We start from the raw sequence: 49334 nt of genomic DNA, 5'->3' as shown, positions 1-49334 counted from the left end.
TGAAATGCTCATTACTTTTTTATCGCTTTTTTCGCTTATCCCGAAGGATTTGCGAGGCAGTTATTACTCGTTGTTCAGTTTTCAAAGAGCAATCTATTCTTTCGTTTGTAATGCTTGTTTTGCTTGTCGTCCGCGTGTTTCTCTCGGCCGGAATTAGAATATATCATGACCCCGTCCAATTGGTCAAGCATTTATTTAAAAAAACTTTTAAAAGTATGATTTTGCTCATTTTCCGGTAAAATATAACCAATTACTCTCAAATAAAATACAAAAATCCCAGCTTTAATAACCATTCGCAATTATAATAAAATAATAATAGGTTTATCTATTCATTTATTCAATTTGTAGCAAGTTCACGAGAGGGAGCAATAACATGACAATATCAGAAATCGAACGTATTCAAGCTCTACTTCCACAATGGGTGGAATCAAGCCGTGAACAATGCAGCAGTGGCAAAGTCGCTTCCTATATACCCGAGCTATCGAAATCACCGCTTGGCGCATTAGGCCTTCATCTTATTGATTCTAATGGACTTGCTATTTCTGCAGGTGATACTGAGCTCTCTTTCACGATGCAAAGTATATCTAAAGTATTCACGCTCATCCTGGCGCTAATGGACAATGGAGAAGATGTCGTCTTTGACAAGGTTGGCATGGAGCCTACTGGGGACAACTTCAACTCTATGCTAAAGCTTGAGCTCGTACAGCCCGGCATTCCTTTTAACCCTTTAATCAATGCTGGAGCCATAGCGATTTCTTCCTTAATTGCGGGCAAAGATCCTGCTGAAAAATCTGCTCGAGTATTGGACTTCCTTCGACTTCTTTCTAATAATAGCTCGCTTAACTATGATCTTGACGTTTACCGTTCCGAAGCGGAAACTGCCAACCTAAATCGCTCGATGGCTTATTTTCTCAAAGATAACGGTGTGCTGCAAGGTTCGGTCGAGGACGTACTCGACGTTTATTTTAAACACTGTTCCATAAGTGTTACCTGTGCAGATTTAGCTCAAATGGCTTTGGTGCTTGCCCATAACGGCAAAAATCCAATAACCGGAGAGGTACTGATTCCTCGCCGCTTCGTTCAAATCGCCAAAACATTCATGATTACTTGCGGCATGTACAATGCCTCAGGAGAGTTTGCCATTCATGTCGGCTTGCCAGCCAAAAGCGGAGTATCCGGTGGAATTTTAACGTTGGTGCCCGGTCGTTACGGCATTGGATTGGTTGGTCCGTCGCTGAATCGAAAAGGAAACAGCATAGCTGGCGTCGCTCTCCTTGAGTCGTTATCGAGAGAATTTGAATGGAGCTTGTTCTAAGTATCCTATCTTTCATATAAAATAAAAGGATGACCCATTAGCGAAAATTCGCCGGGTCATCCTTTTATTTTTGCAGCTTGTATTAAGACTGCGGATCAATTAGCTTCACATTTTTGTTTAATATGAAAAACTGCTCCGCCTTCTCACGATGATCATCCGTTATTTGACCGCTGATAGACCTGTAAGCGATAAAAACGGCTGTCGCATCATCAACAAAGCCCGCTACGGGTACAAAATCCGGAATAAGATCAAGCGGTAAAATCCAATAGGCTAAAGCTCCGATAGCTGTGACCTTAGCAGAAAGCGGCGTCTTGGGATCAGCCGAGCAATAGTAAAGCGTGACAACTTCTTTAGCGAACGGAACCTTAGCTGCATGGCGCTTCACTTTTGCCCAAAATCCTTCCTCTACATACTTCGTTTGCTTCGCGTGGTCACCTAATTTGCCAATGTACTTTTCTATATCAACTTCCTCAGGCGGATTGATTTTATTAGGATCCAAGGTCTTTTGAAGCCCCTCTTCTGCATCGTTAGGAGCAGCATCTTCAATCAGCTTCGTGCCGCAAGAGGAGCATTCCACAACCATCTGCCTGTTCGAGTCGACATCATTTTGGTTTCCACATTTGGGGCACAGGGTAATAGTCATACATCCCACCTCCTTGATATACCTAATAATACTCCCTATCCCTAAAAATAGTTGCAATAAGGTTTGTGTATATCAACAATAGGGTGTCGCAGACGTTTAATCTCATTCGTTCAACATGCCATTATTTAGCTGTCCATTGACGAGCGAGTTATAAAAGCCTTTTTGCTTAAGCAGCTGCGAATGAGACCCTTTCTCCACAATGCCGCCATCACGGAGCACTACAATTTGATCCGCTTGCTGAATAGTGTTTAGACGATGGGCAATAACAAAGCTCGTTCTCCCTTTCATAAGCCGCTGCAGCGCTTCCTGAATTTTGATTTCAGTGACGGTATCGATACTGCTTGTCGCTTCATCCAATACTAGTATTGAAGGATCTGCTAGTATCGCTCTAGCAATGGCAAGCAGCTGCTTCTGTCCTTGGCTAATGCCGCTGCCGTCGGATTTGAGTATTGTCTCATAGCCGTCCTTCAGACGAGAGATAAAGGAATGCGCATTAGCGAGTCTCGCAGCCTGCTGGACTTCTGAATCCGTCGCGTCCAGCTTGCCGTAACGAATATTTTCATAAATTGTACCCTCGAACAAAAATGGATCCTGCAGCACAAATGCCATATGCGAGCGCAAATTTTCCCGTTTGAGCGTGCGTGTATCGTGCCCATCAATCAAGATGCTGCCAGAGCTCGGATCATAGAATCGGCACAATAGCTGTATGAGCGTTGTTTTACCCGCTCCAGTAGGACCAACGAGAGCGATGGTCTCCCCTGGCGTTACTTCAAAGCTTACATCGCATATCGTAGCTGTCCGTCCTTCATATGCAAAAGTTACTTTATCAAAAACGACTTTTCCACTTATCTCTGCCAGCTCACGAGCTGCTCCCTCGTCCTTCCGTTCCTCATCCTCACTTAGCACATCAAATACTCGTTCAGCACCAGCGACAGCAGATAGGAGTGTATTCCATTGATTGGCCAAGTCATTAAGCGGTCTTGTAAACTGTCTGGAATATTCTACAAAAATAATAATAGTACCGACAGTAAGTTGATCATTTAAAACAAATATCGCACCAATTCCTGCAATGATCGTAAAGCTTAAATTGTTGAGCGCGTTCATCAGCTTCGGAATGAAACCAGAGATCGTCTGCGCCCAAAATCCAGAGACTCGAATACGCTCGTTGCGCTCCTTGAAGGCAGCGATAACTGTTTTTTCCTGAGAAAATGCCTTTACAATGCGTTGACCAGACAATGTTTCTTCAATATATCCATTTAAGTCGCCAAGATTACGCTGCTGCGCCTTGAACAGTCGACCGGTTTGCTTTGTGATCCATTTCATCCCTAGCACCATGAGCGGCACGACTAGAAAGGTTAATAGTGTCAAAAGCGGACTGAGCGACAGCATGACACTTACGGTTCCAATAAGGAGAAGGATACTTGAAAAAACTTGAATAACGGAGCTATTTAAGGATGAGCTTACATTTTCAATATCATTCGTAACGCGGCTCATTAGTTCTCCATGCTGACGCTTGCTGAAAAATGGGATCGGCAGCCTGTGCAAATGATCAAACAATTGAACCCGCATGCGATATACCGTTTTTTGCGAGATGGTTATCATCCAAATGCTTTGGAGCCACATCGTGACAGAGTGCAGCGCATAAACAACAGCCATCCATAGTAGAAAAACAACAATTCCGCTATCTCTATTCATCAAAAAGCGATCAATTGCCGTGCCTGCCATATAGGGTCCTAGCAATGAGAATGCAGAGCTTAGTACAACCATAACGATGACAGCTGCTAGCCTGCCCTTATAGACAATCAGGTAAGTCCACATTTGCTTCAGCGTTTGGCTCATATTTTGCGCTCGTGGTTTACGTTTACCTTTACCTTCTACAGAGGCCTCTACCGCTTCTCCAGATCTGCGATACTGGAAAGGTTCCTTTAATTGTCTAAGCACGGGACACACCTTCCTTCCCGAACTGTGACTCATATATTTTCTGATACAAACTGGATTCACGGATCAGCTGCTCATGCTTGCCTTGCGCCAGCAATTGGCCTTCATCAAGCAGAAGGATCGAATCCGCTGCTACCGTTGAACTGATTTTTTGTGTGATGAGAAATGTCGTGCATTTCATATTTTTGAGTGCGTGCAGAAGCGCCGCTTCGGTCTGTACGTCGAGTGCACTTGTGCTGTCATCAAGCAGCAATACAACCGGTTTTCTAACCAATGCCCTTGCAATCGTTAGACGCTGCTTCTGTCCTCCTGATAGATTAACTCCTTTTTGACCCACAATCGTTTCGTATTGTTCTGGAAGCTTCATAATTGTGTCATGGATTTGAGCCAGTTTGGCAGCTTCTATTATTTCTTCAATGCTGGCATTTTCCTTACCCCAGCGAATATTATCCGCCACCGTACCTGTAAACAGCATGATTTCTTGCGGCACATATCCAATCTGCTTGCGAAGCTGCTCAAGCTTCATTAAGCGGTTGTCTTTGCCATCTACGCGTATCACTCCCGTCTGTACATTGTACAGTCTAGGAATAAGTTGAATTAAGGATGTTTTTCCTGAACCCGTCGCGCCCATAATAGCAATCGTCTCACCTGGTTTTACCGAGAAAGATATATCTCTCAGTACATGCAGATCGGAATCTGGATATTCAAAAGATACGTTCTCAAAGGACACATAGCCATCACGAAGCTTCACCGCCTCATCGCTGTCAGCCGTATCCGTTAAGTCGATATCCGTAAGAACGACCTCTTCAATTCTTTGAGCTGATGCGCGTGCTCTCGAGAAATTGACCACGATCATCGACATGATTGATAATGCTCCTATCGTCCTCATAGCATAGTTGACAATGGCAACCACCTCACCTACGGTTGCACCATTCCTGTCGAGCTCGATTCTACCAAACCACAGAACTGCTATTACAATGGCATTCATAAATAACAGAACGATAGGCATCGTAACTTCCGTCAAACGAAGAGCCGATACGGTACGATCCATCAACTGCTCGCTAGAATAGGCAAAGCGCTTCGATTCATGTTTCATCCGAACGAATACACGGACGATTCTCATGCCGATTAGATTTTGCTGCATAACGCTATTCACTTGATCCAATTGCTTCTGAACAGAACGAAAAAGTTTTTCTCCCTTCTTCAACACCCAAAGGAGAAAAACGCCAAGAAACGGAATGACCGCAGCAAGCCATATGGCTAGTTTAGGCTGTACGATAAAAGCCATTACGATGCTTCCTATTACGAGCAGCGGGGCGCGAAGCATAATGCGCAGTCCCATGAACACCGTATTTTGCAGCTGCGAAACGTCATTCGTTAGTCTAGTAATAAGCGATGATTCCGGAAATCGATTAAAGTTGGCAAATGAGAACGATTGCACTTTTTCATAAAGTCGTTCTCTTAAATCAAATCCGAAGCTCTGACTCACATGTGAAGCGTAGAAGGAGCTAAGTATGCCTACAATAAAAGCAATAATAGAGCAGCCAATTAGAAAGCCGCCCCATTGCAGCACAACCGATAAATTATTATTTTCGATACCATCATCAATGATTTTTGAAATAATATACGGTTGAAGCAGCTCCACTACGAGCTCTACCAGCATGAGCAGCAGAGCAACATAAGCAGCAAAACGGTATTTTTTGAGAAAGGTGAACATCGTCAGCATCTTTGTTCCTCCGAGTAATAATGGCTTATTTTAGCTATCATACTCATTATATCTCCTTGAGTAGAAAATGATATGCAAGATCATAAAATTACAAATAGGACTATGAAACTCGTATTCGGAGCTGTCTTGGGGTTACGGCGCCGGTATAAGGCAGCTAAGCTTCCTTATACACTACGCCCATCTTCATAGAACACTCGAAACATAATATCGTGATTATAGTTGCCAAAACCTTTTCCATATAAGGTAAGACCGCCTACGTGAACCGCATCATCTTTCACGCCAATACGGAAAGTCCAAAAATTACGCTCCAGACCAATTTCACCGATACTGGTCGACGACAAATGCTGTCCATCAATCAACGTACCATCCTCTTGTATGCGTATCACCTTGAGCAGTCCGTATTGATTGACCCGATCTCCCCACCAAGCTGGTGAGAAACGTCCTCTTACTTCACCATAATCGCCAGGGCTCGTCCACATGCCGATTTCCATCCCATTAAGTGAAAAATTAATGTCGGATGGCCAGTTATCGTTTATACCAGGTGCCTCTGAGCCAAGCTCAAGAGTAATTTCGAGTGCTACAGGACGCTGTCCAGCTAGCAAATAATTCGGCACCTTGTACTCCACATAACCTTTGCCGAACCACAAGATACCTGCGTTCATTCGCTCCGGCTCCAAGAAGAAACGCGGATCGTCAAATTGCCCAATCAGCTTCTCTGTTGTAGCGATGCCACAAGTCGGAAACACTTCAAATTCCGTAAAATGTCCCACAGGTACGCTAACATCATGTACCTTCTTCACATCCAGTGCTTTGTGGGGCAGCTCGATCGTGATGGTACGTTCTGCAAGCGAGCAAATTTTATGTGTACCGCCATGCTTGCGAACCATCTTCGTCTCAACGATGCCAGCCTTCTCCAGCTTCCGAATATGCATCGTTACGATCGCGCTGCTTAAACCGATGGCTTCAGCAAGTTCCTTCACGTTCATCATATTTGTTGCTAGCAAATTAATAATGGAGAGCCTGACAGGACTAGCTAATGCCTCATATAAAGGTAGCCATGCTTCATCCGTATTCGCATTTATCATCATGGTCTCCTCCTCTCTCTATTCTATAATAATAGAAGGGCATCCCAAAAGCCGCAATCGCGGCCTTCGGATCCCCTTGTTGTTTCACTTATAGTTTAATGCGAATAACGTTCCATGATGCTTTACTAAGTGTCGCTTCAATTTTACCTCCATCTGCAAGCGCAGCATTGCCTGAGGTATGCGGTGTTACGCGGTTAGGCGCCTCTGCCGTATTCGTCATCTTCAGATCATCAGACTCAAGCACGATATGCTCAATCATTTGGAAAGCTCCGAAGCTGCGTAGATCGATTTCGAATGGAAGCGATTCTTCGGTGTTGCGGTTAACCGCAAAGATCGTTACTTCCTCTTTCTCTTCGTTATGAACAGCGACGGTCTCCAAGTACGGAACATCTGTAAAATCCTTCGTATCATGCTTCGGCGATTTCACAAGCGGCACGAGCACAGTGCCACGACCAAAAATGCTTGCGTGCATGTAAGGATAATAAATCGTTTGCTTCCATGCAGGACCGCCATTTTGTGTCATGATTGGCGCAATCACATTAACTAGCTGAGCAATACAAGCCATCTTTACACGATCTGCACGCTTAAGCATACTAATCAGCATACAGCCGACAACAAGCGCATCCTCATGATTATACACATCCTCAAGCTGTGGCGGAGCAATTTGCCATGGATCAAGCTTCTTATCTTGCGAATTTGAATGGAACCATACATTCCACTCGTCAAAGGAGAGGTTTATTTGCTTCTTCCCGCGTTTTTTCGCTTGCACATAGTCACAGGTTGAAATAACCGTATTAATGTAGGAATCCATACTCATGGACTGCGCAAGGAAGTTTTTTGTGTCGTTATGAGGATTCCCATAATATTGATGAATCGACACATAATTAATTGTATCGTAAGCAAGATCGAGTACAGTTGCTTCCCACTCTGGAAAAGTCGGCATTCCGATATGCGAGCTTCCACACGCGACAAGCTCAATGGTTGGATCAACCCAACGCATCGCTTTTCCTGTTTCGTTAGCAAGGCGCCCATATTCTACTGATGTTTTGTGTCCGATTTGCCAAGGACCATCCATTTCATTGCCCAGACACCATGTCTTTACATTATGAGGGTCTTTATAACCATGCTGGATCCGAAGATCGCTCCAATAAGAACCTGACTTATGGTTTGAGTATTCAATCAAGTTTCGTGCATCATCAATGCCGCGTGTACCGAGGTTCACAGCCATCATAGCGTCTGTATTCGCTTTTTTGCACCAGTCCATAAACTCATTAAAGCCGATCCAATTGGGTTCAACCGTTCTCCATGCAAGCTCAAGCCTCTTTGGTCGCTGGTCTACAGGACCGACACCATCCTCCCAGTTGTAACCGGATACAAAATTACCGCCTGGATAACGGACGATTGGCACATCAAGTCCCTTTACAAGCTCAAGCACGTCAGACCGAAAGCCCTGCTCGTCTGCTTGCGGATGATCCGCCTCATAAATACCGCCATAAACCGCACGTCCAAGATGCTCTATGAATGATCCATATATACGCTTATCAACTTCCCCTATTTGAAAATCCTTATCCACTATCATTGTCGCTTTGTTTACCATGCTCATCCACCTCATTTGAATTAATAGTTTCATTAATTAGTTAGTTAATCATTAGTAGGAATTTATAATATTATTTAACTACACGTCCGTGATTAATTCAAGTGTTAATTTTATATGTATTGAATTTATATTTTCATTAATTCAATGAATGAGACATCGATTCTTATTTCGATATAAGGTATAGGTACGATAGCTCATAAAAAATAGTTCATTTTACCTAATAATTATCAATTGTTTCTTGAGTTAGTCCTCTTTTTAGACTACTATGGGACTATAAGGAAATTCCTTTGCTTCAACACTACGGCAGGAGTTGAGAACATGAGCAGTTCTATACGCTCAATAGAAGATGCAGCCGACCATATTATTGACACCTTGAAGCACTTTCTACAAGTTGACACAATATTGATAACTACAATAGATAATAATGGAAGCAGAATCATCCGAGCTTTCAACCGTCATGACGATGGTCGAACCATTATATCCCAATTGCCTTTGCTGCAAAGTTATTGCAATCTTGTTCTAATGCAGGATTGTTCCATACTTAACATCACCAATACGCTCGATGATCCACGTACGGCTTCTTTACCTATCACCCAGCATCTTGGTGCTCAATCTTTGGTCGGAATCGCTGTTAGAACAGCTGACCAGTCAGCCGTTGGTACCCTATGCGCTTTAAACAAAGAACCGATTCACTTAGATGAAAGGCAGCTCGGATTTCTCCAATCGATGGCCGCCTTTTTCGGATATATATTGGATTTAGAAAACGAAAGCGTTACGGACAGCTTAACTGGTCTTTACAATCGACGTTATTTATCTCAGTTGGATCATACTGGCTCGGACAAGCAGTTTAGTGTGATGTTCATCGATATCAATAATTTTAAAGAGGTTAATGATTCGTTCGGCCATGACTTTGGCGATTTACTGTTGCTCCAAATTGCCAAAAGACTTAAACAAGACGTTAGAAGAACCGACATCCTCATTAGATACGGTGGAGACGAATTCATCATTTGCTTTCAGCATTTGGTAGATAATCAAGATTTCGATTTTGTTACTAATAAAATAAAAAAATCCATTGACGAGCCATTCACTATTGATGGCCATATTATTCATATTTCCGCTAGCATAGGCATTAGCTCAACGCACGGCGCAGCTAACAGCCTTAAAGAATTAATTAGCAACGCTGACCTTGCGATGTACGACAATAAACAAAATGAAAAAAACGTTGAGAAAATTTGATCACGCGGATACTATCCTTCTCTCTTCGTCATAACCTTGACCACCCGCTCATACACATGGTATGAATCGTATTTTCGAATGCGGAGGGATGACGGATGAGACAAGATGAAATTCGTGCACTGGAGCGATCCATTGATGAAATAACAGAAATAGCTACCGGTTTCGGATTAGACTTTTATCAAATGCGCTATGAGATATGCCCGGCAGAAATTATTTATACATTTGGCGCTTATGGTATGCCTACAAGGTTTAGCCACTGGAGCTTTGGAAAAACGTTCAACAAAATGAAGCTCCAATACGACTTTGGCTTGAGTAAAATTTACGAGCTCGTCATTAACTCCAATCCCTGCTATGCCTTCCTTCTTGAGGGGAATTCTTTAATCCAAAACAAACTCATCGTCGCCCATGTGCTCGCTCACTGTGATTTTTTCAAAAATAATGCTCGCTTTGGCGTTACCAATCGCAACATGGTTGAGAGCATGTCCGCGACAGCCGACCGCATTCATCAATATGAAATGGATCATGGCACGGAGGCGGTCGAGAAGTTTATCGATTCGATCCTTGCCATTCAAGAGCATGTTGATCCTACGCTCATTAAGCCTTATCAATTAGATAAGAAACGTTACATCGAAATGGTGCAAAAGGACAGCGAGCGCTCGGAGTGGAATATTCCTGCGTCTACTTATGATGACTTGTGGAATCTGGACCCAGATCGGACGGCTGCTGCCGCATCAGCTGCTCAATCGCAGGCCGCTGACGCGAAGCGGTTTCCGCCACGTCCAGAAAAAGATGTCATTTGGTTCATTGAGGAGTACTCCCCTACTCTAGAGGATTGGCAGCGAGATATTCTGTCGATGCTTCGTGATGAGATGCTCTATTTCTGGCCGCAAATCGAGACCAAGATTATGAACGAAGGTTGGGCTTCCTACTGGCATCAGCGGATCATACGCGAGCTTGATCTAACGAGCGATGAAACGATTGAGTTCGCCAAGCTGAACTCCTCTGTCGTGCAGCCTTCACGGCATACCTTGAATCCCTATTATTTGGGCTTAAAAATATTCGAGGATATCGAGCGCCGTTTCGATAACCCAACGAAGGAAGAACAAGCACGCTTCGGACGTGTTCCCGGCAAGGGTAGGGAAAAGATGTTCGAGGTACGCGAACTCGATTCAGATATCTCGTTCATCCGCAACTACCTGACGAAGGATTTGGTTAATGATCTCGATCTGTACATTTTCGAGAAAAAAGGCCCTGAGTGGAAAATTACCGATAAGTCGTGGGAGAAGATTCGCGATCAGCTTGTTTATTCTAAAGTAAACGGCGGGTTTCCAAGCTTGATGGTGAAGGATGGGGATTTCAATCGTGTGGGCGAGCTTTATTTAATCCACGAGTATGAGGGTATGGAGCTGGATCTCAAATATGTAGAGCGTACACTGCCTCATGTCGTTCAGCTTTGGGGGAAAAACGTTCATCTGGAGACGTTTGTTGAAGATAAAAAGATCGTGTTTAGTTGTGATGGGAAGAAGACGAGTCGGAAGTTTGTTTGATTTATACTGAAATTGCTTCTTAATTCTGCATTGAAGAGCCATCACGTTTAATACTAATACAAAAAAACCCGATCTCATTGGTCAAGACCCTATATAGTGGACACTGAATAAAAGACCCTACCTAACAAGCTGGGGCCGGTACTGAATCGGAGCCAGCTTGTTTAGTTTTCTTTGCGGACGCTTATTGTTGTAAAAGTGTATAAATTCTTCAATTCGGCTTTGTGCTTCTTCTACTGATCGAATATCATAAGGATAGAGCGCTTCTGTCTTCAAATGCGAGAAGAAGCTCTCCATTGAGGCATTGTCGTAACAATTGCCTCGCCTGGACATGCTGATTTGGGCGCCAACCTTTGGCAGCATGTCGTGGTAATCGTAGGACGTGTACTGGGACCCCTGATCGCTGTGAACGATCAGCCCAGTCACGTCCTTTTCCTTTTCAAACGCCTTAGAGAACGTCTGTAGAACAAGTTGCTTGTCATTGTGATGACTGGTTTGGTAAGCGACAATTTCGTTCTGACACAAATCTTTAATGGCAGAGAGATACAACCAAACATCACCAATTCGATACTGTGTGACGTCAGTTACCCATTTTTGATTGGGCGCTTCCGCTTGAAAGTTACGTTCCAGTATGTTCTTCGTAACGCGATCACCGATGTTCCAGCTTCGAGTACTGTGATGGTACTTACGACGTACTCTAGAGCGTAGCTTCATTTCTTGCATGAGCCGGAGAACCTTCTTGTGGTTCATCCACACGCCATGATCTTGGAACATGAACAATTGAATTTGGCGGTACCCATACACGCCTCTATAGTATTCAAAAGTGTCACGAATTAACTGTTTATCCTGCTTATTCTTATCTGTGTTCAGTCGCTTCAAGTATGCGTAGAATCCACTTCGGGAGACACCGATTTCTTTACAGAGTTCTTTGACGCTAAAACTTTCACGAAGTTCGCAGACGAGCCGATACTTCTCTGGTATACCTCCTTCTTCGTAATTTCCAACCACTTTTTTAGGACAGCATTCTCCATCTCTAATCGCTTTAGGTAACGTTCCTGATCCTTGTACTGCACTCGTCTGCCTCGGTGTTCCATAAGTCCATATTCGCCTTGCTCTTTATACTTCCTCATCCACACCTTTAAACGCCCGATATCTGCGATCCCAAGCTCATCCGCCACCCTCTGCTTGGTCATACCCCCATGTCGTAGCTCAATAGCCTTCTTCTTCAATTCAAAACTATACTTCTCAAATTTCTGTCCTTTTCTCGCCATAACAAAAAGCACCCCCTATAGTTTCATCGGTTTAAACACCAGGGTGTTTTTACAATGTCTACTATAAGGGGTGCACTTCACATTCGATCGGGTTTTCTATTTTTCGGACAGAGGGGGCGAGGGGGATACCCATTATCTACAAAATATTTTCATAAGCAGTTTTATTGGTTTTTAAGCAATAGAGTCCCGTTAGTTCAAGTTCAATATCATTTCAGAGAAAATGCTATACGAGTGTTTTAGTCATAATATGGTCTATTTGTTCTTCATCACCCATGTAGAAAGAGTGGACTCCTGTTCTAACAAACCCTATCTTGTTATAAAAAGCAATAGGATTATCATTTTTCCCCCTACACCTAGCCAGATTTTCTTTTTATTACATTCCATCGCAACTTCCATTGCTTTATTTAGCAGATATTTGCCAAGCCCATTTTTTTGAAATTTGTTTTTGATATAGATCCTCTCGATTTCAAGTGATTCATCACCCATTTCTTTAGACTGAGTATCATTGATATTAACCTATAAATATCCAGCGACTTCATTATTAAAATAAACAAAAAAGAATTGCGAAAAAATATTGGATAGTTCTATTTCTTTGATATTCATTTCCTTCGTATACTGAATTCGAATGACTTTTTCGTTGTATGAAACGATTCGCATTCTTCCTCTGTCCAAATCTATCAACAGAGCCTCTGGAAGTTACTTGCAATTTACGCTTTGCATTCAATACCCTCAACTTATATAAATCCTCAATATTACCACGAAATTGATATTATAAATTAACTTATAACTCTATTTTGTTTATAATTAACTCAATATTGATAGGGGGTGAATATCTTTGCTGGAATACCGTCTTCTGGAAAAAGTTCTGCACGGCTCCTCTGACTTTCCGTTCGCCGTCTACAACGTAGATTATCTTTCGGGAAATCAGTCTATCCTTCCGTTGCATTGGCACGAGGAAATCGAGTTGATTTATATCCGAGCGGGACAAGCCGTATTCTCCGTGAACCATGTGGAGATCCACGTGCAGGCTGGCGATTGTCTGATTGTTAATTCAGCAGAACTCCACAGCGGTTATTGCAATTCAGCATTCGGTTGCTCCTACACCGCTATCGTATTCAAGCTATCGTGGCTATCCGCCCTGCATCCCGATTTCTGTCAGGAGCAATGCTTGAATCCACTTCTTCGAGGAGATCTTTTGTTCCCTTCCCTGTTGACTCGAAGGCAAGTGCAGGATCGTCAAGGGATCGACCGAATCGAAGATCTGCTCGCGGAATACCGAGACGAACGCAAAGGATTTCAGCTTGGTGTCAAGGGACGGCTTTATATGCTTCTCGCAGTTCTCTACCCGCTTTTGATTCCAAAGCAGCTATACGAACGAGCCAATCCGTTAAACACGAACAAATGGAAAAACATGATTCAAGTGGTGGAGTACATCAACGAAAACTACAAATCTCCGCTCACGCTCGACAATCTGGCATCCATCGGCTCCATGTCGCCGTCCCATCTATGCCGGCTATTCAAGGAGCTGACGGACATGAGGCCACTCGAATATATTAATATGCTCCGCGTCAACAACGCCGCGCTGATGATCCAATCCGGCTCGTGCAGAATGCTGCAAGTTGCTCTCGAGAACGGCTTTCAGCAGCTTAGCTACTTCTCAAAGCAATTCAAGAAATATAAAGGGACTTCGCCTTCGGCGTTCAAACGCCAGCAAGGGAAAGCTTCTTTACCGAACGAATCACTGTAATTAAATAACCGTAGTTAAGGCCGTAGTTGGTATCTCGAAGGAGGAAAAACCATGTATAAGGTGCTGATCGTGGATGACGAAATTTTTGTGCGCAAGGGGTTAATAAGTCTGATGGATTGGTCATCGATGCAATTTGAAATCTGTGGCGAAGCGGAAAACGGGGAGCAAGCACTGGACCTTATTGAACAACAGACCCCGGACCTAGTCATTGTCGATATACGCATGCCCGTGCTAGACGGTCTGGAGTTGATACAAAAGGTGAAAGCGGAGGGCGACCATCAACCGCTGTTTATCATCTTAAGCGGGTACCCCGACTTCTCTTATGCTCAGCAAGCCTTTCGTTTCAATGTGTCGGATTATATCCTGAAACCGGTTGATGAACATGAGCTTACATCTACCTTAAAAAAAATAGCCAATACGCTGAATCAAAAACAGCTCTTATCGATAACGAGAGAAAAGCCGCTTATCGAAACCGTCATCGAAAGCTTGCTGCAGACCGAACCAAGCGAGCAAGTGATGGCGCGGATTGCCCATGCGTTAGAGCTTCCACTCTCCTCTTCCTATACCTATTTCATTGCAGAAATACATGACAAGCTGCCTCATGGGGCAATCGACTATTTTCCCGCACTGCAAACAGCGCTCCAGCAATATTTTCATCTTGAGGGACAACCTCTGCTCATTCATGTACGCGCGTACAATCAATATGGCTTTATTGTGCCTCAGTTGTGGCTGGACGAGCAAAGAGAGGCAGAGCGGACGAACTACGGCAAGCTGCTTGATATGATGGAGACGGAGCTTGCTACGACAATAGCTTTGTTTATTGGTCATACGGCAAGCCATTTAAAACAGATCGCTCATTCCGGGATCAGTGCCGAGGAATGCTTGAATTATCGTTTTGCCGCCGGCAATAACGGCATCTTTATGGCATCGGACCTGCTAGAGCTGCCCTTATACTATTTTGATGTTGATGAAGAACTGCACAACAAGCTCATTTATGAGATTGAAGCAGATCGAAAGGAAGGTTATAACTCCGCTATTGATGCCATTTTTATTGCCTTTCAGGAGCGGCATTTCGCTTCAGGTGCAGTTACGAATACGATAAGGCGAATTATGATTGCTATCATCAATATCATCCGGCAGCTGGAAGGAAACGAAAAAGATCTGCAATGGTTGGACGAGTTACTCAATTGGCAGATGAAATACCGCAATTTGAAGCAGCTAAGGCATGTTTTCTTGCAATTTATAGAAGAAGCGGCCAAATATATCGCGGAAAAGCGAGGCGAAAAGAACGAGGGCAGTATTGAAAAAGTAAAAAAATATATCGACAGCCACTACAAAGAAAACATCTATCTGAAAGGGATTGCTGCCGATTTTCACATGAATCCAGTCTACCTCGGACAGCTGTTTCGCAAAAATTACGGCGTTTATTTCAATGAATATGTACTTTCGCTTCGCATCGAGGAGGCAAAACGGCTGCTGCGGCAAACGAAAAAACGCATGTATGAAGTGGCGGATCTCGTAGGCTTTCAAAATGCCGATTATTTTGCTGCCCAGTTTGAAAAGCTGGAGAACATGACGCCAACGGATTATCGCAATAAGATGATCCGTAAAAAATAAGGAGGCTCCCCCTCGTGCTCAACTTTCGTTTTCATCATTTGAAGCTCCGAAACAAGCTGGTCTTCATCTATATTGTATGCGTATTCGTACCGATCGTACTAACTAACGTGATGTTCTATCATGTGACAACCATTAACATAAAAAATCAGAAAACGGCAGATGCGGAACAAGCAATAAATCAATTGAAAGCCGAATTAGGGGCAGTCATTGAAGATGCAGCAGGTATTTCCTATCTGTATTCTATTAACAAGCAGCTCAACAATCATTTAAACATCGTTCATGCGTCTCATGATCGCTATGTGGAGTCGCTGAATGACATTTCGAATCTGTTCAACCGAGCCGACAAGGAGTACAAAACCATCAGCTCCGTTGTCATTATGAGTGATAATCCGACGATACTGGCCTCGAGCCATATCATCAGACTCGAGGACGAGATGCGGAACACGGATTGGTATCATCAAATCAAAAATTTCAATAATACGTATCCCTATTTGTACGTGACATCCGACAGTATCAGCGTTATTCAAAAGCTATCCGATCGCCGGACCGAGACGTATGAGCATGTGATGAAAATAGACTTGAATATGGAATATATTACTCAAATTCTTGATTTATCCAGCTTTAAGGGGGACTTTTACTTTCTGGATCCGTCTTATCAAGCTCGTTACGGCAGACTGTCCAGCGGTCAACCAAGTGTTCAGATCACAACAGGGCAGACACTAAGCCTCAATGATATACCCAGACCCAATAAAGCAATCGTCATCAGCAAGCAATATCATAATAATCGCTATTTGGGAGACTGGACGGTATACGGGGTCTTGGATGAAGAGAAAATTTTGTATGATGTCAGACAATCAGGGCAATTTATCCTTTGGTTTGCTGGGATTAATTTTCTTGTGCCTACGATCGTAATCGTGCTTGTTTCCCGCTCGATCCATACACGCATTCAAAAAATCCTGAAACACATGAAGTCCATAAAAGGCAAAAACTTTGAACGTATTCCTTATCATCGGGAACGGGACGAGGTAGGCGAGCTTGCAGTGGAGTTCAACCGAATGAGCGAGCGGATCGAGAACCTGATTAATGATGTGTATGAAACGGAGATACAGAAGAAAGAGCTGGAGCTGAGCCAAAGACAAGCCCAATTACATGCGCTACACAGTCAGATCAACCCTCACTTTTTATTTAATGCGCTGGAGACGATCCGAATGCGAAGCCAGATGAAGGGCGAGATACAAACGGCCAAGACAATTCAGAACATGGCAAAAATCTTTCGTAAATCGATTCTTTGGAAACGGAGCTTCGTTACGATTCGCGAGGAGCTTGAGTTGATGGAAAGCTTCCTGGAAATTCAGAAGTACCGTTTTGACAGTAAACTGGAGTATCATATCGAAGTGGATCAATCCCTTCTGGATATTGAAATTCCGAAGATGACCTTTTTGCCGTTTGTGGAAAATGCAAGCATTCATGGCATCGAGAATGTGCCGGGCATTGGGTATATTACAATTCAGATCGCGCAAGAACATGGTCAGATTGTCTTCCTAATTTCGGACAATGGGGTGGGCATGGATCAGGAGAAGATACAGGAGCTTCATCATTACCTCCATGAGGAGGCTATCATGGGCGATTCCATCGGAATGAAAAATGTCATTACTCGCCTGAAAATATGCTATGGTGAATCGTTCACCTTCACGATTGACAGTTATCCGGGAGGAGGATCACGGATCATGCTGCGTCTACCACTGGACAAAAAAGATTGAACCTGCATAAGAAAAACTTAATTATTCAAAGACCGATCTAAGGTTTGCTATATAACAATAGTATGCGTTTTCTTCTATACTGAAAGTGCTTACAATACTTGATAGAGAAAGGGGATACAACAATGCGCAAGAAAAAATGGCTGCAGTACAGCCTGACCGTTCTAACAGCTACGACAATCCTCCTTGCTGGCTGCTCAAATAATAATTCAGCAGGAAGCAACACAGAAGCAGGCGGAACGAACGGAGAGGTCAGTACAGACCCGGTAAGATACGATTACTTCGCCTTCGGTACGAATAAAGACGTGATTGCCAGCAGCACGACCATCGGCAAGATTCTCCAGGATCAGACAGGTGTCGATTGGAAGATGGAGTATGTTGTAGGGGATGCTAGCACAAAGTCCGGTGTCATGATTGCAGGCGGCGATTATCCCGATGTCATCTCTCCGGTAAGCGAGCTTTCTAAGCTCTTGGATGCAGGCGCGTTCATCCCGCTCAACGATCTAATTGAGAAGTACGGTCCTAACATCAAGCGTGTCTACGGCGACTATATGGACAAGATTACGCATGAGGACGGCAACATCTATATTCTTCCTTTCACTGCTAATGTAAACGGCTATTTGATGGAGCCGGACGCGTCCAGTACTTTTTGGATGCAGCGCCGCGTGCTGAAAGAATTCGGGTATCCGAAAGTGAAAACGCTTGATCAATATTTTGATCTTATCGAGCAGTATCAAGCCAAATACCCTTCTGTAGACGGAAAAGGCACGATTGGCTTCCTTACGTTCGCCGGCACCCCTGGTGAGTTTTTCACCATAACCAATCAGCCGATGCATCTTGCCGGATATCCGAACGACGGCAACGTCCTGGTTGACATGGAGACCCATGAAGCCAAGCTTTATATGGGCACCGACTATGAGAAACGCTGGCTTGCCTCATTAAACGAGATGAACCGGAAAAGCTTGCTTGATCCGGAGACCTTTACCGCTAACAAAGATCAGTACCTGGCTAAGCTTACGTCCGGCCGCGTGCTGGGATATGCCAACTATTCCTGGCAGATTGGAGATGCTACCAACAATCTGAAAGCGGCGGGCAATGACGACCTTCGTTATGTGGCGCTTCCCATTGTCTTTGATGAAAGCATCACAGATGCCTATATTGATCCACCTTCCTTCGTCAACAACCGCGGGCTCGGAATTACCGTGAGCGCTGAGGATCCAGTACGCATCATTAAATATTGGGATAACATGTTGACAGATGAAAATCAGAAGCTCCTTCAATGGGGTGAGAAAGATGTCACCTACTCGGTAAATGAAGAAGGCCGTTTCGTCATGAGCAAGGAGCAATTAGCCAACCGCAACGACAATGAATTTAAACGTACTTACGGCTGGGCGTATTTCGATTATGAGTGGCCGCGTTACGGCAACAACTCGGTGTACAAGGACGGCAACGCTCATGTGCCCACCAGTCAGACGGAAGTAGCGGCGGTCAATTACACAGAGGGTGATCTAGCCTTGCTAAAAGCCTACGGTCTGAAGACCTTCTCCGGCTTCTATTCCGAACCAGTTGAGCGCCCATGGTACCCTGCCTGGAGCATCGAGAAAGAACAAGGCTCTCCTGAACAGATCTTCAACCAGAAAGCAGGAGATCTCCAGCAGAAATACTATCCAAAAATGGTGTTTGCTTCTGAAGCAGCCTTTGAATCCACTTGGAATGAGTATATTGCAGAATTCAACAAGCTGGGTGCTGCCGGTTTTGAGAAATTCATGACCACTAAGGTGAAGGAGCGTGTCGCAGGAAAATGGTAGGCGGCAGCTTCTGAATCATAATAATGAACCGGGAAAGGTGAAGTCACTTCACTTTTCCCTTCTACACTTGTTAGAGAGATACAGTTTTAGCCGGAAGGGAGACGGATCGGTGGAGAAACATGCAGTACAGATGGCAAGATCGACTTCTGAAGATTCGCGCCTGAGAACCTTATTCAAAACATTGTCTAAACAGAAAATGCTGATGCTGATGTCGTTGCCATTTCTCATCTGGGTCATCATATTTAAGTATCTTCCGCTCTGGGGATGGACGATTGCTTTTCAAAAATTCAGATTGGCAAGGGATCTATTCGACCAGACCTGGATCGGATTGGATAACTTCAGGTCTTTGTTCAAAGAACAACAGTTTTATCTAGTTCTGCGCAATACGCTCGTTATGAGCTCTATCAATCTGGTGCTGGGGTTTGTTACGGCCATCGTGCTGGCACTGCTGCTGAATGAACTGCGTAAGGTCTACTTTAAGCGGGCGGTACAGACGATCAGCTACTTGCCGCATTTTATTTCATGGGTAGTAGCTGCAAATATCGTGCAAACAGCGCTTGCGCCCGAAGGTATAGTCAATGTGTTGCTGCTCCGAATGCAGCTCATCGATCATCCTATTCTGTGGCTGGGGATAGGCGAATATTTCTGGGGTATCCTCGGAGTAACGGAAGTGTGGAAGAATGTCGGCTGGAACACCATCATTTACTTGGCTGCCATTACGACGATTGACCCTACTCAGTATGAAGCAGCAGAGATGGATGGCGCTTCACGCCTTCAACGGATGTGGCATGTTACGCTTCCAGGCATGAAACCAGTCATAATCATTTTGCTGATTATGAATCTGGGTCATATTCTGGAGTCCGGGTTCGAAGCGCAATACCTGCTTGGCAACGGCATTAATGTTGAATTCTCGGAAAATCTGGATATATTCGTCTTGAAATACGGCATGCAAATGAATAACTTTGGCTTGGCGACCGCAGCCGGAATGTTTAAAACCGTGGTCAGCTTCATCTTCCTCATCGCCGCCAACAACCTCGCCAAACGGATGGGCGAAAGCAGATTGTACTAACTGAAAGGAGGCTAAGGCTGTGGAACAAGCCAAATCAGCTCGAAATTCTTCAATGGGCGATAAAATTTTCGATGTGTGTAACATCGTTTTTATGATTATCCTAATCATTTTGACCCTGTACCCCTTCTTGAATATGTTTGCCTTGTCGTTTAACGATGCGAATGATTCGATTCGAGGCAGCATTTATATTTGGCCACGCGAATGGACTCTGAGAAATTTTGAATATGTGTTTAACGAGTCTAATGTGTTTTATGCGACCTTTATCTCCGCGGCACGGACGATCATCGGGACGATCATCTCCGTGTTTTGTACGGCGATGCTTGCTTATACGATCAGCCGTCCTGAATATGCATTAAAAAAGTTTGTAGCTATTACCTTCATTTTTACGATGTATTTCAGCGGTGGCTTGATTCCGAGCTACCTTCTGACCAAAGAGCTTGGATTGTTGAACAGCTTCTGGGTATACATTATCCCGGGCATTATCGGCGTGTTCAATATGATTGTTATTCGTTCCTTCATTGAAGGTTTGCCGGAGGGTATCATGGAATCGGCTAAAATCGATGGCGCCGGAGACTTTACCACATTTATGCGTATTGTGCTTCCGCTTACTGTTCCTGCTCTTGCTACGGTGTCTTTGTTCGTAGCGGTATCCCAGTGGAACTCCTGGTTTGACGTATTCTTATACAACTCTTCACGGCCTAATCTAAGTACCTTGCAGTACGAACTGATGAAGGTGTTGTCCACATCAAGCGCTACGACAAGTTCAGGCGGCTCGGCGGCTGATGCCTTTGCTAATGCGCAGGGAAATGTAACGACGGTTACGCCAACATCGGTTCGCGCAACGATGACGATCGTAGCCAGCTTGCCAATTATTATGGTCTATCCGTTTCTACAGAAGTATTTTGTCAAAGGGATGGTCGTCGGCGGGGTAAAAGGCTAAAGCAATACGGCTATTCAAAGAGGCTCAATCTTTCGAGATTGGGCCTTTTTATATAGCCAGCGAGCATTAGTATCGCACGACGCCTTTTTTCAGGATCACATTGGCGAACAGCGACTTTTCGCCTGTAGCGTCAATCGCGTACGCGGTCTTGAGCCCATTCTTATTAAAGATTAAAACCACTTTCAAGTTAAGCCTGAAGTCTTTTTGGTATAAATGCTCTCGCATTCAATTCTTCCGACTTCAACGATCCAATCTTGCCGGATTAAATAATGACCTTATCCACGATATCATCGGCCTCAGTACAGAGAATATCGATTAACGTAATTTCATTACCTTCCTTGTCCGTGCCAATCAGATCATGCAAAGAAACGTCTTTCCGCGTTTTCTTTAAAGAACGCAGATGCATAAGTATTTCATTCTCGATACAACGATCGGCAAAAGTCGAGAGCTTCGTTCCTTTTCCCGGTTTGGAAGCTCTCGATTGCCTTGATCAGACCAATTGTCCCAATACTAATTAAACCTTCGAGATCTTCACCTGTATTGTCGAATTTTTTGATATTGTGAACACAACCCGATGTAACCACTGGTTAGTTTTATTGTCGTTGAAGCATTGAGGCATCTAACAATTTGCATACAAGTATGTTTACCCCTCGCCTATATACGCGAGGGGTTGCTATTTAGAATAACGTACCTTAACTAAAACGACCTAAAATGATGCTTCAAGTGCTGATACCAGATTTCTTTTACAATCCCTCGAACATCATGCGGACTTTTGTTGCCAAACATGCTAAGCGTCATTTCCAAGGCAGGTTGCCTGTCCGCGCCAATTGCAAAAGTAATTCACTGGGCCGATTGGTTTTATCTCGTAGAGCAGTTAAAACTGATATGTCATAATACAAATAAAAGAGGAATTTTATTCTATAAAAAGCAATGGTTTACACCGTTCGATATCTCTCATGACTTATGCAGTTCATGAAATCAATCCGATGATGTACATAAAGCAAAGCATCCATGACGGAGCACCGCCTCGTTTGAATATCCCGGATTGTGTCAAGAGCAATGAAAAATCGAACTTTTCCCAACTCTAACTCTTCTTTTTTACTCCGCAAACGGTCTCATCGTTCGCAGCATACCATAGATGCCGTTCAGCTTGTCTTCCGGAACAAACCTGAATTCCATTTGCGATTTAATCTATTTCGTTATTATGGCTCGATTTATCGAACATTTAACCATGCTTTGACGGGTTTGCTGCTCGGTCGGTTTGTACTAAGATAAACTAATTGAACCTAAGAAAGGGGAATAACAATGACAGACGGTCTATCATTGAACGCTGCAGAGAAGCTCGTCGATATTAACACGGAGGCTTATCACGAGATGATCACCCAATCGCTGCTTGACAAGGGAAACAATAAGCGATTGAAAGTCGCCATTGAAAAGGCCAAGAGAGGCGATAACGTTACGCTTGCTTTCATTGGCGGCTCCATTACTCATGGAGCCGGAGCAGACCCGCTCCATACGTCCAGCTACGCTCACCGAGCATATGCCGCTTTCAAAGAGATGTTTGGTAAGGACGGCGGTAATCAGATTCACTTTATTAAAGCTGGCTTAGGCGGTACATCTTCTGAACTGGGCATGATTCGCTATGAGCGAGATATCCTGAGAAACGGAACGGTTCAGCCGGACATCGTCGTCGTGGAGTTTGCCGTCAATGACGCCGACGACGAGACGAAAGGGATTTGCTACGAAAGTCTCGTATTGAAAATCCTGACCGCCGCCAATGTACCTGCCGTCATTTTGCTGTTCAGCGTGTTCGAAAACGATTGGAATCTGCAGGAACGACTTTCTCCTGTCGGCTGGCATTATGATCTTCCCATGGTAAGCGTGAAGGATGCGGTTACAAAACAATTTCAAAAGTCAAAGAACGAAGGCAACGTCATTTCCAAGTCACAATTTTTTAGCGACATCTATCATCCGACCAATATGGGGCATCTCATCATGGCCGACTGCTTGCGTTGGCTATTTTCGGAGACCGATCGTTCCGCACCGAATCAAGAGGATATCGTCCTCAACAAACCACCGATGTTCGGCAACGATTTCGCCGACGTTCGTTTGCTGGATAGGGACAATGGTTCTAGTGTAGCAAAGATTACGGAAGGCAGTTTCTACGCATCCGATACCGAACTCCAGTTCGCGGAGATGGACGATCATCCATACGGCACAGCTCAATTCCCCGGCAACTGGATGCATACATCCGAATCCGGCAGCGAAAGCTTCACGATAACAATTCATTGCAAAAGCCTGCTTCTCATTTATAAAAATTCCGGAAACAACGATTTCGGAAACGCCGATATTTGGGTTGACGGCAAGCTTGTGAAGGTGGCGGAGTCCCAAACCGTCAATTGGACGCGTTGCCACGCCCTCATTTTGTATCGGGAGCAGCAATCGAAAGAGCATAGAGTGGAAATCAGAATGGCGTCAGAACATGAGAGCAAGCGATTTACAATTCTTGGTTTCGGCTTCGTACAATAGTCACTCGCAACTAATTTCATTGAGAATTTCTTGTTACTGATATATTTCTGGAGTAATTTGCTTAAGTGAATAGAAGAGAATTCGTGTATGCATAAAAGACAAAATATCAAAATCCCATCTACTCACCTGCATATTCAAAAAAGCATATTTAGGGAATCGCCTTCATCGTATATGCGACATTTCTATACATTATAAATGATCATACAATATGAAAGCCCTTCTGCCCGGTTATACCAGGGGCTCGAAGGGCTTTCATGTTTTAGCGAATCGCATTATCACCTAAGCGAAATTTATCTACAATTTCTGTTTTCCCTCCTTAATAAGAAGAAGAAGCGAATAACGAACTGTAAGAAAGCTTTACGATATTCTTGCTTTTAGGCGTTTCTGCTATCTGCTGACCAACTTGTAGTACGATCCTTTCGGCAGTTGTTCCTTGTCGAACAGCAACGGCCAATTTTTGCGCCCTCTGACTGGGAAGTTGTCCAACCACGTATAATCGTCCGCGGCCCCCCAGAACGTTACGCTCGTCAGCACATTGCTATATTCGCAGAACAGCTGGAATAACTGGGAATACCTTTCCTCCTGAAGACTCATCATCTCGGAAGTAGGCGATATCAGATCGGTTCGCTTATCTTCGAACTCAAATACCGACACGTCCATCTCCGTGATATGCAGCTTCAGCCCAAGCGAAGCGTAACGTTCAATTGCCGTTCGGATATCGTGCAGTGACGGATGGGATAGATTCCAATGTGCTTGAAGCCCGATACCATGAATTGGCACGCCCTTCTCCTTCAGAGATTTTACCAGTCTATAAATTTTTTCCCTCTTCTCAGGTACGGACTCGTTATAATCGTTATAAAACAACAGCGCTTCGGGATCGGCCTCATGCGCATATTCGAACGCCTTGGAAATGAATTCCTCACCGACGATGTCGAGCCATTTGGACGAACGCAGTTGTTCTTCGCTGCTATCAGATACGGCTTCATTCACGACATCCCATGCATAAATTTGACCCTTATAACGCCCAACAACTGTATTGATGTGAGCTTTCATTCGCTCCAACAGCGTATCGCGTTCAACTAGATCTCCTTTTTCATTCTCGAACACCCAAGCAGGTGTTTGATTATGCCAGACGAGCGTATGCCCTCTAACTTGCATTCCGTTTACTTTCGCGAAATTCATTAGTCGATCCGCATCCTCAAAAGTATACTGGTGTTCTGCAGGATGCAAACGCTCGAACTTCATCTCATTTTCAGCCGTTAAACTATTGAAATGATAAGCCAACAACTCGCGTTGTGTAACCAGCGTCTTCACATTTACAGCTGCGCCAATTAAAAACTGCTGACTAAACGATTTATGAAGATTTAAAGATCCTTCATATCGGGAATTGTCCATTTCTCCGATCGCCTCCTCTTCATGTATAGGTTGACTTTAGACTTAATACAAGACAATGGAACCCACCAGTTACTTTGATTCATAATCGAACCAGTCAAAATGGGCAAGCGACTCCGATTTGGCGCCATTGCCGGTCGCATACAATGCGAAGAGCACGCCAGTAAATCCGCCAGCCACTTCCGTTGCTAGAAGGGAAGTCTCTCCACGGCCGAACCAGAATGGGTCTCCATTGCCATCAGAGAATCCGAAAACATACAGGTCGCGAGTCGCGCTCACATGAAGCACGATAGATTCGAACGCCCACGGTGCCTCATTCTCGATCTTCCACAAGCTTCCAAGCTTTCTACGGAAAATTACTTTGCACACGCCAGCGATACGAGTCAAAGCAATCTCATAATGGAAACGGTCGTTCATATAAACGGTAATACCCGCTTCCTCTCCGTCACGCTGAGGTGCAAATTCCATATGCGTAGACACGCTGCAATCGAAATGCTGTTGTCTTCTCGCTAGAAATGCAGGCGCTCCGATTTCATTCAACGTCGTCTCGTTGCCCCGTAGCGTTAGACAACTATCCTTCTCGCTAAGGGACCAGTTATCCGGGTTGGGTAAACGCATAAAATTCCAATACGGCGCAAGTGCCGCCGCATCGAAGTTGTCCCGAACTGGCGCAGCGGCTACAGGCAGCAGCGGAAGGTTACCTGCCGGCATCGTCTCGCTGACAGTTCCGTTATCACCAATGATCGGCCAGCCCTCATCCGTCCATGTGACGGGAGAAAGAAACGTCTCTCTGCCGAGATGATGTTTATTCGGATAGCCATGCGGCCTGATGCCAAGAAATACAGCCCACCAGTCTCCGTCCGGCGTTTGAACGAGGTCTGCGTGTCCCGTTGCATGAATAGTCTTCGACTGGCTGCGATGGGTTAAGATTGGATTGTGCGGACAGCTTACGAAAGGTCCGTTCGGACGTTCGCTTCTAGCGATCGTTTCCATATGGCCGTACTCGGTGCCGCCTTCGGCAATCATCAAATAGTACCAACTGCCGAAACGATAAATATGCGGTGCTTCCGGGTACTGTCCTCCTGTTCCCATCCAGAGGAAAGTAGGATCAGTCAGCCTTTTGCCGGTTTTCGGATCAATCTTGCTTTGATAGATACCAGGTCCCTGATCCCCGTGAGCAGAAGAAGTAAAATACAATGTTCCATCCTCATCGAAAAACAAGTCGGGATCAATACCGGGATGGTCGACGAATATCGGATTCGACCATTCCCCGCGCGGATCATTCGTATGTACGAAGAAGTTACCGCCGGCAGTAACGTTCGTCGTCACCATATAGAACGTTCCGTTATGCTCGCGGATCGTTGGCGCGAATATGCCGCCGGAGCTTGGAGCACGGCTTAGATCGAGCTGCTCGGGCCTTGTCAAAACGTGGCCTAGCTGCCTCCAATTCACAAGATCCTTGCTGTGGAACAGCGGAACACCCGGAAAATATTCGAAGGAACTCGTTACGAGATAATAATCATCGCCAAAGCGACAGACGCTTGGGTCCGGATGAAAACCGCTTATAACCGGATTGTTATAGTTCATGCAAGCGCACTCTCCTTATCGTTGCGAAAATAATTAAATAAGACTCACATAGCGGTAGTAATCGAAATCAACGAAACCGCCAGCTTGCTTGGTGGCGTAATTGAACAGCCCGAATCGATAGCCCATAAAGTGCTCGAGCCTGTATTGCATACGAAATGGATCTCCGATCACAAGCCAATTCACTCCGTCCGAGGAATAGCGGAAGCAGGCAATATCCTCGCGATCGCCATTATCGAACTGGCACTCTATTTGCAAATAGATTTGGTCTCCCTCATACTTTACGCGATCAACTGTGATTTCGCCTTGACCGTCGTCCACTCTGCCATTGACGCACATTGCTACGTAAAAGTCGCCGTTGTCGTCGACCTGAATACCGACTGAGCCGAAAGCATATTGTAGTGACACTAATCCTGCACGGTCGCCCGGTTTCATAGCCTTGATGTCCATAACCGTTGTACCGACACATGCCGGACCTATTGTACGCTGTGTTAACGTATTGCGGGCAAATTCTACGCTATTCGTGATATGTCCCGTCGTTAGGCGCAAGCAGCCCGGTCGCTCCGTTACCGACCATTTATCATTGTCGGGATTATGATTCCACTGCCAATGAAGCGCTAGAAGGTTCTCCTTGTAATCGAACTCATCACTGATGACAAGCGGCTTTGTCTCCGAGTTAGGCAGCTTCACTTCGAACGTCTTAGGCGCTTTGCCGTGTTGCCCCAGAACTGGCCAGTCATTTTCCCAAACGACCGGCAGTACGCATGGAATACGGCCGACGGCCCCGTGATCCTGGAACAGTACCGCATACCAATCCCCATCTGGTGTATCAATAATGCCGCCTTGCGCGATGCCATTGTTGCGATAATCCATTTGATCATCGAGTACTAGCTTATGCTCGTATGGACCGAGCAGATCACGTGAACGATAGCATAGCTGTCTGCGGCGCTTGTTACCTGCATTCGGCCAATCGATAAAGAACAAATAATAATAACCATTGATTTTATAGGCATGGCAGCCCTCGGCACGAAGCATAATTCCGTCTCGTTCCGTCTCGAGCAGTAACTGATTGATACCGTCCGGCTTCAGAGCAATTGCATTCTCTGACAGCTCTGTAATCCGAATATCGCCATTGCCGTGGAAGACGAACACACGGCCATCGTCGTCGAACAGCATGCTCGGATCATGGTGAAGTCCTTGAATAACGTTACGTTCCCACTTCCCGTTCTCGATATCCTCGGTCGTATATACATAGAACTGATTCATATCCAGACACGAGAAACACACATAAAAGATGCCGTCGCGATAGCGTAAGCTGGCCGCCCATGATCCCTTGCCGTAAATGCCTTTACCGTCAAGCAAACTGTGCGCGTCATTATCTTCAAACGTATCGTATACGTAGTTAATAAGCTCCCAATCCTGCAGATTTTCGGACTTCATAATCGGGCAGCCTGGCATCGAATGCATGCTAGTGCTGACCATATAGAAATTCGATCCTACACGGATCACGCTCGGATCCGGAACGTCCGCCCAGATGACCGGGTTCGTTATTGTCGTTTTGTTCATCGCTAGCTCCCCCTTTTAGGTCTGGATTTGTTCATCATCCCATCAGTCTAGCCTGTATGCGCCTCGGCAACAACCCGTCTATCTATAGGGTTTCCCACGCAAATTAAAGGCGGTACTTTTCATACTTTTATGGTCGTACTTGCCCAGATGGATCGACGACGGCCCAGAATGCTGGCTTCGCGTGAAGCTGCTTGTCGAACAGGAATGGCGCGTTTGTACGCGTCACCGGGAAGCTGTTCAACCACGTATGGTCGTCCGCGATGCCCCAGAATACGACGCCGCTAAGAATGTCCTTATTGTCTCTGAAAGCTTCAAACAGCTCGCGATACCTATCCGCCTGCTTCTGCAGCAGGTCAACCGGAATGTCGCTGCCAACATCGCTGCGATCATTCCATGCGTAGAGACTCATATCCAGCTCGGTAACGAGATTATCAAGTCCTAGCTCAGCGAACTTCTTCATCGATTCGATAATAGAATTCACCGTAGGGCCGAATAGATCGATATGGGTCTGATGACCGACACCATCGATCGGTACGCCTTTGTCCAGCATTTCCTTGACAAGCTCATACAATCGGTCTCGCTTCGCCGGATTGTCCGTACCGTAATCATTAATGTACAGCTTTGCCTCAGCTCCGCCTGCTTCGCGTGCCGCTCGGAACGCCGTCTCGATAAAGTCTGTACCCGTAATCTTGTACCATTCGCTAGCCCGCATGCCATCAGGGTCGGCTGGCTCTATTACTTCATTGACAACGTCCCATGATTGAATGTCGTCCTTGTATCGTTCGACAATTGTGCGGACATGCGTATCGACTCGCTGCAGCAGCAGCTTCTTGTTCGCTTCGCGCTTAGCCGCGTCTGTCTCCTCAACCATCGGCTTGCCCTCAGCATCCTTAAAGAACCAAGCGCCAACCTGACTATGCCAAAGCAAGGTATGGAAGCGCACTTCCATGTTATTTTCTTTCGCAAACGCTACGATTCGATCCGCATTCCCCCAATTGAAATTACCTTCTGTAGGTTGGATCGCATCGGGCTTCATCACGTTCTCCGCAACTAGCCAATTCACGTGCTTCTTGAGCATCTCTGTCTTTAGGCCCTCCATCTGGGCCGGCTCAATGGCAGCTCCGATCGGAAAGTAATCAGCGAATGTCTCCGCAAGCGAGGGAATATCCTGCTCGACAGATGGTTCTGACGTCGGAGTTGGTTTCAATGTTGGAGCCGGAGTCGCTTCAATAGTGCTTGTAGGCTGGTCATCTTCAGTATTTTTCGTCTGAAGGGCAGCCGCTTCATTTGGGCTATCCGCTTGATGCTTATTGAAGATAAGCACAGCAACAACCGCAATTAAGGTGACAGCAGCTATTATGCTGTATAGTAGCTTGTTTCTTTTTTGAATCATTTCGTTTGCCCGCCTTTCATTCGTAATCTTTTTTTCCACACCAAACCTCTAAGCAGCAATAAGCGCCTTGCGGGCAGCTGGCCGAAATGACTGACCCCCGCAAAGCGCTATACATGCATCAGGACTTCCCTTAACCGACGATTCCGGTACGCTCGATACTCTCGACGAAGTACCTTTGAACGAACAAATAAAGAATAACGAGCGGCAGAATCGCAAGCAGGATGCCAGTATCTTGCACCATGCTCATGAAGAACGGGTCTTTGTTGGTCGTTGCGCCGCCTTCTAGCAATATTTGCAAGTTGTAAGGAAGGGATGACAGCTGCGTGGACATCACTTTACTCGACGTCAGATAGGTCGTCGTGAAGAAGCTGTCATTCCATTGCCACACAAAGGAAAAGAGCAATACTGTAACAATGGACGGAATCGCATTCGGCAGCATGATACGAAGGAACGTCGAGCCAATGCCTGCCCCGTCTATGTATGCCGCTTCCTCTACCTCCTTCGGAATACCTCGGAAAAACTGCCGGAAGATAAAGATGTACAGCCCCGCCTTCAACGAATTCGCCGTAAGGGAAGTTAGAATGAACGGCCAGTAAGAATTAAGCAGATTCAAGGATTTTCCGCCGGTTAACAGCGGGATCAAGCCTAGAAGCGTAAAGTCCTTCAAGTTCATATAGATCGGAATTAGGATGGTCGTAGGCGGAACCAAGATGGTTAATATAACGCCAGCGAACAGCAGATTGCTTCCTTTGAACTTTAACCTGGCGAACGCATAACCTGCGAACGCGCAGGATGCGGCGGTCATGATCGTCGTCATGCTAGATAGCACAAATGTATTTACCAGCGTTTCCCAATAATCCATAATGGAGATCGCTTGCTTGAAATTGTCGAGCGTAAAGTGCTCTGGAATAAACACGACGATCGGCGAATACAGGTCCGCCTTGTCTTTGATCGCCGTCGAAATCTTTTGAATAATGGGATACAAAATAACGAACGACAATCCGATGATCAGCACGAGCCGAACGATTGTCCACAGCCCTCGCTTCCAACTTTCCAACGATAACAATCGGGCCAATATCAACGTTTTCACTCTCCTTCTATTCCTGGTAGAAGACCCGCTTGGATATGAAGTACGCACTGACTAATAGAATGATCATGATGATCATGAAGTAGATCCACGCCATCGCCGAGCTAAGCCCGAAATTAAAGGTGGTAAAGCCGGTTTCTTTGATTAGCGTCGTCATGTTGTTCCTGGAGAAAGAGTCGATAATCGTATAAATGACGTTTACGAGTATGAGCGGACTGACCATCGGAAACGTGATTTTCCAGAATGCCTCATACCCGGTCGCCCCTTCGATTTTGGAGGCCTCATACAGCTGCGGCGAGATGGTCTGAATGCCAGCTAAGAAAATAAGAATTTGCACGCCGGATTGACTGACGATCTGATAAATCCTTTCGACAGCATCCATCAAGTACAAGACAATATCCTCATTGACGCCGGATCTCACCATAATGTTCGCCAGCTCTAACGTACCGCTCGAGAATACGCCCCCGTTCGCATTTTGTTCATTAATCGCTTGCACCAGACTTGATGCCTCCAAAGTCGCAATGACGCCGGAAGCAAGAATAACCGGTAGGAAAAAGATCGATCTTGCCAATGCTCTCCCGACGAACTTTTGATTCAGCAGCACAGCCAGAAACAAGCTGAAAATAACGATAAGCGGAACGTTTACGACCATATTAACGACCGACTCCGTTAATATTCGATTAAAGCTCGTATTTACCGTGAGCGCTTCAATATAGTTCGCGAATCCGATATATTTCATAGTCATCCCGTTCGCATTAGCCTTAATCGAGCTTAAGCTGTATTGCAGTGAAGTCAATAAAGGAATAAAAAAGAAAAATAGAAATCCAAGCAGCCAGGGCAGCACGTAGAGAAAGCCCCACAATGCCTTCTGCTCGTTGTACGTTCTTGATCTGAATACAAGCTTCGTTATCGTTTTCAAGATTGCTCACCACCCGTCACATAGCCCTCGGCCTCTATCGTCATCCCGTTTATTGTTGTATTCGTCGCATTGTAGTTAACGATGACGTACGTCCCGCTTTCATACACGGTTTTGAACAGGCCTTCGGCTAGCTTCTCGTGCGCAACGATACGCTCATTCTGAACTTTACTCAGTACACCGTTCACTTCAGCATAAATATGTGCAGCCTGCTCCAGCCACTGCTCGTAATTGACTGCATATAGCTTGCTGAATTCCGTATCCTTAACCTTATAATTCGGCTCGTGGATCCATTCGAAGTATACGCCGGAGCCGTACTCGAGACATTTCAGAATATATTGCCTTACATTCGTGTAGCTGGTCAAATTATACGGCGAACCCGTGTAATCGATATTTCCGCGAATCACCATTTGGAAAAATGGAATTTCTTGATCCTCGAGCTTATAGCGACTATTCGTTAAAGGTGCGTTCGTAATATTTGATAAGTAAGGCAGTGTGTAAGCATTGCCGCCATCGGCCAAAATATTCAAGTTTGCTTCACGAATGTTGTTCAACGCCTGAGTAGAAATATCTTCCGACTCTGTACGGTCGATTTGTTTGTTTTTGCGGAAATCGCTATTCAACTTGTCGGCCATATCACGAAGCGAAATCCCGTCCGTATTGAAGCCTTCCATGTCCTTTAGGATAGCATTCACGTAAGTACCGACACGGCTCGGCGATACGACATAGGACGGGGACTTCGTGCGGTCTCGTCGCCCTAGCGCAAGGTCAAGAGGATAGAATGACGAAGGCACGCCACGCAGAGAACGCGACGCTTCCTCCTTCTCGTCGAATCCCTTCCCCGTATGCGCGGTTAGAATAGCAACGTCAGGATAGAGGTCTACACCCTGCTCCTTCGCGAACAACGCCAAGCTGCGCAATCCTTTTGCACCGCCAATCGCACTGTCTACCGATAGGTCATCGGGTACTTTATGATCGAGTCCGCCGTTGAACCAACCGGCATATCGAAGCTTAATATTAGCGATGCCGAGCTTCTTCATTTCGCTAATCATTTCCTGCGTCTGCTTGAAAGTGGTAAGCGGCTCGAGCGTCATGTACGGGACGCCGACGAAATGCTTCTGTTTTGCAATGCTTCCCACGACCTGAACGTAGAACGGAAGCTCACTATCCCCGCTTCCCTTCTTCGACGCCGGTAATCCGCCCTGGCTCTCCAAATATTGACGATAATACTCGGCCATGCCTTGATACGATGCTGACTCGCCCGTAAGGAAGGCATAACGCACCGTAAAATCACTTTTCATCGGATGTTCCTGGAACTTCGGCAGCGTTCGCTCCGATCCGTTCGCCTGGAGCGTAAGCTCTCCTTTGTTCGTAACGTTGAAGGTCGGATAAACATAATTGTAGCTGTTCAATTTGCCGCTGATATCCGCATTGATCGTCGCAACAGGCGCTCCTTCTTCGATAATGCCAAGGAATGCGTTGCCGTCTCTGATCATGCCGAAAACCGGCAGCCTAACGGTTTGTTCGTTAACAGCGTTCTCGACCCTCTCCATTGCCTGGTCATTACCGTATACCGCCTGCTGGTAAGCAGGGTACTTCGTCTTGCCGCTATTGAACGAGATGAGCGCGCCGGAGCCGTCCGGAACGAAGATCGAGCCTTTTTCCTCACTCCCCGCTGCGCCAAAGAAGCTCAGCATTGAGACGTTGCTGACCGGATACTCGCTAGGAGACTGGATTTCCTGAGATGGCACCCTAACAACAAGACAGTCCGCATCGAGCTTATACTCGATGGAAGCGAGGAAAATTCTCGGTGCAGGCGAATCTTGCGAAAAGTTCAGTTCAGCCATATCCTTCTCCAGATCCTCTTGCGTATAGCCGGCATCCTCGAATGCTTTGAACGCACGATCAAGCTGAAGACCGTTCAGCGCTTGGTCATTCCGAGCATAGACCGCTTTATCTTCATTCTTTGTATACCCAATACGCAAAGCGCGTTGACCTGCCTTATCCAGCTTGCCCGACAACTCCTCAAAACGAGTCATACTTAACATGAGAGGCAGATCCATGGCAGATCTCTCGGCTTTACCGAATTTATAGGTTACTTTGACTCCGCTATCAATCGCTTCATATTTAACCTGTTCGTACGCGACGCTGTCCAGGAACGTATTAATCGAATTGACCTGTCCGAAGCTGTTATAGTAATCTATTTTCAATTGCGAGGACAGCAAACCCTTGTTCACCCCGGTTGCGACAGGATCGGCCTCCGCTTCGAGGGGATTGCTATGCCATACTTCGCCGCCGCTTTTGTTAAGCACGGCAATAGCGCCCGTCTCCTCGTTGATGAACAGCCTAAGCCGCTCATTCTCGGCGATTCCCTTCATATCGGCGAGACGCGCATCCGTGAACGAAGCGTTAAGCGCCTTTCCTTGCACGAATGCCGCCTCTAGCTGCTGCGCGTCTTCCGTTTGGTTTGCGGTACCCGAGCTGGAACAGCCGGCGACCAGCAGTCCGGTTGCGAGAAACGCGGACAAGATGGCATTTCTGGCCATACGCATCTAACGTTCCTCCTTTCCTAATTCCTCAAGGTGATTTCTTGATATAAGATCGTAATGAAGGTAATAATTTGTTGAATCAAACTAAAAAACAATAAGCAGAGAAACGCCATGAACCCAATGGCAATCAGCGAGAGCATGATCGTTACGATTGTTTTGCTTGGCGTGAATTGATGAACGGTCATATTTCCAACGAACAGAAGATATATCGACCACAGAACGGCAAAGCTGTTGCAGAAATAATAAAACGTTGTCTCTTGCATGGAAATGACGTTGCTTAGCCAAATCCACGGGAAGTTGACAATAACCAAAGGCAACAGTGCGAAGCAGGTGGATGTGAAGATGTCCACGAATTTACCTTCACCATCCATTAGGGTCGTAAGCGACCAATTCGCTACACACCAGAATAAGACTGGCACGAGAACATAAGTGATCTCCATTAAGCTGTTCATGTATTCAGGATTGTAGATGTTAACTAGAAACCCGCTGTACTGACTGCTTAGTACGTTAGTCAAGATAAGCATCAGCAGAATCCCAAACGACAAGATCAAGTTCAGCTTCTTGTTCTGTTCGTATTTCAGCTCCCAATAACCGTTAAAGGGATGCATGATAACATAAAATGGAAATGTAATGTACTCTTTATTCAAACGAAACGCCCCTCTTTCTAGCCTGCTTTTTCCGGAAAATCCTTATGATCAGGGTAACGGCGGCTATTCCGATGACAACCGTCATCATGGTGCTGAAGTTTGCTCTGAGCACTTCCTTGCGGTAAAGGAGAAACGCCTTGGAATAATTAGGTTGATCTAGGCTTTGCTTGAAGTAACGCATCGCATCGTTATAGTCGCCCTGCCTTAGAATCGCCTTGCCGATGCCGGAATAAGCGAAATCCAGATTTGTGTTCATATTAATAGTCTGCTTATAGAGCTGAAGCGCCTTGTCTTCCTCGCCCCGGTAATAGCTTCTGACGGCTTCATTCAACGTCCGGCCGTACTCCGTCGTCTGGAACAACGTCATTTCGCCGAACGCCTTGTCCAGAACGAGGAAATCGTCCCCAACCCGTTCAATGGCAACCGGCGTGTTGAACTCGCCGATCCGGTTGCCCATGCCTCCGAACACGTACATGAATTGCCCGTCTCCGTTATAAGTGAAAATCCGGCCTCTCTTCGAATCAAGAACCGAGTAGATTTCACTGTCCGTAATATCGACGTCAATAAGTCTGGAAGGTCCAAGATCGCTCGTAAAGTTTATATCACCCTGCGGTTCGTAAAAACCGGTTCTTCGCAAGATATCGTTGCCTTGGGCGTTCAGCTTACGAATGGTATCACCCGAATCTCCGCTGGTCGCGTAAATGAAGCCTTCGTCATTAATGTCCATATTGGTAAACTCCGTTGGCGTGAACATCACCATTTGGCTGCGCTGCGCCTTCGTCGACAGCCGCTTCCAGAACAGCTCCACCGGATCCACCCAGACACGGTTCGCGCCGATGTAAGAAGTGAACGCACCCTCCGCGCTAAATTCCATCAGCCCGTCGAACACACCTATCGCCATGACATAGATGCGCTGCGCTTTATCCATGACGACCCGCACCGGTTGAAAATCGAAGTTAACCGGCAGCAGATCGGATTCAGGTTTCTCTACGATTTGCTCCAAACGGCCTTTTTCATCCAGATGAACGACCCGCTTGTTTCCCGTATCGGCGATCAGCACATGCTTCTGCTCGGTTACGAAAATACCTTGCGGATTCAGAAACGTATCGGTTACTCCGTCGTTATCGAAGCTGTCGATGATTGCCTTCTGACGATAATTAATGTCCAAAACGACAATTCGGTTATTGCCGGAATCGAGTACATAAATTTCATTGTCCGCCGTCACGTGCAGATCACTTGGATCTTTAAACGCACCTATACCAAGCGAGGTGCCGGTCATTAGAGTCGTCGCTTCGTAAGCGGAAGGTGATAAGACAGTCTCTCCCCAGACCGAAAAGTTGTAAGAATCGCCACCATCGGCATAAGCAAGCGATCCTCCCGTGCTTATGCCGATTAAGCAGCATATGGCCGCAAGGAGATATGCTCTTAGTTTGGTATTAATCTTCAACATCGTGCAAATCTCCCTTCTACTCTTTCATCCCGGAAGTCGCCATCGTCTGAATGACGCTGCTCTGCGAGATGACGAAGAGCGTGATCGGAACAACCATCAAAATGAGCGCGACGGCCGCTCCGACGCCCGCGCGCGCGATACCACCGAGCGTAATCTGACCCAGCGCATAATGAAGCGTCTTCAGGTTCTCGCTGTAGATGAAGCTGCCTCCGTCGGTTCCCCATAGCATAGGAAACTGCAAAATCATAAGGGTGAGCCAAGCAGGCTTCACGTTCGGCATCACGATGCTCCAATAGATCCGGTACTCGCTCGCTCCATCAATCTTGGCGGCTTCCAGCAAAGCCGTCGGAAGCTGCTCCATGAATTGCTTCATTAGAAATAGGCCTAATGGAAAAGCGAGCGATGGAACGATAATAGATGCATGCGTATTGATCCAGCCGAGCCAAGACATCACCATATAGTTTGGAATCGCTGTGACATGCCCAGAGAACATCAGCGACAGAACGACGATCGAGAAAAGCGTCTTCGATCCGAGGAACTGATATTTAGCCAGCGGGTAAGCCGCAGCGGAAGCAAGCAAAATATGTCCTACAGTTCCGATGAGAGTAATGAGCAGCGTATTGGCAATGTAACGCGTCAACGGCACCCATGAATTGCCCATCAAGGCGATCAGGTCATAAAAGTTATCTAATGTCGGATTATTCACAAAGAAGCGCGGGGGAAAGATAAACAATTCGTCCAGCGGCTTGAAGGCGTTGTTCACCGCATAAAGCAGGGGCAGCACCATAAACGCTCCGAACACGGCGAGAAACGCGAACAAGATGAAGCTAACCGTAAACGAACGGTTCAGACGCTTCGTCGTCCGAAATACGGTCATCATTTTAACGACCAACGTTACTCACCTACCTTTCTGAGCAATTTTTGCGTCAATTTGTTAGTGCCGATCATAATACCGAACAAAACGGTCGCAATCGCCGAGGCGTAACCCATCTCGAATCGAATCGTGCCGTAGTCCATCAGGTGGGTAACAATCGTGTGCGCCGCATAGTTGACGCTCGGGAAACCCGCGAGCGCGATCGTAATATCGGCCACCGCCAGAGATCCCGTAATTTGCAAAACGGCGCCGAACAGCAACTGCGGCCTCATCGAAGGCAGCGTAATGAACCATAGCTCCTGCCAGCGGTTTTTTATTCCGTCCACGACACCCGCTTCTATCAGCGTCCGATCAATAGTTTGCAGTCCTGCTATAAAGGCAAGGAAGCTTGTGCCTAAGCTGAGCCATAGCTGCACGATCATGACAATCATAAGAATGTATTTTTCATTAGTTAGCCATTGGATCGGCTCCAGAATAAATCCGAATTTAATCAGGAATCCGTTCAAATAACCGTAGCGGTCGCCCGAAAATACAATTAGCCAGATAAAAAACACGTTTCCGGAAATCGCAGGCGCATAGAAGATCAAAGTCATAACCGCCCGGATCTTTGGCGATAGCTCGTTAATAACCCATGCAAAGAAAAAGCAGGCGATATAGCTGACCGGACCGGTAATGATTGCGAAGATGAATGTGTTCTTCAATGCAATCATGAAGATGTCGTCGTTCAGAAATAATCTGGAGTAGTTCTGCCATCCGACAAACCGCGGAAATTCGAGCATGTTGAAGTAAAAAAAGCTAAGTATGAGCGAGAATACGACGGGAATGACCGTAAAGGTAAAGAAAATAAGCATATATGGGCTCATCAGAAGGTAATAATGCTTATTTTTCTTCAGTTCCGTCCATACATGGGCCAGCTTCGATTTTTTCTTTGGATGGATAAGATTAGGTACGGCTTGACTGGTTGTTTCGGCTTGCAATGAACTCCACCCCCAAACAATTACGGTAAATTGAATTCTTTCCGCTTAATCTCGATTTCATCGTTAATGTAGAGCACATAATCGTTAAGCGCTTCCCTAGAATTCTCGTTCGCGTTGACGACTCTGCGGAAGGCGTTGTCCAGATGTCGGCCGGTGAAATAACCGCCCGGCACTTGAGGTATGCCTTCAACCCACTCCCACTGGCTGGACAGATTGTTGTAATCCTTGATTGGCCAAGGCAATTCCGCAAGTGCTTCTACGTTAGCTGTTGGATAACGTGCAGCTTCGCCCATTAAACCTTCCATTTCTCTACCGTAAGCAATTTGCGTATCCTTGCTGGTCCACCATTTCATAAATTCCCAGGACGCTTCCTTGTTATCGGCATTCTCCATCATCATAACGCCAGTCGTATGACTGGCTACCGCATGATTAACGATACCGTTATCTTGCTCCGTACCAGGAACGAGCGTGAACTCCCACAACCCTTTAATCTCAGGCGCGAGCACCGTCAGCATGTTATACGTTGTATAGTCCGCAATGCCGATTGGCATCTCGCCCGTACGGAATCGGTTCGGGAAGTCAGCCAGTACCGGAAATTTGTAGTTAGTATAAAATTGCGTCCACTTCTTGAACATTTCCATGGATAAATCCGTATCAAGCGCACTCTTCTTATCGTCATCACGATAGAATTCGCCGCCATTCTGATAAAGCAGCATGGAGAAGGTCGCATTCGGTACGAGACTTGCGTTCGTAGCCTCGATCGGCAGCCAAAACTCCATGTTGTGCTTCTGGAGGACAGAAATCATGTTATAAATATCCTGCCATGTCTTAGGCGGCGCGAGTCCTAGCTCCTCAAGAATATCCTTCCGATAGAATAGCATCGGGAACGACTGCTGCTCAGGCAGTGCATAGACGCCTTGATCGTACTTGTAAGGCGTAAGCCCACTGTCATGGAAACGCGAGGCTACTTCGTCGAAATCACCAAACTGAGTCAAGTCTGTCGCAGCATCCCGCATCGCATAGTTCACGGGAACGTCCTCGCCGATTTGCATGGCAACGTCAGGTCCCTCGTCGGCCAGTGTTGCCGGAAGCAAGATGTTCCCCGGTACGAGCCTTAAATCTATCGCGATATTCGACTCCGGCGTGAAGGAATCATCGATTAAGCTTTTAAGCACCTGTGCTTGATCCCGGCCCGTTGTAATCCACACCGTTATTTTACGGTCCTGCTCTCCTCTAGTATTGCCGATGCTGTCATAGTCCTCGGTATAAGAGGCAAAGTATGCACCAAGCTCATGCTTGATCTCCTGGAAGAAAGTCGCTCCCGCTCTCGGAAGCTTCTTGTCCGGCGAGGACACAATGAGATAATCTAGCTTAATCGGTTGCTCGCGAACCGTGAGAATCCACGTGCCTAATCCCCCAACATTCGTTTTAAATGCTGTTAAGCGATTGCCAACCGTTTCTGGATTTTTGATCATTTCCTTTAATTGTCCAACCATTGTGTGAAGAACGGCTACTTTGTCGCTCCGCTCTCCTGTCGATTTCTCTAAATAATCGGCTACGTTCTGTATGATCACGGCTTGCTCTTCGAATGTCTTAACCATATCCGGTATCCGCTTCCCTAATTGGTAATCACGGAACGGATCGGGCGTGTTTGACGTGATCATCAATATTTTCCGATACATCTCGTTAAGCTGCAGCACGCTAGATTCAATCGTTCGAATAAGCGGGGCGATGTCGCCGAGTGAAACTTCCATTCGAATGCGATGCTTTCCCTTAGACAAGTGGAACAAATACGGCTCTTCTTCATCACCCAGTACGTTCATTTCCCAATCCATGTTAAAATTAAAGCGTAAGCGCTTCATTTCCAGGAAAGGAGTCTCTCCGTCGATCGTCAGGCTTCGAGTAGCGTATATGCCGCGCAGTGTATCCTGCTTTTGCTTAAGCGCGATCTGGTATAATCCGTCTTCAGGAGCCTCAAACTCCCACTCGATCCACTGTCCCGGAAGCTTCCAGTTCGTTCCACCGATCGTATTGATTCGAAGCTTCGACACATTGTAAGGAATGACCGTCGGACTCGATCGGTCCGCCAGCGGATATAACGTAGGAGATGATTTGGCGACCGCGTCCTCCGCTTGTATTTCGATGTACTGATCCGATACCGCCTTGATTCCTTCCGTCTCATACTCTTTCTTCATATCCTCATACGCAAACAATACTGGTTCCTGATACAGCTCAATATAATCAATCGCCATCGGTTCCCTTAAGGCCGTCAAGGAAAACGATTGCTGCCCGCTCTCAAAGTAAAAGGAGTAAGGCTCGTCATAATATCCATTTCGATCCGAGAAAATTCCGATTTGCCATGCCGGTTTTTCTACCTGCCTTGGCCTGATTTCATTGCCGCGATCGTCACGCTCGATTTCGTCCTGTCGATTTCCCCAAACTCGATCGAATAATAAAATATCCGCCCCCTTAAAAGGGACTTTTTCGTTAATGGCAAACTGCCTTTCGATCGCAGAGCTTTTTCCCTCGATCGGCAAATAATGAATCCTTATGTTGTACAGACCCGCTTTTTTTACCTGTACATCCCACCCAATGGAGCCGTTTTCGGGAGTGACAACCGCCTTGCCGGACAGTCCTTCTAGATCGTCCGCTATGTCGAACCCTTCTCCAGTCGTTCCCGAGAATCTCTCGCCCTCTATTCGGATGACCTCGCCTGGCCGCACAGCATTTATGTGGGTAGTCAAATACGCATCATAGCTGTCTTCTCCTGCTGATGCCGTAACGGCGTCGAAATCCCCCATGGCCATTACGCGTCTGCTATCCCCCGAATCTGAAGGGTAAAAAGCCCATATAGAAGTTGCCAGTATGGTGAGAACGAGTATAATTGCGATGTAGTTCTTCTTTCTGAAGTTCAACTTTTCTCCCTCCTGCAGTAAGAAGTTAAATTCAACAACAGTCCCCATTAGAAATATTTCTAAAATGGGGACTGTCTCTCACACGTTATTACATGTTAAGAACCATACACCGCATTAATCGCCGCTTGGAATACCGGTTTATACTTCTCGACAACCGTAGATACCGATACCCCGCTGTTGATTTCACCGACAAAGTCCCAGAATTTCAAGGCATCGCCGTACGTACCATGGTCGAATACGATCATGCCAGATCCAACTTGCTTGGCGTTGTTAATGTCATCCTCGTTCGCAAAACTGCTTTCAAGAGACGCCTGACCCGGATAGTCATATTCGGAGTCGATATCGTTGATTTTTTCCCAAATGTAGAGCAGCTGCTCTGGATGCTCCACTGCCTTTGGAATTGTAAGTGCTTGGTATGCGCCTTCGCCGGAATGATATTCCGTTTCGCTTGGTCCTTTAGGGAACGGTACGAAGCCGATATCCGCATCCGGCATATCCGTTTTGAAGCCGTTCAATTCATAAATGGCACCGGCATACATGAGCGTATTTCCTTGACGGAAAAATTGTCCTGGCTCAGTCCAATCTCCGCCCTCAGTCGGTCTATACACTTGTTCCGTTGCGAGTTTCGACAAGAAATTCAATGTTTCCTGCGTTGCTGGATCATCAAGGTTTTGCTTGTCGCCTTTCGTCAGGTGAGCGCCGTTCGAATACATCGCATGCTCGACAACTTGAGAATTTGCAAGCCCCCATGTATCAAGCTTGCCGTCGTTGTTTGTATCTTTATTGGCTTCTTTCGCTGCTTGAACAAATGTATCCCAATTCCAGTTGTCTTCGTTCACATAATCTTGAAGCGCTTTAATACCAAGCTGATTCAAGAGCGTCCGATTATAGAAAATGCCTTGAATCAGGTTGCCCTGGTCTTCTGTGAACGCGTAGCCTTTGCCCTCATAAGTAAAGAATTCGCTCGTAGCCTTCTGATTGAACACTTTCGTGTTTTTCGTATACTCGTCGACCGGCCACAGCAAGTCTTGCTTGACCAATGTCGGAATCGTATAGTTTCTTCCCAAACGGACGATATCGCCAAGCGGTTCTCCGGCAAGCAAGGATGCTGTTACTTTTTGTTGATATTCGCCAAAGTCGACCGCTACGTATTCCATTTTGAAGTTATGCTTCTTCATCAATTCATCGAGGTTTTTCTTGCGTTGTATGTTGTCCGGATTGTCTTCTTGAATCGCCATATCCCACCAGGAAACGACTTTGATCGTTCTTCCACCCATGTCGAAGTCCATCTCGGGCGAGCTGTATAACTCTTCTTCTCCGTCGCCCTCAAGAACGGTCGTCTCAGTGGCCGCATTGCCCGAGCCATTGTTCGAGCCGCCGTTTGTTCCGTTGTTCTTGCTGTTGCCCGAACCGCTGCTGCATGCAGAAAGAACGAGAACGAGCGCGCATAACAAAACCATTAATTTACGAATCTTCATTGCGAATCCCCCTTAACATATTGAACTACAACGAAAGTGTAGCGCTTTCATAAGGCAAGCAACAACCTGTTGAATATCAGGTTAATTACCCTTCATATTCTAGATTGGAAATCATTTACTTTCGTCAAAAGACGTTTTTTTTTCAACAAGTAAAAAACTGCGGGCAATGCAAAGAAAAGCACGTTGTATCCACTGCCCCCAATTTACATAATTAAAGCGTAGACTTATCTCCCGTCAGGGACACCCCTAAGTACAAATATAAGAATGTAAGTCATCTGTTGATTTACTGTGCTTATATTTCACCGCGAAACGTTAGCTTTTACAGCCAAGGATGGCGATAGCCGTTTATGCTCAAGCAAATGCAATTAGGAGGTAACCATCGTGTATAAAGTGCTGCTTGTCGACTATGACTCCACATCGTCGATGGAGATGTTGCAACGTATGCCAAAGTGGAATGGAATTGGATTTGAATTGGACGCTTATGCGAACAGCTCTGCGGACGCTATCGAATTTCTCGATCGAAACTATTTTTCGCTCATCCTTGTCGGCATGAACGGCTCTCACCATGACGCCTTGTTTCTTTGCGATTACATTCGCCGGAAGAGCCGCGTACCGCTCGTCCTGATAGGTGGAAGCATCGACTTCCAGCTTGCCCGAAAGGCTCTCTATTACCAAGTAAACGATTATTTGCCGGACCCTGTTTCTTCTGTCGAACTGACTTCATGTCTTCTGACCGTCAAAGGCGAGCTTGATTGCGTAATCGATAAAAATAAAGCGCTATCATGGACGCCTATGGAGAATGATGCCCAGCCTCAGCCGAATATCATCGAGAGGGTCAAGGAATATGTCGATGAATCGCTGCATCAAAATATCACCTTGAAGCAAATTTCCAACAGTCTGCATTTCAATTGCTCGTATTTAGGTCAAAAATTCAAGTATCAGGAAAATATGACCTTCAATGAATATTTGCTGCAACAGCGCATGGAGAAAGCAAAGCTGCTGCTTGAGAATACGGACATGAAGGTGTACGAAGTCGCGAATGAGATCGGATATTCGGAGATGGATTGGTTCTATAAGAAGTTCAAAGCGTATACCGGTGTAAGTGCTAACGAATATCGTAAAATGTTTTCCATCATCGCGTAACCGCTTACATATTCGCATAGTATCGACTGACATTTCTATATTAGTTGAACTAATGAAATGAAGTTTAAGCGAAGCGAGAAGATTGTTCTGGAGAAACGAAGTATTCGCCTTTGTAGCCGGATTCTTACCTTTAAATGTCTTAGTCAATCAAAGAATCTGGTTACAACCGCGACCCTAAAGAATGATCTCCTCGCATAGCGACCAAAACGAAAAAATTTAAATCAACATATATAGCAAAAAAACCTCATCCTCGCCTAACAGCGTGAAATGAGGTTTTTGCTTTTCGTTTGGGAGGTTCCCCAATCACGTCATCCTCTTTGAGATTGCTGCTCCGTTTACTTCGTTAACTTTCCGTGCTTTCCTAACGCGGATAGAGGACGATGCGGCCATCCTCCATCTCCACCCGCACCTTATTGCTTTCTTTAAATCCTTCCGTGTCCAGGAAACCGGAAGGAATTTGCAGGCGACCCGCTTTATCCAGCACCGCATATTCCGTGTGGCTCTCCGCCTCCAGCATGGAGCTTTCGGCATCCAACATAGCCAGCTCATCAGCATACGAGACTTTGCGGATCATCTCCGCCGACGTTTTGCCATCCCGAATCTGGACGACCCGGTCCACCTTGCGGGCCAGTTCCGGATCATGCGTTACAATTACGATCGTAATTCCGATCGATCGATTAAGCGTTCGGAACAAATCGAGTACTTGATTCGATGTGTTCGTATCGAGGGATCCTGTCGGCTCGTCGGCGAGCAGCAGCTTCGGATCGTTGGCAAGCGCGATCGCGATCGCCACCCGCTGCTGCTCACCGCCAGACAGCTCATTCAGCCTGTTCTTCATCCGGTGGCCAAGCCCCACCGCCTCCAGCAGCTCCATAGCCCGTGCCCGCCGGCGCTTGCCGCGAAGCAGCATCGGAAGCTCCACATTAGCCAGCGCCGTTAAATAAGGAATAAGATTACGCGCATTGTTCTGCCATACGAAACCGACTGTATCGCGCTTATAAGCTACCAGCTCCTTCTCGCCAAACTTCAGCAAGTCTTTACCGTCTACATACAGTTTGCCGGCCGACGGCTTGTCAAGGCCTCCCAGCATATTCAAGAGCGTCGACTTGCCGCTGCCTGAATTGCCAATAATCGCCATCAACTCGCTGTCCTCGACCTGCAGATCAAGACCTTGCAGGGCGAACACCTCAAGATCCGCCATTTTATAAATTTTGACGAGTCCTTCGCTTCTAATCATCGTTTACTCCTCCCCAAGCTTAAGTGCTTGCGCAATCCGGATTCTCGACAAGCGATAACCGAGAATAAGCAAACCCAGAGTCAGCGTAATGCCGATGATGCTGTACAACTGCAGATAATCACTGAGCTGTTGAATCATTTCAAAGGGCGGCACTTGATCCTTCGTTGCGAAGGACATCTCGAAGAGCGGTACGAATAGCTCGCTTATCGAATTACCGATGAAAACGCCCAGAACAACCGCCGCTCCCGAAGTCAGCAATTGCTCGCTGACGAGCATGCCGATAATTTGCCCGAACCGAATACCCATCGCCCCAAGCACGCCGTATTGAAGCGTTCTGCCCGACAACTTGAGCACCCAGAACAGTAGGAAGCCGAAGAAGCTGATGAGCATGGAGATAACGAAACCAAGCGTCATAACTCCATTGATTGCGAGTCTGAACGGATCGTTTTTCGATTCAATCAGCTCTTGCGTGGCGTCCTGAAGCTGGATGATTCGCAGCTTCTTCTCCGCCAGCTGGTCATAGACGGATTGGCTTGTAACGCCGTCCTTCAGTTTCAGCCATACTTCGTATGGCTCAACAGCAAGTCTCTTCTGAATTGTGCCGAGATGACCTACGATCAAGTTGGGCTGAGCCACTTTTTCATTATCCTTGCTGCCCGTAGGAAGAGGATTCCAGCTTGGCCAGTAGTCGATAATGCCATAGACTACGAATTGCGCCTGCTCGAGCCCATCCCAGGACAAGCTAATGGTATCGCCTGGCTTTGCCTTTGCCTTCACCGCGATTGAACGAGAAATAAGAACCGCCTTCGTATTAGGCGCGAGGAGATTCAGGTAGCCGTTAATGGGATAGTCAAGCAGCCCATCCTTCATCCATGTCGTCTGGCCGAAGTTCATCGTGTCGATGCCAAAGAGCGTCGTCGCTCCGCTTGCCCCGCTGGCAGGCGTGACGAAGCGCGCATTCTCTTTCTTGAACACCTTAGCGCTCGCTTCAATGCCTTCCAGCTCTTCGAACGGCTGGAACGGCGGCTCGATGTATTGAACCCGGTTCGAGCTGGACGAGATCGACTCGGTCAGCGTTTGAGGAGCCGACGACATATAGGCCGAGGGACGCGCATCGCTTTCCCAGCGGGTTATAATCGACATATCGGCTCCGATGGCGTACTGAATCTTGCTCTCCATGTTGTCGTTAATGGTTCGGGCCGCATTCGCGCTAAAGAGTCCCGTCGCAACGGTCATGATCAGGAACAGCTTGATCGTCTGATATTGACCGGACGATCGACTAATCTGTATTAGCGTGTTGTACAGCGCTGGCGACCACCATCTGCGGCCAGCCCAATAGATCAGACGTATGAACCACGGATAGACCCGCAGCAGCAGCAAGCCGCCCCCGAGCGCGAAAAGCGAAGGCATCAGAAACAGCATCGGATCGAGCTGGAAAGAATCCGAATCAAGCCCTAACCGCTGTAAGTCCTCCTGCCGTTTGTTGAAATTATAGAGCAGATACATAGCAACGCCGACAAGGATAAAGTCAAGGCCGGTCTTATGCCAGAATGTCAGCTTGTTATGGCGGGCATTCTGTTGCTTATGACTGACGATGCTGACTCTGGTCGCCATGATAGCCGGTATGAGAGTCAAAACCAATGCGGCAGCTACCGCTGCCCCCGACATCAAGTAAGCGCTGCTGGTCAGACTGACCTCGAGCGCCGAACGATCGACGAACTCTAGAAAACCGTTCGAGGCGCCTAATACTTTAGTGAACAGAATGCCGAGAAAAGGACCAACCGCAAGTGCGCTACCGCCAAGAAACAGGCTTTCGAACGTATAGGCCGTCATAATCTGCAGACGACTTGCCCCTCTGCTGCGCAGGACGGAAATCTCCGTCTTCTGCCGTTCAATAATGAGATTGGCGGCCATATAGAGATAGAAGGCGAGCATCAGCATGACCGGTGAATAAAGAGACAGCATCATAACATCAAGCTTCTCTTGCTTGCCTTGATAGGCATCCACTGTCGATATGGCAGGGATGTTGACCTCGTCGACGCCGATGCGGCCGCGGAAATATCGCCTGATGTCCTTGTCGGCTTGTACGAATGCATCAATCGAATCTATCGTTAACTGCTCGTAATCAAGCGCCAAGCGCCAATCGAGGCTCGCGAGCTTCGTCTTGCCTCCAATTAAAAAATCGCTCTCGAATTGATCGAAAGGAATAATAAAGCCGTCGCTGTCCTGTGAAGCGAGGTAAGGCAAATAAGGATCGGCAGACGGATCCGTCTCCATGATCCCGACCGCTATAACGCGGAACTTCATCTTGTCCGGCGCTTCCGCGATCAATTCGTCCCCGAGATCACGCTTCGTTGCGATAAGGAACTTCTGCGTAACGAGAGCCTCGTAAATGCCGTCCGTGCGTACGGCTGGCATCACGCCGTCAATCAGGCGAACGCGCTTCTCAAGATCGGATAGCGACTTAATGCTGCCCGCCGCCTTTTGCGACTGCTTCTCCTGGTCCGTAGCATCAGCTCCGTACACCTTCATGCGCTGCGTGAAGCGTTGTTGATAAGCGGATAAAGCTTCTAGTCCCGCCCTTCCCGGTATCGTTTGCACGAATCGGTCAGCCCGCTTGATGGCCTCTACCGTCTTCTCGTCCACGGACGACGAGGATACTGTCGTTCCGATGCGAATATATCCCGGATACACACCTTCCAGAAGCTGCACCGATTGAAGCTCCTTCTGCAGCGTCCGCTGCAAGATGGCTTCGGAGTAAAGCGGCATGGAGCTGAACAAAGCCACGCACACGGTAAGGCCGATCCAAAGGTTCAACTGCAGCCACTTGTTGTTTGCCATCTTTCGGAGGATCATCGTCCATAAGGCCATAAGCACACCCCATCCCTGCGCCGGAAACGTTGCTGTATCCGGTCTTCATTGTTAGTTAGTTGTTCAAGATGACCTTCTGGCCTTCCTCGAGTCCCTTTATGATTTCGGCTTCCGTCGGCGTTATCAGCCCCACCTCTACGTCAACCTCCTTGCGTCGTTCGCCTTCCGCCACCTGCACGTAATAGCGACCCATGTAAGAACGAATGGCCGATCGAGGCAGGATGATGACATTCTCGCGCTTCTGAAGCTCGATCGTCAACTCGGCGCTATCGCCGATTTGGATGCCTGCCGGGGCCTTGTCCATGCTCATGTAGATCGTTACGGCATTGCGCTCTACTTTGGATCCGTCCGTTCCCATAGGCACAGTGGAAGGAGATTGCAGCACTTTGCCCGTGTACGCCTTTCCCTTGTATTTCAAATTGACCGGCATGCCTGCTTCGACCGGCTGTACCTCCTTCATATCTGCGGCAACATACGTAAGCTGAATGCGGGACGTATCCGCGATCGATACGATAGCCTGGTAGGCGTTCACAAAGTCGCCCGCATTCAACGTCTCCACGAACGTCACCGTTCCCGATAGGGTCGCATATAGACGTGATTTTGCAAGACGCGTCTCCATCGACTGAAGTGATATTCTCTCGCGTTCGAGATCGATTTCGCGCAACCGCAAGTCGGTGGTCGACGCGTCGTCAAGGTACGCTTGCTTGAACAGCAGCTGCGCTCGTTCCACGTTAAGCTGTTGAAGGCTAACCTGAAGCTCAAGATCACCCGTTTCCTGCTCCACGAGCAGATCGCCAGCGTTAACTTCCTGGCCGACGCTCACCTTGATTGCTTTGAGCCGGCCTCCCGATTCCTTGAATGACAAGTTCTCCGCGCTCGAGGAAACGAAATGGGCCGTACCTTTAAGATACGTCTGAATCGATCCGCGGCTTGCTTCTACGATATCCAATTGCTCCTGCGCCGGCTGAACAAGCGGCGGCTGCAAAGCAGACTGCTCTGCAGGGAGAAGGCCGCATCCGGACAGCGCAAGCATCGCTGCCAACGCCACTGCCGATCGGCGCATGCCTGAAAGCAGCAGTCCGCTTCCCTTATTCGATGTTCGTTTGCGATACAATTCTTCCATCCTCCAATGAAATGACATGATCGACAAGCTCCATAATGCCCGGGTCATGCGTGGTCAGAACGACCGTCATACCGGAACGATTAACGAGCTCCCGGAATACTCTCATCACTTGAAAGCCCATTCGGCTATCGAGCTCCGCCGTCGGCTCGTCCGCGATGAGCAGCACGGGCTCGTGGGCGATTGCCCTTGCGATCGCCACGCGCTGCTGCTCCCCTCCTGAGAGCTCGGCCGGCCGGTGCTTCATTCTTTCCTTCATCCCGACCTGCTCCAATGCCCGTTCCGCCGCCTCCCGATTGCCCTTAAACGGCGT

The 49334-nt window shown here is 46.7% G+C and carries 36 protein-coding genes and 2 pseudogenes (1 of these 38 cut by a window edge); 11 read left to right on the top strand and 27 right to left on the bottom strand.

The window, feature by feature from the left end; genetic code table 11:
- Positions 1–373 precede the first annotated feature (373 nt).
- Entirely contained in the window at positions 374–1315 is a 942-nt protein-coding gene (gene glsA, locus AC787_RS04255; protein ID WP_054023643.1) for a glutaminase A, read from the top strand.
- Positions 1316–1397: 82 nt separating this feature from the next.
- Here the strand turns inward: glsA and AC787_RS04250 are convergent, their stop codons facing one another.
- From AC787_RS04250 to AC787_RS04230, 5 genes are all read right to left on the bottom strand, one after another.
- The gene (locus AC787_RS04250) at positions 1398–1958 is read right to left on the bottom strand and encodes a DUF1232 domain-containing protein (protein ID WP_235560896.1); all 561 of its coding nucleotides are present in this window, start codon (positions 1956–1958) and stop codon (positions 1398–1400) included.
- A gap of 102 nt (positions 1959–2060) precedes the next feature.
- Positions 2061–3899, bottom strand: coding sequence for an ABC transporter ATP-binding protein (locus AC787_RS04245; protein ID WP_054023642.1), 1839 nt, complete (start codon positions 3897–3899; stop codon positions 2061–2063).
- Positions 3892–5622, bottom strand: a complete 1731-nt coding sequence (locus AC787_RS04240) for an ABC transporter ATP-binding protein (protein ID WP_054023641.1) — start codon at positions 5620–5622, stop codon at positions 3892–3894. The genes AC787_RS04245 and AC787_RS04240 overlap by 8 nt, the downstream gene beginning before the upstream one ends.
- Positions 5623–5786: 164 nt before the next feature.
- Positions 5787–6707: an ArsR/SmtB family transcription factor gene (locus AC787_RS04235; RefSeq protein WP_054023640.1), complete on the bottom strand. Its 921-nt coding sequence runs from the start codon at positions 6705–6707 to the stop codon at positions 5787–5789.
- 88 nt (positions 6708–6795) lie between these two features.
- Positions 6796–8304: an alpha-N-arabinofuranosidase gene (locus AC787_RS04230; RefSeq protein ID WP_054023639.1), complete on the bottom strand. Its 1509-nt coding sequence runs from the start codon at positions 8302–8304 to the stop codon at positions 6796–6798.
- Positions 8305–8622: 318 nt separating this feature from the next.
- On the opposite strand from AC787_RS04230, the gene AC787_RS04225 reads away from it, so the two are divergent.
- Together AC787_RS04225 and AC787_RS04220 are read left to right on the top strand one after the other, a co-directional pair.
- Positions 8623–9540 (top strand): sensor domain-containing diguanylate cyclase, encoded by a 918-nt coding sequence (locus AC787_RS04225; RefSeq protein ID WP_054023638.1) that lies wholly within the window; start codon positions 8623–8625, stop codon positions 9538–9540.
- 95 nt (positions 9541–9635) lie between these two features.
- On the top strand, positions 9636–11087 hold the full coding sequence (locus AC787_RS04220; RefSeq protein ID WP_054023637.1) for a SpoVR family protein: 1452 nt from the start codon (positions 9636–9638) through the stop codon (positions 11085–11087).
- A gap of 117 nt (positions 11088–11204) precedes the next feature.
- Here the strand turns inward: AC787_RS04220 and AC787_RS04215 are convergent, their stop codons facing one another.
- The 3 genes and pseudogenes from AC787_RS04215 to AC787_RS04205 form a co-directional block, all read right to left on the bottom strand.
- Positions 11205–12065, bottom strand: a complete 861-nt coding sequence (locus AC787_RS04215; RefSeq protein ID WP_063847572.1) for an IS3 family transposase — start codon at positions 12063–12065, stop codon at positions 11205–11207.
- Entirely contained in the window at positions 11960–12355 is a 396-nt protein-coding gene (locus AC787_RS34635) for a helix-turn-helix domain-containing protein (RefSeq protein ID WP_063847485.1), read from the bottom strand. Before AC787_RS34635 ends, AC787_RS04215 begins: the two co-directional genes overlap by 106 nt.
- A gap of 223 nt (positions 12356–12578) precedes the next feature.
- Positions 12579–12958: pseudogene (locus tag AC787_RS04205) on the bottom strand (GNAT family N-acetyltransferase).
- Positions 12959–13190: 232 nt separating this feature from the next.
- On the opposite strand from AC787_RS04205, the gene AC787_RS04200 reads away from it, so the two are divergent.
- From AC787_RS04200 to AC787_RS04175, 6 genes are all read left to right on the top strand, one after another.
- Entirely contained in the window at positions 13191–14102 is a 912-nt protein-coding gene (locus tag AC787_RS04200) for a helix-turn-helix domain-containing protein (protein WP_054023635.1), read from the top strand.
- 51 nt (positions 14103–14153) lie between these two features.
- Positions 14154–15719 (top strand): response regulator transcription factor, encoded by a 1566-nt coding sequence (locus AC787_RS04195; RefSeq protein WP_054023634.1) that lies wholly within the window; start codon positions 14154–14156, stop codon positions 15717–15719.
- A 14-nt stretch (positions 15720–15733) separates the two neighbouring features.
- Positions 15734–17479: a sensor histidine kinase gene (locus tag AC787_RS04190; RefSeq protein ID WP_054023633.1), complete on the top strand. Its 1746-nt coding sequence runs from the start codon at positions 15734–15736 to the stop codon at positions 17477–17479.
- Between the two features lie 122 nt (positions 17480–17601).
- A complete protein-coding gene (locus AC787_RS04185; RefSeq protein ID WP_054023632.1) occupies positions 17602–19284 on the top strand; it encodes an ABC transporter substrate-binding protein in 1683 nt (560 codons plus the stop codon).
- Between the two features lie 130 nt (positions 19285–19414).
- Positions 19415–20353 (top strand): ABC transporter permease, encoded by a 939-nt coding sequence (locus AC787_RS04180; protein ID WP_054026898.1) that lies wholly within the window; start codon positions 19415–19417, stop codon positions 20351–20353.
- A gap of 52 nt (positions 20354–20405) precedes the next feature.
- The gene (locus AC787_RS04175; protein WP_054026897.1) at positions 20406–21293 is read left to right on the top strand and encodes a carbohydrate ABC transporter permease; all 888 of its coding nucleotides are present in this window, start codon (positions 20406–20408) and stop codon (positions 21291–21293) included.
- 66 nt (positions 21294–21359) lie between these two features.
- Here the strand turns inward: AC787_RS04175 and AC787_RS35285 are convergent, their stop codons facing one another.
- Both AC787_RS35285 and AC787_RS04170 read right to left on the bottom strand, forming a co-directional pair.
- The gene (locus AC787_RS35285) at positions 21360–21518 is read right to left on the bottom strand and encodes an RbsD/FucU domain-containing protein (protein ID WP_200930696.1); all 159 of its coding nucleotides are present in this window, start codon (positions 21516–21518) and stop codon (positions 21360–21362) included.
- 46 nt (positions 21519–21564) lie between these two features.
- Positions 21565–21877 (bottom strand): annotated as a pseudogene (locus tag AC787_RS04170) (sigma factor); the annotation flags it as partial.
- Positions 21878–22598: 721 nt separating this feature from the next.
- Here AC787_RS04170 and AC787_RS04165 point away from each other — a divergent pair.
- Entirely contained in the window at positions 22599–23822 is a 1224-nt protein-coding gene (locus tag AC787_RS04165) for an SGNH/GDSL hydrolase family protein (RefSeq protein ID WP_054023631.1), read from the top strand.
- A gap of 387 nt (positions 23823–24209) precedes the next feature.
- Here AC787_RS04165 and AC787_RS04160 read toward each other — a convergent pair whose 3' ends face one another.
- The 13 genes from AC787_RS04160 to AC787_RS04100 form a co-directional block, all read right to left on the bottom strand.
- Positions 24210–25217: an endo-1,4-beta-xylanase gene (locus tag AC787_RS04160; RefSeq protein WP_054023630.1), complete on the bottom strand. Its 1008-nt coding sequence runs from the start codon at positions 25215–25217 to the stop codon at positions 24210–24212.
- 69 nt (positions 25218–25286) lie between these two features.
- Positions 25287–26801 carry a glycoside hydrolase family 43 protein gene (locus AC787_RS04155; RefSeq protein ID WP_054023629.1) on the bottom strand — a complete coding sequence of 505 codons (1515 nt, stop codon included), beginning with the start codon at positions 26799–26801 and terminating at the stop codon, positions 25287–25289.
- A 33-nt stretch (positions 26802–26834) separates the two neighbouring features.
- A complete protein-coding gene (locus AC787_RS04150) occupies positions 26835–28364 on the bottom strand; it encodes a glycoside hydrolase 43 family protein (RefSeq protein ID WP_054023628.1) in 1530 nt (509 codons plus the stop codon).
- A gap of 127 nt (positions 28365–28491) precedes the next feature.
- A complete protein-coding gene (locus AC787_RS04145) occupies positions 28492–29757 on the bottom strand; it encodes an endo-1,4-beta-xylanase (protein WP_054026896.1) in 1266 nt (421 codons plus the stop codon).
- 130 nt (positions 29758–29887) lie between these two features.
- Entirely contained in the window at positions 29888–30838 is a 951-nt protein-coding gene (locus AC787_RS04140; protein ID WP_054023627.1) for a carbohydrate ABC transporter permease, read from the bottom strand.
- A 16-nt stretch (positions 30839–30854) separates the two neighbouring features.
- Positions 30855–31763: a carbohydrate ABC transporter permease gene (locus AC787_RS04135; protein WP_054023626.1), complete on the bottom strand. Its 909-nt coding sequence runs from the start codon at positions 31761–31763 to the stop codon at positions 30855–30857.
- Positions 31760–34312: a DUF5696 domain-containing protein gene (locus AC787_RS04130; RefSeq protein WP_054023625.1), complete on the bottom strand. Its 2553-nt coding sequence runs from the start codon at positions 34310–34312 to the stop codon at positions 31760–31762. Before AC787_RS04130 ends, AC787_RS04135 begins: the two co-directional genes overlap by 4 nt.
- 17 nt (positions 34313–34329) lie before the next feature.
- A complete protein-coding gene (locus tag AC787_RS04125; protein WP_054023624.1) occupies positions 34330–34956 on the bottom strand; it encodes a Yip1 family protein in 627 nt (208 codons plus the stop codon).
- Positions 34949–36406, bottom strand: a complete 1458-nt coding sequence (locus tag AC787_RS04120; RefSeq protein WP_054023623.1) for a hypothetical protein — start codon at positions 36404–36406, stop codon at positions 34949–34951. The genes AC787_RS04125 and AC787_RS04120 overlap by 8 nt, the downstream gene beginning before the upstream one ends.
- Before the next feature lie 16 nt (positions 36407–36422).
- On the bottom strand, positions 36423–37286 hold the full coding sequence (locus tag AC787_RS04115) for a carbohydrate ABC transporter permease (RefSeq protein ID WP_200930730.1): 864 nt from the start codon (positions 37284–37286) through the stop codon (positions 36423–36425).
- 14 nt (positions 37287–37300) lie between these two features.
- The gene (locus tag AC787_RS04110; RefSeq protein WP_054023622.1) at positions 37301–38257 is read right to left on the bottom strand and encodes a carbohydrate ABC transporter permease; all 957 of its coding nucleotides are present in this window, start codon (positions 38255–38257) and stop codon (positions 37301–37303) included.
- A 20-nt stretch (positions 38258–38277) separates the two neighbouring features.
- Positions 38278–41172 (bottom strand): extracellular solute-binding protein, encoded by a 2895-nt coding sequence (locus AC787_RS04105; protein WP_054023621.1) that lies wholly within the window; start codon positions 41170–41172, stop codon positions 38278–38280.
- Between the two features lie 95 nt (positions 41173–41267).
- Positions 41268–42650 (bottom strand): ABC transporter substrate-binding protein, encoded by a 1383-nt coding sequence (locus AC787_RS04100; protein WP_054023620.1) that lies wholly within the window; start codon positions 42648–42650, stop codon positions 41268–41270.
- 381 nt (positions 42651–43031) lie between these two features.
- Here AC787_RS04100 and AC787_RS04095 point away from each other — a divergent pair, with 381 nt between their 5' ends.
- Positions 43032–43793 carry a helix-turn-helix domain-containing protein gene (locus AC787_RS04095; protein WP_054023619.1) on the top strand — a complete coding sequence of 254 codons (762 nt, stop codon included), beginning with the start codon at positions 43032–43034 and terminating at the stop codon, positions 43791–43793.
- A gap of 361 nt (positions 43794–44154) precedes the next feature.
- Here AC787_RS04095 and AC787_RS04090 read toward each other — a convergent pair whose 3' ends face one another.
- The 4 genes in view from AC787_RS04090 to AC787_RS04075 are tightly spaced (at most 55 nt apart) and all read right to left on the bottom strand, a layout consistent with a single transcriptional unit that may run on beyond the window.
- Positions 44155–45030 carry an ABC transporter ATP-binding protein gene (locus tag AC787_RS04090; protein WP_054023618.1) on the bottom strand — a complete coding sequence of 292 codons (876 nt, stop codon included), beginning with the start codon at positions 45028–45030 and terminating at the stop codon, positions 44155–44157.
- 3 nt (positions 45031–45033) lie between these two features.
- The gene (locus AC787_RS04085) at positions 45034–47901 is read right to left on the bottom strand and encodes an ABC transporter permease (RefSeq protein WP_054023617.1); all 2868 of its coding nucleotides are present in this window, start codon (positions 47899–47901) and stop codon (positions 45034–45036) included.
- Between the two features lie 55 nt (positions 47902–47956).
- On the bottom strand, positions 47957–49015 hold the full coding sequence (locus AC787_RS04080; protein ID WP_082360621.1) for an efflux RND transporter periplasmic adaptor subunit: 1059 nt from the start codon (positions 49013–49015) through the stop codon (positions 47957–47959).
- Positions 48990–49334 carry the 3' portion of an ABC transporter ATP-binding protein gene (locus tag AC787_RS04075; RefSeq protein WP_054026893.1) on the bottom strand. The gene runs 339 nt beyond the window's last position, so the window shows 345 of its 684 coding nt (coding positions 340–684); the start codon falls outside the window, past its right edge; it ends in the stop codon at positions 48990–48992. Before AC787_RS04075 ends, AC787_RS04080 begins: the two co-directional genes overlap by 26 nt.

This window comes from Bacillus sp. FJAT-28004 (genome assembly GCF_001280845.1).
GTDB lineage: Bacteria > Bacillota > Bacilli > Paenibacillales > Paenibacillaceae > Pristimantibacillus.
This window is presented reverse-complemented; position numbering and strand designations above follow the sequence as displayed.

Coding starts and splice junctions, on each gene's coding strand:
- glsA (WP_054023643.1), top strand. CDS start 374: ATGACAATATCAGAAATCGAACGTATTCAAGCTCTACTTCCACAATGG.
- AC787_RS04250 (WP_235560896.1), bottom strand. CDS start 1,958: ATGACTATTACCCTGTGCCCCAAATGTGGAAACCAAAATGATGTCGAC.
- AC787_RS04240 (WP_054023641.1), bottom strand. CDS start 5,622: ATGCTGACGATGTTCACCTTTCTCAAAAAATACCGTTTTGCTGCTTAT.
- AC787_RS04235 (WP_054023640.1), bottom strand. CDS start 6,707: ATGATAAATGCGAATACGGATGAAGCATGGCTACCTTTATATGAGGCA.
- AC787_RS04230 (WP_054023639.1), bottom strand. CDS start 8,304: ATGGTAAACAAAGCGACAATGATAGTGGATAAGGATTTTCAAATAGGG.
- AC787_RS04225 (WP_054023638.1), top strand. CDS start 8,623: ATGAGCAGTTCTATACGCTCAATAGAAGATGCAGCCGACCATATTATT.
- AC787_RS04220 (WP_054023637.1), top strand. CDS start 9,636: ATGAGACAAGATGAAATTCGTGCACTGGAGCGATCCATTGATGAAATA.
- AC787_RS34635 (WP_063847485.1), bottom strand. CDS start 12,355: ATGGCGAGAAAAGGACAGAAATTTGAGAAGTATAGTTTTGAATTGAAG.
- AC787_RS04195 (WP_054023634.1), top strand. CDS start 14,154: ATGTATAAGGTGCTGATCGTGGATGACGAAATTTTTGTGCGCAAGGGG.
- AC787_RS04185 (WP_054023632.1), top strand. CDS start 17,602: ATGCGCAAGAAAAAATGGCTGCAGTACAGCCTGACCGTTCTAACAGCT.
- AC787_RS04180 (WP_054026898.1), top strand. CDS start 19,415: ATGGCAAGATCGACTTCTGAAGATTCGCGCCTGAGAACCTTATTCAAA.
- AC787_RS04175 (WP_054026897.1), top strand. CDS start 20,406: ATGGGCGATAAAATTTTCGATGTGTGTAACATCGTTTTTATGATTATC.
- AC787_RS35285 (WP_200930696.1), bottom strand. CDS start 21,518: ATGCGAGAGCATTTATACCAAAAAGACTTCAGGCTTAACTTGAAAGTG.
- AC787_RS04165 (WP_054023631.1), top strand. CDS start 22,599: ATGACAGACGGTCTATCATTGAACGCTGCAGAGAAGCTCGTCGATATT.
- AC787_RS04160 (WP_054023630.1), bottom strand. CDS start 25,217: ATGGACAATTCCCGATATGAAGGATCTTTAAATCTTCATAAATCGTTT.
- AC787_RS04155 (WP_054023629.1), bottom strand. CDS start 26,801: ATGAACTATAACAATCCGGTTATAAGCGGTTTTCATCCGGACCCAAGC.
- AC787_RS04150 (WP_054023628.1), bottom strand. CDS start 28,364: ATGAACAAAACGACAATAACGAACCCGGTCATCTGGGCGGACGTTCCG.
- AC787_RS04145 (WP_054026896.1), bottom strand. CDS start 29,757: ATGATTCAAAAAAGAAACAAGCTACTATACAGCATAATAGCTGCTGTC.
- AC787_RS04130 (WP_054023625.1), bottom strand. CDS start 34,312: ATGCGTATGGCCAGAAATGCCATCTTGTCCGCGTTTCTCGCAACCGGA.
- AC787_RS04120 (WP_054023623.1), bottom strand. CDS start 36,406: ATGTTGAAGATTAATACCAAACTAAGAGCATATCTCCTTGCGGCCATA.
- AC787_RS04115 (WP_200930730.1), bottom strand. CDS start 37,286: ATGATGACCGTATTTCGGACGACGAAGCGTCTGAACCGTTCGTTTACG.
- AC787_RS04100 (WP_054023620.1), bottom strand. CDS start 42,650: ATGAAGATTCGTAAATTAATGGTTTTGTTATGCGCGCTCGTTCTCGTT.
- AC787_RS04090 (WP_054023618.1), bottom strand. CDS start 45,030: ATGATTAGAAGCGAAGGACTCGTCAAAATTTATAAAATGGCGGATCTT.
- AC787_RS04085 (WP_054023617.1), bottom strand. CDS start 47,901: ATGGCCTTATGGACGATGATCCTCCGAAAGATGGCAAACAACAAGTGG.